This window comes from Phycicoccus endophyticus (assembly GCF_011326735.1).
In the GTDB taxonomy this organism is placed as follows: Bacteria; Actinomycetota; Actinomycetes; order Actinomycetales; family Dermatophilaceae; genus Phycicoccus; species Phycicoccus endophyticus.
Genome location: NZ_JAANCN010000010.1, coordinates 56,679 through 112,523 on the forward strand (window position 1 = coordinate 56,679; position 55,845 = coordinate 112,523).

Annotated in this window: 47 protein-coding genes (1 of these 47 cut by a window edge); 26 read left to right on the forward strand and 21 right to left on the reverse strand. The window is 74.9% G+C overall.

Annotation, left to right across the window (positions count from 1 at the left end; all coding sequences use genetic code 11):
- Positions 1 to 33: the end of an LLM class F420-dependent oxidoreductase gene (locus G8D98_RS11705; RefSeq protein WP_166103363.1), read on the forward strand. The gene continues 1,029 nt to the left of window position 1, outside the view; the window shows 33 of its 1,062 coding nt (coding positions 1,030–1,062); its start codon lies beyond the left edge, outside the window; its stop codon occupies positions 31 to 33.
- Between the two features lie 46 nt (positions 34 to 79).
- Complete coding sequence (locus tag G8D98_RS11710; protein WP_166103366.1) at positions 80 to 1,246, forward strand: acyl-CoA dehydrogenase family protein; 1,167 nt, start codon at positions 80 to 82, stop codon at positions 1,244 to 1,246.
- A 24-nt stretch (positions 1,247 to 1,270) separates the two neighbouring features.
- On the opposite strand, the gene G8D98_RS11715 is transcribed toward G8D98_RS11710, so the two are convergent.
- Together G8D98_RS11715 and G8D98_RS11720 are read right to left on the reverse strand one after the other, a co-directional pair.
- On the reverse strand, positions 1,271 to 2,791 hold the full coding sequence (locus G8D98_RS11715; RefSeq protein WP_229661762.1) for an LCP family protein: 1,521 nt from the start codon (positions 2,789 to 2,791) through the stop codon (positions 1,271 to 1,273).
- Between the two features lie 106 nt (positions 2,792 to 2,897).
- Positions 2,898 to 4,148 (reverse strand): LCP family protein, encoded by a 1,251-nt coding sequence (locus G8D98_RS11720; protein WP_166103368.1) that lies wholly within the window; start codon positions 4,146 to 4,148, stop codon positions 2,898 to 2,900.
- Between the two features lie 164 nt (positions 4,149 to 4,312).
- Here G8D98_RS11720 and G8D98_RS11725 point away from each other — a divergent pair, with 164 nt between their 5' ends.
- Positions 4,313 to 5,872 (forward strand): LCP family protein, encoded by a 1,560-nt coding sequence (locus G8D98_RS11725; protein WP_166103371.1) that lies wholly within the window; start codon positions 4,313 to 4,315, stop codon positions 5,870 to 5,872.
- Between the two features lie 37 nt (positions 5,873 to 5,909).
- Here the strand turns inward: G8D98_RS11725 and G8D98_RS11730 are convergent, their stop codons facing one another.
- The 4 genes from G8D98_RS11730 to glf are packed head-to-tail and all read right to left on the reverse strand — an operon-like array spanning position 5,910 to position 10,665.
- The gene (locus tag G8D98_RS11730; protein WP_166103374.1) at positions 5,910 to 6,638 is read right to left on the reverse strand and encodes an ABC transporter ATP-binding protein; all 729 of its coding nucleotides are present in this window, start codon (positions 6,636 to 6,638) and stop codon (positions 5,910 to 5,912) included.
- Position 6,639: 1 nt separating this feature from the next.
- A complete protein-coding gene (locus tag G8D98_RS11735) occupies positions 6,640 to 7,518 on the reverse strand; it encodes an ABC transporter permease (RefSeq protein ID WP_187566755.1) in 879 nt (292 codons plus the stop codon).
- Positions 7,511 to 9,457 carry a glycosyltransferase gene (locus G8D98_RS11740; protein ID WP_166103376.1) on the reverse strand — a complete coding sequence of 649 codons (1,947 nt, stop codon included), beginning with the start codon at positions 9,455 to 9,457 and terminating at the stop codon, positions 7,511 to 7,513. The genes G8D98_RS11735 and G8D98_RS11740 overlap by 8 nt, the downstream gene beginning before the upstream one ends.
- Before the next feature lie 38 nt (positions 9,458 to 9,495).
- On the reverse strand, positions 9,496 to 10,665 hold the full coding sequence (gene glf, locus G8D98_RS11745) for a UDP-galactopyranose mutase (RefSeq protein WP_166103378.1): 1,170 nt from the start codon (positions 10,663 to 10,665) through the stop codon (positions 9,496 to 9,498).
- Positions 10,666 to 10,830: 165 nt separating this feature from the next.
- On the opposite strand from glf, the gene G8D98_RS11750 reads away from it, so the two are divergent.
- From G8D98_RS11750 to G8D98_RS11765, 4 genes are all read left to right on the forward strand, one after another.
- Positions 10,831 to 12,663 (forward strand): hypothetical protein, encoded by a 1,833-nt coding sequence (locus tag G8D98_RS11750; RefSeq protein WP_166103381.1) that lies wholly within the window; start codon positions 10,831 to 10,833, stop codon positions 12,661 to 12,663.
- A 72-nt stretch (positions 12,664 to 12,735) separates the two neighbouring features.
- Complete coding sequence (locus G8D98_RS11755) at positions 12,736 to 13,701, forward strand: glycosyltransferase family 2 protein (RefSeq protein ID WP_166103383.1); 966 nt, start codon at positions 12,736 to 12,738, stop codon at positions 13,699 to 13,701.
- Complete coding sequence (locus G8D98_RS11760) at positions 13,698 to 14,870, forward strand: glycosyltransferase (protein ID WP_166103386.1); 1,173 nt, start codon at positions 13,698 to 13,700, stop codon at positions 14,868 to 14,870. The genes G8D98_RS11755 and G8D98_RS11760 overlap by 4 nt, the downstream gene beginning before the upstream one ends.
- Positions 14,867 to 15,841 (forward strand): lysylphosphatidylglycerol synthase domain-containing protein, encoded by a 975-nt coding sequence (locus G8D98_RS11765; protein WP_166103389.1) that lies wholly within the window; start codon positions 14,867 to 14,869, stop codon positions 15,839 to 15,841. The genes G8D98_RS11760 and G8D98_RS11765 overlap by 4 nt, the downstream gene beginning before the upstream one ends.
- 3 nt (positions 15,842 to 15,844) lie before the next feature.
- On the opposite strand, the gene G8D98_RS11770 is transcribed toward G8D98_RS11765, so the two are convergent.
- Entirely contained in the window at positions 15,845 to 16,786 is a 942-nt protein-coding gene (locus G8D98_RS11770; RefSeq protein WP_166103391.1) for a sulfotransferase domain-containing protein, read from the reverse strand.
- Positions 16,779 to 17,765: a sulfotransferase family protein gene (locus G8D98_RS11775; RefSeq protein WP_166103394.1), complete on the reverse strand. Its 987-nt coding sequence runs from the start codon at positions 17,763 to 17,765 to the stop codon at positions 16,779 to 16,781. Before G8D98_RS11775 ends, G8D98_RS11770 begins: the two co-directional genes overlap by 8 nt.
- A gap of 163 nt (positions 17,766 to 17,928) precedes the next feature.
- Here G8D98_RS11775 and G8D98_RS11780 point away from each other — a divergent pair, with 163 nt between their 5' ends.
- Positions 17,929 to 18,483, forward strand: coding sequence for a hypothetical protein (locus G8D98_RS11780; RefSeq protein ID WP_166103396.1), 555 nt, complete (start codon positions 17,929 to 17,931; stop codon positions 18,481 to 18,483).
- Complete coding sequence (locus G8D98_RS15365) at positions 18,480 to 21,224, forward strand: LGFP repeat-containing protein (protein WP_187566756.1); 2,745 nt, start codon at positions 18,480 to 18,482, stop codon at positions 21,222 to 21,224. Before G8D98_RS11780 ends, G8D98_RS15365 begins: the two co-directional genes overlap by 4 nt.
- 16 nt (positions 21,225 to 21,240) lie before the next feature.
- Here the strand turns inward: G8D98_RS15365 and G8D98_RS11790 are convergent, their stop codons facing one another.
- Genes G8D98_RS11790 through G8D98_RS11800 form a run of 3 tightly spaced genes read right to left on the reverse strand, consistent with a single transcriptional unit; the run spans position 21,241 to position 23,708 of the window.
- Complete coding sequence (locus tag G8D98_RS11790; RefSeq protein ID WP_166103398.1) at positions 21,241 to 22,221, reverse strand: glycosyltransferase; 981 nt, start codon at positions 22,219 to 22,221, stop codon at positions 21,241 to 21,243.
- A gap of 47 nt (positions 22,222 to 22,268) precedes the next feature.
- Positions 22,269 to 22,925 carry a 3-oxoacid CoA-transferase subunit B gene (locus G8D98_RS11795; protein ID WP_166103401.1) on the reverse strand — a complete coding sequence of 219 codons (657 nt, stop codon included), beginning with the start codon at positions 22,923 to 22,925 and terminating at the stop codon, positions 22,269 to 22,271.
- A gap of 3 nt (positions 22,926 to 22,928) precedes the next feature.
- A complete protein-coding gene (locus G8D98_RS11800) occupies positions 22,929 to 23,708 on the reverse strand; it encodes a CoA transferase subunit A (RefSeq protein WP_166103403.1) in 780 nt (259 codons plus the stop codon).
- Between the two features lie 231 nt (positions 23,709 to 23,939).
- On the opposite strand from G8D98_RS11800, the gene G8D98_RS11805 reads away from it, so the two are divergent.
- Positions 23,940 to 25,757 (forward strand): peptidoglycan-binding domain-containing protein, encoded by a 1,818-nt coding sequence (locus G8D98_RS11805; protein WP_166103406.1) that lies wholly within the window; start codon positions 23,940 to 23,942, stop codon positions 25,755 to 25,757.
- Positions 25,758 to 25,777: 20 nt separating this feature from the next.
- Here the strand turns inward: G8D98_RS11805 and G8D98_RS11810 are convergent, their stop codons facing one another.
- Positions 25,778 to 26,497 carry a TIGR03089 family protein gene (locus G8D98_RS11810; RefSeq protein WP_166103409.1) on the reverse strand — a complete coding sequence of 240 codons (720 nt, stop codon included), beginning with the start codon at positions 26,495 to 26,497 and terminating at the stop codon, positions 25,778 to 25,780.
- A 44-nt stretch (positions 26,498 to 26,541) separates the two neighbouring features.
- Between G8D98_RS11810 and G8D98_RS11815 the strand changes: the two genes are divergently transcribed.
- Positions 26,542 to 28,581, forward strand: coding sequence for a hypothetical protein (locus G8D98_RS11815; protein WP_166103413.1), 2,040 nt, complete (start codon positions 26,542 to 26,544; stop codon positions 28,579 to 28,581).
- A 1-nt stretch (position 28,582) separates the two neighbouring features.
- Here G8D98_RS11815 and G8D98_RS11820 read toward each other — a convergent pair whose 3' ends face one another.
- Positions 28,583 to 29,380 carry an inositol monophosphatase family protein gene (locus G8D98_RS11820; protein WP_166103416.1) on the reverse strand — a complete coding sequence of 266 codons (798 nt, stop codon included), beginning with the start codon at positions 29,378 to 29,380 and terminating at the stop codon, positions 28,583 to 28,585.
- Positions 29,381 to 29,503: 123 nt separating this feature from the next.
- On the opposite strand from G8D98_RS11820, the gene G8D98_RS11825 reads away from it, so the two are divergent.
- Genes G8D98_RS11825 through G8D98_RS11840 form a run of 4 tightly spaced genes read left to right on the forward strand, consistent with a single transcriptional unit; the run spans position 29,504 to position 34,332 of the window.
- Positions 29,504 to 30,508 (forward strand): DNA topoisomerase IB, encoded by a 1,005-nt coding sequence (locus G8D98_RS11825; protein ID WP_166103419.1) that lies wholly within the window; start codon positions 29,504 to 29,506, stop codon positions 30,506 to 30,508.
- Positions 30,509 to 30,533: 25 nt separating this feature from the next.
- Complete coding sequence (locus G8D98_RS11830; protein WP_166103422.1) at positions 30,534 to 32,432, forward strand: glycosyltransferase family 4 protein; 1,899 nt, start codon at positions 30,534 to 30,536, stop codon at positions 32,430 to 32,432.
- A complete protein-coding gene (locus G8D98_RS11835; protein WP_166103425.1) occupies positions 32,429 to 33,379 on the forward strand; it encodes a lysylphosphatidylglycerol synthase domain-containing protein in 951 nt (316 codons plus the stop codon). Before G8D98_RS11830 ends, G8D98_RS11835 begins: the two co-directional genes overlap by 4 nt.
- Positions 33,376 to 34,332 carry a DNA-3-methyladenine glycosylase family protein gene (locus G8D98_RS11840; RefSeq protein WP_166103428.1) on the forward strand — a complete coding sequence of 319 codons (957 nt, stop codon included), beginning with the start codon at positions 33,376 to 33,378 and terminating at the stop codon, positions 34,330 to 34,332. Before G8D98_RS11835 ends, G8D98_RS11840 begins: the two co-directional genes overlap by 4 nt.
- Here G8D98_RS11840 and G8D98_RS11845 read toward each other — a convergent pair.
- Together G8D98_RS11845 and cofD are read right to left on the reverse strand one after the other, a co-directional pair.
- Entirely contained in the window at positions 34,329 to 35,381 is a 1,053-nt protein-coding gene (locus G8D98_RS11845; RefSeq protein WP_166103431.1) for a coenzyme F420-0:L-glutamate ligase, read from the reverse strand. The two genes, G8D98_RS11840 and G8D98_RS11845, sit on opposite strands and share 4 nt — an antisense overlap.
- A 5-nt stretch (positions 35,382 to 35,386) precedes the next feature.
- Complete coding sequence (cofD, locus tag G8D98_RS11850; RefSeq protein ID WP_166103434.1) at positions 35,387 to 36,352, reverse strand: 2-phospho-L-lactate transferase; 966 nt, start codon at positions 36,350 to 36,352, stop codon at positions 35,387 to 35,389.
- 232 nt (positions 36,353 to 36,584) lie between these two features.
- On the opposite strand from cofD, the gene G8D98_RS11855 reads away from it, so the two are divergent.
- From G8D98_RS11855 to G8D98_RS11865, 3 genes are read left to right on the forward strand one after another with little or no spacing between them, the layout of a single operon-like run.
- On the forward strand, positions 36,585 to 36,833 hold the full coding sequence (locus G8D98_RS11855; protein ID WP_187566810.1) for a WhiB family transcriptional regulator: 249 nt from the start codon (positions 36,585 to 36,587) through the stop codon (positions 36,831 to 36,833).
- Between the two features lie 31 nt (positions 36,834 to 36,864).
- The gene (locus G8D98_RS11860) at positions 36,865 to 39,984 is read left to right on the forward strand and encodes a glycosyltransferase (RefSeq protein ID WP_166103459.1); all 3,120 of its coding nucleotides are present in this window, start codon (positions 36,865 to 36,867) and stop codon (positions 39,982 to 39,984) included.
- Positions 39,981 to 41,471 carry a DUF5719 family protein gene (locus G8D98_RS11865; RefSeq protein ID WP_166103462.1) on the forward strand — a complete coding sequence of 497 codons (1,491 nt, stop codon included), beginning with the start codon at positions 39,981 to 39,983 and terminating at the stop codon, positions 41,469 to 41,471. Before G8D98_RS11860 ends, G8D98_RS11865 begins: the two co-directional genes overlap by 4 nt.
- Positions 41,472 to 41,476: 5 nt before the next feature.
- On the opposite strand, the gene G8D98_RS11870 is transcribed toward G8D98_RS11865, so the two are convergent.
- Positions 41,477 to 41,893 (reverse strand): metallopeptidase family protein, encoded by a 417-nt coding sequence (locus G8D98_RS11870; RefSeq protein ID WP_229661761.1) that lies wholly within the window; start codon positions 41,891 to 41,893, stop codon positions 41,477 to 41,479.
- A gap of 60 nt (positions 41,894 to 41,953) precedes the next feature.
- Here G8D98_RS11870 and G8D98_RS11875 point away from each other — a divergent pair, with 60 nt between their 5' ends.
- The 3 genes from G8D98_RS11875 (at position 41,954) to G8D98_RS11885 (ending at position 44,547) form a co-directional block, all read left to right on the forward strand.
- Positions 41,954 to 42,325: a DUF3499 domain-containing protein gene (locus G8D98_RS11875; protein WP_166103464.1), complete on the forward strand. Its 372-nt coding sequence runs from the start codon at positions 41,954 to 41,956 to the stop codon at positions 42,323 to 42,325.
- A gap of 36 nt (positions 42,326 to 42,361) precedes the next feature.
- Positions 42,362 to 43,792 (forward strand): phosphomannomutase/phosphoglucomutase, encoded by a 1,431-nt coding sequence (locus G8D98_RS11880; protein ID WP_166103466.1) that lies wholly within the window; start codon positions 42,362 to 42,364, stop codon positions 43,790 to 43,792.
- An 89-nt stretch (positions 43,793 to 43,881) separates the two neighbouring features.
- On the forward strand, positions 43,882 to 44,547 hold the full coding sequence (locus G8D98_RS11885) for a CHAP domain-containing protein (RefSeq protein WP_166103469.1): 666 nt from the start codon (positions 43,882 to 43,884) through the stop codon (positions 44,545 to 44,547).
- 12 nt (positions 44,548 to 44,559) lie between these two features.
- On the opposite strand, the gene G8D98_RS11890 is transcribed toward G8D98_RS11885, so the two are convergent.
- On the reverse strand, positions 44,560 to 47,616 hold the full coding sequence (locus G8D98_RS11890) for an AfsR/SARP family transcriptional regulator (RefSeq protein ID WP_166103471.1): 3,057 nt from the start codon (positions 47,614 to 47,616) through the stop codon (positions 44,560 to 44,562).
- A gap of 135 nt (positions 47,617 to 47,751) precedes the next feature.
- On the opposite strand from G8D98_RS11890, the gene G8D98_RS11895 reads away from it, so the two are divergent.
- Together G8D98_RS11895 and G8D98_RS11900 are read left to right on the forward strand one after the other, a co-directional pair.
- The gene (locus G8D98_RS11895; RefSeq protein ID WP_166103473.1) at positions 47,752 to 47,958 is read left to right on the forward strand and encodes a Trm112 family protein; all 207 of its coding nucleotides are present in this window, start codon (positions 47,752 to 47,754) and stop codon (positions 47,956 to 47,958) included.
- Positions 47,959 to 47,969: 11 nt separating this feature from the next.
- Positions 47,970 to 49,121 (forward strand): SIS domain-containing protein, encoded by a 1,152-nt coding sequence (locus G8D98_RS11900; protein WP_166103476.1) that lies wholly within the window; start codon positions 47,970 to 47,972, stop codon positions 49,119 to 49,121.
- A gap of 26 nt (positions 49,122 to 49,147) precedes the next feature.
- Here the strand turns inward: G8D98_RS11900 and G8D98_RS11905 are convergent, their stop codons facing one another.
- Together G8D98_RS11905 and G8D98_RS11910 are read right to left on the reverse strand one after the other, a co-directional pair.
- Positions 49,148 to 49,429 (reverse strand): hypothetical protein, encoded by a 282-nt coding sequence (locus G8D98_RS11905; protein ID WP_166103478.1) that lies wholly within the window; start codon positions 49,427 to 49,429, stop codon positions 49,148 to 49,150.
- A 56-nt stretch (positions 49,430 to 49,485) separates the two neighbouring features.
- Positions 49,486 to 50,025, reverse strand: a complete 540-nt coding sequence (locus tag G8D98_RS11910; protein WP_166103481.1) for a YbaK/EbsC family protein — start codon at positions 50,023 to 50,025, stop codon at positions 49,486 to 49,488.
- 41 nt (positions 50,026 to 50,066) lie between these two features.
- Here G8D98_RS11910 and G8D98_RS11915 point away from each other — a divergent pair, with 41 nt between their 5' ends.
- On the forward strand, positions 50,067 to 51,083 hold the full coding sequence (locus G8D98_RS11915; protein ID WP_166103484.1) for a cation diffusion facilitator family transporter: 1,017 nt from the start codon (positions 50,067 to 50,069) through the stop codon (positions 51,081 to 51,083).
- 143 nt (positions 51,084 to 51,226) lie between these two features.
- On the forward strand, positions 51,227 to 52,678 hold the full coding sequence (gene ahcY, locus G8D98_RS11920; RefSeq protein WP_166103487.1) for an adenosylhomocysteinase: 1,452 nt from the start codon (positions 51,227 to 51,229) through the stop codon (positions 52,676 to 52,678).
- A gap of 18 nt (positions 52,679 to 52,696) precedes the next feature.
- Here ahcY and G8D98_RS11925 read toward each other — a convergent pair whose 3' ends face one another.
- Both G8D98_RS11925 and G8D98_RS11930 read right to left on the reverse strand, forming a co-directional pair.
- Positions 52,697 to 53,350 (reverse strand): response regulator transcription factor, encoded by a 654-nt coding sequence (locus tag G8D98_RS11925; RefSeq protein ID WP_205859772.1) that lies wholly within the window; start codon positions 53,348 to 53,350, stop codon positions 52,697 to 52,699.
- A 19-nt stretch (positions 53,351 to 53,369) separates the two neighbouring features.
- Positions 53,370 to 54,959 (reverse strand): sensor histidine kinase, encoded by a 1,590-nt coding sequence (locus tag G8D98_RS11930; RefSeq protein ID WP_166103489.1) that lies wholly within the window; start codon positions 54,957 to 54,959, stop codon positions 53,370 to 53,372.
- Between the two features lie 111 nt (positions 54,960 to 55,070).
- On the opposite strand from G8D98_RS11930, the gene mtrA reads away from it, so the two are divergent.
- A complete protein-coding gene (gene mtrA, locus G8D98_RS11935; protein WP_166103491.1) occupies positions 55,071 to 55,748 on the forward strand; it encodes an MtrAB system response regulator MtrA in 678 nt (225 codons plus the stop codon).
- Positions 55,749 to 55,845 lie beyond the last annotated feature (97 nt).

A 55,845-nucleotide genomic window follows, 5' to 3' on the forward strand; every position in this document is an offset into this window, starting at 1 on the left:
GGTCACCTGTGGCACCTGCTGCGGGGCGAGTGACGGCTCGGCGTGCCGGCGGTCGGTACCGGCCAGTAACATGGAGGGCATGAGCGGCGCCGCGGACTTCGACACCTACCGGCTCTCCGAGGACCACGAGGCCGTCCGCGAGGCGGTCCGGGCGCTCGCGGAGGACAAGATCAAGCCCTTCGCGGCCCAGGTCGACGAGGAGTCCCGCTACCCCCAGGAGGCGCACGACGCCCTCGTCGCGGCCGACTTCTTCGCGCCCCACGTGCCCGAGCAGTACGGCGGGGTCGGGGCCGACGCCCTCGCGACGTGCATCGTCATCGAGGAGGTCGCCCGGGTCTGTGCGTCCTCGAGCCTGATCCCCGCCGTCAACAAGCTCGGGTCGATGCCGCTGCTGCTCGCCGGCAGCGAGGAGCTCAAGGGGCGCTACCTGCCGCCGCTCGCCCGGGGGGAGTCGACCTTCTCCTACGGCCTCTCCGAGCGCGAGGCGGGCTCGGACACCGCCGCGATGCGCACCCGCGCCGTGCGCGAGGGCGAGGACTGGGTCCTCTCCGGGCAGAAGTCGTGGATCACCAACGCCGGGGTCTCGCAGTACTACACGGTCCTCGCGGTCACCGACCCCGAGGGGCGGCGGGGCAACAACGTCACGGCCTTCGTCGTCGAGCAGTCCGACGAGGGCTTCTCGGTCGGGGAGAAGGAGCGCAAGCTCGGCATCAAGGGCTCGCCGACGCGCGAGCTGCACTTCGACTCCTGCCGCATCCCCGGTGACCGCGTCGTCGGCGAGGTCGGGGCCGGGCTCAAGCTGGCGCTGGCGACCCTGGACCACACCCGGGTGACCATCGGCGCCCAGGCGGTCGGTATCGCCCAGGGCGCCCTCGACGAGGCGCTCGCCTACGTCAAGGAGCGCCGGCAGTTCGGCCGTGCGGTCGCCGAGTTCCAGGGCGTGCAGTTCATGCTCGCCGACATGGCGATGCAGCTCGAGGCGGCCCGGCAGCTCGTCTACGTCGCGGCGGCCAAGTCCGAGCGCGGCGAGCCCGACCTGCCGTTCTTCGGTGCGGCCGCCAAGGCGTTCGCGAGCGATGTCGCCATGCGGGTCACCACCGACGCCGTCCAGCTGCTCGGCGGTGCGGGCTACACCCGGGACTTCCCCCTGGAGCGGATGATGCGCGACGCGAAGATCACCCAGATCTACGAGGGCACCAACCAGGTGCAGCGCATCGTCATGGCCCGCCAGCTCCTCGGGGGCTGAGTCCGCCTCTCGAGGCCGCGCCGGTCAGGAGGTCGAGCAGATGCTCTCGTTGGCCGGCCGGGTCGAGATGGTCGGCTGCGGGGACGGCTCGGTCGCGGTGACCGGCTGGTCGGGCAGCGGCTCGCTCCCGAGCCGGTTGGGGACCTCGACGACCGCGGGCGAGCCCGGTCCGAGCGTCACCCGGACGGTCTCGCCGAGGCCCTCGGCCTTGCGCACCGTCGCGCCCGGGAAGGCGGCCGCCACCGTGCGGGCCGCCTGCGCCTGGCCGGCCGAGTACTCGACGAGCACCCCGTCCTCCACCTCGCCGGAGGCATCCCCGACCTGCACCGAGGCGAAGCCCTGCACGGTCAGGGCCGCGGCGCTCTGCCCGGCGAGCCCGCTGGTGCCCGAGGCGTTGAGCACGAGGACGTCGATGTCGTCGGGCGAGACGCTCAGCGCGCTGGCGCTCGGCGAGGGGGAGGGGGATCGCGTGGCCGCGGGCTCGTTGACCCGGTGGTCCTCGCGCAGCGACTCCCAGATAACCTCGGCGGAGTCCTGCCACTGCACCCGGTTGGGGTCTGCGGGGTAGGTCTCGTTGGGCACGGTGACGAACTCGATGTTCTCGAGGCCGATCTCCCGCACACTCTCGGCGAGGTCGCGCATCGTGCCCAGCCCGAAGTCCGGGTCGGTCGTCAGCGAGCGGGTGGCCGCGTCGAGGAAGCCGTAGAGGGCCGTGGGCCGGAAGAGCAGCCGGCTCGAGGTGGCCTCCTGGGCGACCGAGGACAGGAAGGCCTGCTGGCGCTTGATCCGGCCGAGGTCGGAGCCGTCGCCGACCGACTTGCGCACGCGCACGTAGGCCAGGGCCTGCTCGCCCTGGAGGGTGTGCGTGCCGGCGCTGAGCTGCAGCCCCGAGTCCTCGTCGTCGATCGCCTCCTCGGTGCACACCTCCACCCCCCCGAGCGCGTCGACCATGTCCTGGAAGCCGCGGAAGTCCACGACCGCGTAGTGGTCGACGTAGACCCCGGTGTTGCCCTCGAGGGTGCGGATGAGGCAGCCGATCCCGCCGATCTGGTAGTTGTGGTTCCACTGCCGGGTGACCCACTGGGTCTTCGGGGCGTCCGAGGAGCACTCCGGCGGCGCCGGTGTCATCGAGTCGCGGGGGATGGAGACCACGCTCGCCCACGTCCGGTCCTCGGAGAGGTGGACGAGCAGGTTGGTGTCGGAGTGGTCGCCGGGGTCGTCGGGTGACATGCCGATCTCGTTGTTGCCTTTGCCCTTACGGGTGTCGGAGCCGACGAGCAGGATGTTGACGGCGTCTGGGGCGGCCTGGGTCGGGCGGTCGGTGCCGATGGCGTCCGAGACGTCGACCTTGGTGATGTTCGCGTTGAGCCGCCACGCCGCGAGCAGCCCGGCGCCGCCACCGACGGCGAGCACCGCGACGACGGCCACGGCCACCCGGCGGCGCCACGGGTGGGCCCGTCGCGGGTGGTGGATGTCGCGCCGGCGCGGGTAGGCCTGCTGGAGGTCCGGCGTCGGGTCACCCTCGTGCGGCGTGGCGCCGTCCACCGACCCCTCCCTCCGTGTGCGTCAGGCCCCGCGGGCGCGGGACCGGGCGAGTGTAACGACCGGGGCTGGGGGCCGGCTGAGAGCCCGGCGGTGCCCCGGGGCGGGGTCAGCCGCCACTCGGGACGCCGTCGGTGCCCGCCGGTGCCTTCTCCAGCGGCGTCCCCTCGCGCAGCATGGTGAACAGGTTCGCGGCGCGCTCGTCGTCCCAGAGGACGGAGGACCCGGCCGAGGTCGTGGCGTTGACGTCCGAGACGGGCACCACGAGGCTCAGGGTGTCGCCCGAGGAGACGCTGCGCATCGTCGAGAGGATCCGGTAGGCGTCGAGCAGGCTGGTGTCCTCGCCGACGACGACGCTCGAGGCGGCCGAGTGGGTGAAGCCCCACCAGCGCCAGGGGACGAGCACGGTCGAGGGGGTGGCCGCCTTGGACATCACGGCGCCGAGGAACTGTCGCTGGCGCTCGGCGCGCCCGAGGTCGCCCTTGGGGTCGGAGTAGCGCGCCCGGACGTAGCCGAGGGCGGTCGGGCCGTCGAGGGTCTGGCAGCCCTTCTTGACGTTGAGGTGGGCCAGCTTGTCCTTGATGTTGCGCGGGATGCACAGGTCGACGCCGCCGAGGCTGTCGACGACGTTGGCGAAGCCCCCGAAGCCGATCTCGACGTAGCCGTCGAGGCGCAGGCCGGTGGCCTGCTCGAGGGTCTGCACGAGCAGCTTCGGGCCGCCGAAGGCGAAGGAGGCGTTGACCTTGTTGCTGCCGTACCCGGGGATCGGCAGGTAGCTGTCGCGGGGGATGGAGATCAGCGCGGCCTTGCCCGATCCCGAGGGGACGTGGACGAGGATGATCGAGTCCGTGCGGCGCCCGGCGGCGCTGCCGGTGCCGAGCCGCTTCTTCTGCTGGGCGGTCAGGCCCTGGCGGCTGTCGGAGCCGACGAGCAGGTAGGTGTGGCCGTCGCCCGCGGCGGGCCGGTCGCCGCTCGGGGTCGTGTCCTCCCGGCTCACGGTGGACCAGGCGTGCCAGGGCGCGACGGCGGTGAAGGCCAGCCAGCCGACGAGCACGACGACGAGCACCACCCACGCGCGCGGCCGCCGGCGCCGGCGCCCGGTCGGGCGGGGCGTGCGGGCCGCGGCCGGGGGGACCGGGCGGCCGTACTCGTCGTACGCGGTCTCGCCCGCGGCCGCCGGTGTGGCCGTTGCCGCCCGGGGGCCCGCGGAGCGCGCGCCCGAGCCGCTCGGGGAGGTGGCTGCCCCCGGGCGACGGGTACCGGCGGCGCGGCGGCGCCTGGTGTCGACGACGTAGACGTCGTCGCTCGAGTCCGACCGGCCCCGCTGGGGGATGGGTCGGGGCTGCTCGTCCTCGCTCATGGCTCGCTCTCGGGTCGGGGGCCGACGACCCACCAGTGTGGCACCGGCAGGTGGGCCGGCCCTCGACGGACACCGCGACGCGCCGTCACGCGCGCCCCACGCGCCTCGTCAGCCCCGGCGCGCCTCTGCGCCCGGGCCACCCCGGTGGGTGATACTCGGCGCCCATGGGACCACAGCGGGGCGCGCTCCTCGAGCGCGGCCAGGCGCAGGGGCCGATCCGCATCGACACCCGGGACGCCGGCGTCCGGCGGCGGGGCCGCCGCCGCGCCGTCACCCTCCTGCTGCTCACCGCCGTCCTGCCCGGCGCGGGTCATCTCGCGGCCGGGAGCCGGCGGGTCGGCCGGGTCGCCCTGCGGGTCTGGGCCGGGGTGGTCGCCGGGGCCCTGCTGCTCGGGATGCTCGCCCTCGCCGACCGGCACGCCGCCCTCAGCCTGCTCTCCCACACGTGGGCGCTGGCACTCCTGCAGCTGCTCCTGCTGGCCTTGGCGGCCCTGTGGGCGGGGCTGCTCGTCGACGCGTGGCGGCTCGGTCGGCCGCACACCCTGCCGCTGCGCGACCGGCGCGGTCTCGTCGGGCTGCTCGTCGGGCTGCTCCTGGTCCCCGCGCTCGTGGCCTGGCTCGGGATGGCGGCGGGAACCGCTCGGGCGGCCCTCGGCACGATCTTCACCGAGGGTGCCCCCGCCGGCACCGTCGACGGCCGCTACAACATCCTCCTGCTCGGCGGTGACAGCGGCGCCGGCCGCGAGGGGCTGCGCCCGGACAGCATCCAGCTGGCGAGCATCGACGCCACGACCGGGCGGGCGGTGCTCTTCGGCTTCGCCCGCGAGACCGAGAACATCCACTTCGAGCCCGGCTCGGTCATGGCCCGGCTCATGCCGGAGGGTTGGGCCTGCGGCGACGAGTGCCTGCTCAACGCGCTCTACACCTGGGGGCGTGACCACGCCTCGCAGTTCCCGCGGGGCACCCGCAACCCGGGTCTCGTCGCGACCACCGAGGCGGTCGAGGCGCTCTCCGGGCTCGACGTGCAGTACTACGTGCTCGCCGACCTCCAGGGCTTCTCCAGCCTCGTCGACGCCGTGGGCGGGCTCGACATCACCGTGCAGCGCCGCACGCCGATCGGCGGGGGCTCCACCCCGGTCATCGGCTACGTCGAGCCCGGGGCCCGCCATCTCGACGGCTACCGGGCCCTCTGGTACGCCCGCAGCCGGGAGGGCTCGACCAACTACGAGCGGATGGCCCGGCAGCGGTGCGTCGTCACCGCGCTCGTGCGCCAGCTGGACCCCTCGACGGTGCTCACGAACTTCGGCGACATCGTCGCCGCCACCCGGGGTGTCGTGCGCACCGACATCCCCACGTCGGCCCTGTCCGACCTGGCCGAGGTGGCCCTGAAGACCAAGCAGGAGAAGATCACCTCGGTCAACTTCGTCCCCCCGCTCATCAAGCCGTGGGACTACGACCCCCGGCTCGTGCGCCGGACCGTCGCCGAGGCGATCGAGGCCAGCCGGGGCGCCCCGGCCGCCAGCGAGCCCGACCAGACCGCGGCCGAGAAGACCACCGAGAAGGCCACGGCCACGGCGGGCACGCGGAAGGCCACGGCGGGCACGGCCGGCACGCGGAAGGCCACGGCGAGCCCGGCACCGAGCACGCCGGCGGTCATGGAGCGCCCCGGGTCGGACCCGGACGCCAACACCACCGACCTGGCGAGCGTCTGCGCGGCCGGCTGAGCCGACCGCGCCGGGCCCTCGGCGTCGCCCGGGCGCGCTACTCCTCGCCGCGCATCCGCCGGACGACGGCGTGCGGCTCGTCGTCCATGACGACCCGCCCGTGCTCGAGCAGGATGCCCCGGGTGCACAGGTCGGCGACCATGTTCAGGTCGTGGCTGACGATGACCAGGGTCTTGTGCTCGTCGCGCAGCTCCTTGATCCGGTCGATGCACTTGCGCTGGAAGGGCTCGTCGCCGACGGCGAGGATCTCGTCGACGAGGAAGATGTCGGGGTCGGTGTGCACCGCGACGGCGAAGGCCAGGCGCAGGAACATGCCCGAGGAGTAGAACTTGACCTCGGTGTCGATGAAGTCGGGGATCTCGGAGAAGTCGACGATGGAGTCGAAGGCCGCGTCGATCGCCGCCTCGCTCATCCCGAGGATCGCCCCGTTGAGGTAGACGTTCTCCCGGCCGGTCAGGTCGGGGTGGAAGCCGGCGCCCACCTCGATCAGCCCGGCCACCGACCCCCGCAGCCCGATCCGGCCCTCGTCGGGCGTCAGCACCCCGGAGATGCACTTGAGCAGGGTCGACTTGCCCGAGCCGTTGAACCCGAGGAGGGCGACCGTCTCGCCCTCCTCGATGCTCAAGGTGACGTCGTCGAGGGCGGTGAAGGCGTTGGGCCGCTCGCTCGCCCCGCGGACGGCCCGGGCGGCGATCTCCTTGAGGGAGCGCACGTGCTTGATCCGGAAGGTCTTCACGAGGTCCTCGACGACGATGCTCGCGCTCACCTCACAGCTCCTGGGCGAAGGTGCGCGAGAGCCGGCGGAAGACCCGGTCGCCGACGACGAGCGCGAGCGCGGAGAGGGCCAGGGCGAGGCCCGCGTGCGCCCACAGGTGGTCGACGACGCCGCTCACGCGGTCGGTCTCGGTGGCCGCCCCCCACCAGAAGGCCCGGTGGAAGAGCTCCACGGCGGCGGTCAGCGGGTTGGCGAGGTAGAGCTGGACGAGCCACGGGTGGTGGACCAGGGCGTCGCGGACGAAGGTCCAGGCGTAGAGGACGGGGGAGAACCACACGGCCACCATGAGCACGAGGTCGACGACGTTCTCGATGTCCCGGTAGGCGACGTTGACGGCCGCGAAGAGCAGGCCGAGCCCGAGGGAGAGCGCGAGGACGATGACGACGCCGACGACGAAGGCCGCGAGCCCGACCAGGTCCGGGAGCCAGCCGGAGGCGAGCGCCCCGAGGACGAGGATGACGACCTGTGGTGCGAAGTGCACGAGGGCCACGAACACCGACGAGACCGGGAAGAGCTGGCGCGGCAGGAAGATCTTGTTGACGAGGGGGGCGTTGTAGACGATCGAGCGGGTGGCGTTGCCGAGGATCTCGGTCGCGAGGTTGATCGCGATCATCCCGGAGAACAGGTAGACGGCGAACGGGGAGATGGCCCGTGAGAGCCCGAGGAAGGAGCCCATGACGAAGTAGAAGACGAGGAACTGCACCCCGGGCTTGACGTAGCTCCAGGCCAGGCCCAGGACCGAGGCCTGGTAGCGGACCCGCAGCTCCTTGCGCACGAGCAGGGCGAGCAGGTACCGGTGCGCGCCGATGGCGAGCAGGCCACGTGCCTGCCCCGGCGTCCACATGCCCGCCGGTGCGGCGGACTCAGCCATCCTGGGCCGGGTTCGCGGCGAACGTGGCCTCCCACGCCTCGAGGGAGGTGAACCGTCCGGCCGCCGCGCGGTACTCGCGCCGCAGGGAGGACCACCGGGCGAGCATCGTGCGGTGCAGGAGGATGCTGCGGGTGAGGTAGGCGCGGAAGGTCTCCGGCTCGCGCACGTACATCGAGACCCCGGAGCCGTCCGCGGAGGTGACGAGGGCGGAGTCGACGTGCGAGAGCCGCCACCACTTCGCCGCGGCCGCCGCGACCCGCTCCTCGGGCACCCGCTGGGCCGTGGCGTGCACCGGGCGCAGCTGGCGGGCGCCGCCACCGAGGGCGGAGAGGGCCAGGCGCAGCCCGCTGCGAGGGCGGCTGGGCTCCTTGCCCTTCGGCGGCGGCCGGCGCCGGCTCGGGCGGGGGAAGTCCGCGGGGTCCTTGCTCACGGCGGCGTCGGGGTGGTTCGCCCGCAGCGCCCGGACCTCGGCAAGGGAGGACCCGAGGCTCTCGTGGAGGTGGTCGGGACCGGAGAGCACGTCCTCGAGCCCCTTCAGGCGCAGCTCGACGGCGGAGTACTGCAGCGTCAGCAGGTGCTTGACGTCGGCGGCGAAGCTCTCCCGCGGCAGCGACCCGGGCCGTCGGTACGGGGTGTGCATCAACGCGACGAGCCACCGGTTGCGCTGGTGGTAGTAGGCCTGCCAGTCGATCGAGTCGTCCTTGTCGGTCCACGGCACGTGCCAGACCGCGGCACCCGGCAGCGACACCGTCGGGTAGCCCGCCTCGCGGGCGCGCAGGCTGTACTCGGAGTCGTCCCACTTGATGAACACCGGCAGGGCGAGCCCGATCTCCCGGATGACCTCCACGGGGATCAGGCTCATCCACCAGCCGTTGTAGTCGACGTCGATCCGCTTGTGCATCCAGCGGGTCGCACGCAGCGGCGAGGCGACGAGGTCGTGGGCCGGCTCGGTGTCCGGGTGCGGGCCCCACCACGTCCGGTAGAGGTTGACCTTCTCCCCGAAGGCATGCAGCTGGGACTTGGCGTACATCGAGAACATGTGGCCGCCGACGATCGTCGGGACCCGGCAGAAGTCGGCGAAGGTCACCGCCCGGCGGATGCCCTCCGGCTCGGTGACGACGTCGTCGTCGAGCAGCAGCACGTAGTCGGAGGCGCCGGCCCGGACGGTCTCGGCCATCGCCCGCGAGAAGCCCCCGGAGCCGCCGAGGTTGCCCTGGCGCAGCAGGCGCAGCCGGTCGCCGAGCGCGGCAGCGGCCTCGTCGTAGCCCTCCTCGTCGCTGACCAGCCGGTTCCCCTGGTCGACGACGTACACGGTGTCGACGTAGTCGGCCAGGCCGTCGTCGGCGGCGAACCCCTGCAGCTGGGCCAGGCAGTAGTCGGGGCGGTTGAAGGTCGTGATGCCGACCGAGGCCGTGCCCCGGCGGCGGGCCCTGGCCTCGTCGACGAACCAGGAGGCGCCCTCGAGGACGGCGTCCTCCTCCTTGGCGTGCACGTCGAACCAGTACCAGCCGCCGTCGCCGAAGGAGGTCAGCGGCAGCACCCGCGAGACGGTCCCGGCCTCGGCGTCGAGGTACTCCACGCGCTGGGTGTCGCCGCGGGGGTTGGACTTGTAGATGCCGACCTGCGCGCGTGAGCCGAGGGTGATCCGCAGCTCGACCTCGGTGACGTCGGTCCACGCCCGCCAGTACGAGGCGGGGAAGGCGTTGAAGTACGTGGCGAGCGAGGCCTTGGAGCCGTGGGCGACGGTCAGGGTGTGCCGCCCGGAGAACTCCAGACCGTCGTCGGTGCCGGCGGTCACGACCGGCCGCTCGTCCGTCTGGCGGGGCAGGCCGTTGACGTCGAGCCGGATCGGCTGGATCGTCGTGGAGAGGTCCACGTAGAGCGCGAGGGTGTCCGGGTCCCCGTTCTCCGGGAAGACCACCCGGTGCACCTCGCGCATGGTGGTGGCCGTCGCCGGCCGTTTCGTCGTCGTCGCGGTCACTGCTCGCTCCCCACGCCGGCGCCGAACAGCGGCGCCAGCTTGTTGTCGACCATCGACAGGGCCGAGCCGATGGCCATGTGCATGTCGAGGTACTGGTAGGTGCCCAGCCGCCCCCCGAAGAAGACCTGCGGCTCCTCGGCGGTGCGGGCGCGGTAGGCCTCCAGCCGCTCGCGGTCGGTGGCCGTGTTGATCGGGTAGTAGGGCTCGTCGCCGCGCTCGGCGAAGCGCGAGAACTCGCGCATGATGACCGTTGAGTCCTGCGGGTAGTCGCGCTCGGGGTGGAAGTGCCGGAACTCGTGGATGCGGGTGTACGGCACGTCCGCGTCGGCATAGTTCATCACCGAGGTGCCCTGGAAGTCGCCGGTCGGGAGCACCTCCTGCTCGAAGTCGAGGGTGCGCCACGACAGCTCGCCCTGGGCGAAGTCGAAGTAGCGGTCGACCGGCCCGGTGTAGACGACGGGGACCCGCCCGACGGTGGCGGACTTGTTGACCGGCTGGGACTCGTCGAAGAAGTCGGTGTCCAGCGTGACCGTGATGCGCGGGTGGTCGGCCATCCGCTCCAGCCAGGCGGTGTAGCCGTCGACCGGGAGGCCCTCGTGGGTGTCGTTGAAGTACCGGTTGTCGTAGGTGTAGCGCACCGGGAGCCGCTTGATGATCGAGGCGGGCAGCTCGGTGGGGTCGGTCTGCCACTGCTTGGCGGTGTAGTCGCGGATGAACGCCTCGTACAGCGGCCGGCCGATGAGGCTGACCCCCTGCTCGTCGAGGTTGCTCGGCGTCCGGTCACCGAGCTCGGCGGCCTGCTCGCGGATCAGGGCGCGGGCGGCGTCCGGCCCGTGCGCGCTGCGGAAGAACTGGTTGACCGTGCCGAGGTTGATCGGCATCGGGTAGACCTCGCCGTGGTGGGTCGTGTACACGCGGTGGACGTAGTCGGTGAACCGGGTGAAGCGGTTGACGTACTCCCACACCCGCTCGTTGGAGGTGTGGAAGAGGTGGGCGCCGTAGCGGTGCACCTCGATGCCGGTGGTGGGCTCGGCCTCGGAGTAGGCGTTCCCGCCGATGTGGGGTCGCCGGTCGACGACGGCGACGTCCACCCCGAACTGCTCCGCGAGCCGCTCGGCCACCGTCAGGCCGAAGAAGCCCGAACCCACAACAACGACGTCGCTCACTGCTCACAACCTTCGGACGGGACACTCGATCGGCGATGCGCGGCCCAGCGTAACGGCTCGCGCGCCGCGCGCCGTCGTGACGTGGCCCGGATACACTCGTGCTGCCTTGCGCCGGCGCGCTTTCGGTGCACGCCCGCTCGCCCACGATCCCGAGGAGCCCCCCAGGTGTCCGGTTCTGCCCCGACGAGCACCCCCTCGCCGACCGACGAGACCGGTGCCCGAGGCCGCGACCCCGGTAGTCGCCTGTGGTGGGCTGCGGCGGTCCTCACCGTCGTCGCGACGGCCGCCATCTACTACCTCGTCTCGCTCAGCGCCATCGCCCCGCGCACGCCGTGGGACGAGAACGGGGTGCTCGAGCTCGGTCGCGCGCTCTCCGGCGACGACAACGTCACCCCGATGTGGACGAGCGGGTACTACCCGGGGTGGCCGGTGCTCATCGCGCCGATCTGGTGGTTCACCAGCAGCGCCGCGACCGTCTACCTCGCGGCGAACACGCTGAGCAACGTCATCGGGCTGGCGACGATCGTGCCGCTCGCGCTCATCGGGCGCCGCATCGGCCTGACCACACCCCAGGCGGTCACGGCGGGCGCCCTGACGATGATGCTCCCCTCGAACGCGGGCCTGGCCGACTACGTCCTCTCCGAGCAGCTGCTCGGCTTCCTCATCGTGTGGGCCGCCTACTTCGTCTTCCGGCTCGACTCACGGCCCTCGCTCGGCAACGCGCTCGGCCTGCTCGCCTTCACCCTGGGCGCCGTGTTCACCCACCCCCGGGCCCTCGTCGTCGCCCCCGTCGTGCTCATCTGGCTCGTCGGCCGCGCCGTCCTGCAGCGGCGCAGCCGGCGCACCCTGCTCCTCGTCGTCCTCGTCGTCCTCGTCACGGTGCCGTTGGTCAAGCTCGGGGCCGACGGGCTGGCCTCGCTCAACACCCGGGGCGGGTTCAGCCAGGGCGAGGGCCTGATGCGCACGCTGCGCAACTTCGAGCCCTTCACCTTCGTCAAGGTCCTCTTCACCGAGACCTGGGCCCAGCTCGTGGCCACCCTGGGCCTCATCGCGCTCGGCGCCGTCGCGGTGACGGCCCGCGCCTACGTCGAGGTCGTGCGGCTGCGCACCTTCGGGCCGATGGTGTTCGTCTTCGGCCTCTCCCTGGCCGGCGCCCTGCTGGCGTTCTTCGCCGGGTCGCGCGAGGGTGCGAAGTACTACGGCTCCGAGCCCCGTCTGGACTCCTGGCTCTACACCCGCTACATCAACCCGTTCATCATCGTCGCCGTCCTCGTCGGCGTCGCCGTGCTCTTCAAGGTCGTCTCGGCGCGGCTGCTCGCCGTCTCGATCGCCCTGGCGGCGTTCGTCGCGGGCGTCGTCGTCCTCGTCTTCGCGGACTCGCTGCCCACGTGGGGGTCGACCTACGGGCCGGGGAACGTCGCGGGCCTGCGGGCCTGGGAGGGGATGTGGCCCACCGGCCAGCCCTACGACATCCCCCTGCGGCCGACCCTGGAGAACGGCAGCCGGTTCTGGCTGGTCGCCTCGCTCTTCCTCGGGGTGGTCATGCTCGCCTACGCGGGCTTCACCCGCTCCTCGCGCGTCATGGTGCCGTTCCTCGTCGCACTGACCGCGGTCTACGCGGCGATGTCCAACCCGAGCCTCGCGCGCGAGTACCCCGCGCACATCGAGGCCGCGGTCAAGAGCGCGGAGTCGGTGGCCGGGGACGGGTACCTCTCGCTCGACATCGACATCAAGTGCCGGACGGGCCGCAACTCCCGGCCCACGACGGTCAACTGGCTCGGGTACTGGATGTCGCCGCGCGACGTCGACCTCGTCGACCCCACCAAGGAGGACTTCGACGCCGACCTCATCGTCGCGTGCGTCGACTGGGACCGGGCGCAGTCCCTCGGTGCCCAGCCGCTCGCGGACTCCGAGAACTACGGGTTCCAGGTGTGGGTCCCGGCGGGCAGCCTCCAGGACGAGCTCGAGCAGGCGGGCGAGCTGGCGAGCGCCGGGTAGCTCCGGCGGCCGGCGCCGCGGCCGGCCGCGCCGTGGCCGGGGCATGCCCGCGCCTGGGCTACCCTTGGCGCCGTGAAACTGGTCGTGCAGATCCCCTGCCTGAACGAAGAGCAGACGTTGCCGGCGGTCCTTGCGGGGATCCCCACGTCGATCGAGGGGATCGACGAGGTGGAGATCCTCGTCATCGACGACGGGTCGAGCGACCGCACCGCCGAGATCGCCCGGGACCACGGCGCGACGGTGCTGCACCACGCCGGTCGGATGGGTCTGGCCCAGTCCTTCCGGGACGGGGTGGACTACGCCCTCTCGCACGGGGCCGACATCGTCGTCAACACCGACGGCGACAACCAGTACCCCCAGGACCGGATCGGTGACCTCGTCGCCCCGATCGTGGCGGGCGAGGCCGACATCACCATCGGCGACCGCCAGACCCACAAGATCGAGCACTTCTCCGGCTTCAAGAAGTTCATGCAGCGCTTCGGCTCGTGGGTCGTCAACCAGGCGGCCGGGACCGACCTGCCCGACGCCGCCTCCGGGTTCCGGGCCTACTCGCGGCTCTCGCTCTACCGGCTCAACGTCGTGACCCAGTTCAGCTACACGATGGAGACCATCATCCAGGCGGGGAACAAGCGGCTCTCGATCGCCTCGGTGCCGATCGACACCAACCCCAAGACCCGCGAGTCGCGCCTGTTCTCCAACATGTTCGAGCACATGGCCAAGTCCGGTGGGGCCATCCTGCGCTCGTACTTCATGTTCAAGCCCTGGGGCCTGTTCGGCCTGCTCGGCACGATCTTCGCCATCGGCGGGGCGATCCCGTTCCTGCGCTACTTCGTCCTGTGGGTCAACGGCACCCCCGGTGACCACTTCCAGTCGCTGATCCTCGGGGTGCTGCTGCTCGTCGGTGCTCTGCTCTCGGTCGCCCTCGGGGTGATCTCCGACCTGCTCAAGACCAACCGGGTCCTGCACGAGCACGGGCTGGAGCGGATGAAGACCGAGCAGTACGGCCCGATCTGGGGTGCGGCATCGACGCGCCGATGAGGCTCGGGGTCAGCGCCTCCACCTTCCCCCGGTGGGCCGGTGACGCCGTCCCGGCCTTCGTGCTCGAGCACGTCCGCGCCCTCGCCCCGCGGGTCGCCTCGGTCGAGGTCGTCGCGCCGCACTACCCGGGCGCGGCCACCCGTGAGTCCCTGGGGGAGGTCGCCGTGCGCCGCTTCCGGTACTGGTGGCCGGCCTCCGGGGAGACCGTCGCGTACGGGCAGTACGGCGGCGGCGCGCTCGCGGCGGCCAAGGGTGTCGCGCTCACCCTCGCGCAGGTCGCGGCCATGACCCGGATGATGGGCCGCGTCGACGTCGTCAACGCCCACTGGCTCGTCCCGCAGGGGTTCGCGGCGGTGCTCGCCGGCCGGCTGCGGCGGCGGCCGGTCGTCGTCTCGGTCCACGGCGGCGACGTGTTCACCCTCACCGGCGGGCTCTCGCGCAAGGTCAAGCAGTGGACGCTGCGGCGGGCCGACGCCGTCGTGGCGAACTCGTCCGCCACGCTCGAGGTGTGCCGCTCCCTGCAGGAGCGCGACTACGAGGTCATCCCGATGGGGGTCGAGGACCGCTACGCGCAGCCCGGTGCCGCCCCCGCGACCGGTGGCTTCCGGCTGCTCTTCGTCGGGCGGCTCGCGGACGGCAAGGGCGTGGACGACGCGATCCGCGCCGTCGGCCGGGCCCGGCGCGCCGGCGTGGACGTCGAGCTCGTCGTCGCCGGCGACGGCCCGCTGCGGTCCGACCTCGAGGAGCTGGCGCGGGCCGAGGAGGTCGCCCCGAGTGTCACCTTCCTCGGCTGGGTCGACGCCGAGGACCTGCCCGGCCACCTCGCCGCGGCACACGCCTTCATCGGGCCCTCCCACACGACCGAGCGAGGGTGGCGCGAGGCCTACGGCCTGGTCTTCGTCGAGGCGGCCCTCGCGGCGCGCCCGGCGATCGGCACCCGCAACGGAGGCATCACCGACATCGTCGTCGACGGCGAGACCGGCCTGCTCGTCCCCGAGCGGGACGTCGAGGCGCTGGCGGGCGCCATCGCCACCCTGGCCGCCGACCGGGCCACCGCGCAGGAGATGGGCCGCTGCGCGCGCCGGCGTGCGCTGGCGACGATGACCTGGCCGGCGGTCGCCGAGCGGTACGCGCGCGTGCTCGACCGGGTCCTCGAGGAGGCCTCGTGAGCGCGCCCGAGGTGCGCCCGGCGCGTCGCTGGCTGACCGGCCGGGCGGTGCGCATCGCCTTCTACGTCGCGACCGCGGCGGCCCTGGTCTGGGTCGTCCTGAGCATCGACTGGTCCGAGCTCGGGACGGTGCGCCTCTCGCTGCCGTGGGCGGCCGGGGCCATCGCCACCGGCATGCTCTTCCGCTACCTCGGCGCTCTCGTGTGGCGCTCGGTGCTCAAGGGGCTCGGCGCCGACCACATGCCGCCGGTGCGCGTGCTCGCCGAGATCTACGCGAAGACCTGGCTGGCCCGCTACATCCCCGGCACGGCGCCGTGGATCGCCGGCAAGGTGCTGCTCGCCGCCGAGCAGGGCATCTCCCGCTCGCGGCTCGCGGTCTCCTCCGTGGTCGAGGCGGCGGCGAAGATCGTCGCCTCCGGTGTGGTCTCGCTCGTCCTGCTCGCGCTCGACCCGCGGATCGGGGAGATCTCGACGGCGCTGCGGTGGCTCGTCGTCCTCGGTGCGCTCGTCCTCCTGCTCGTCATGACGCCGCCGGTGTTCAACCGGCTGCTCGCCGTGATGTTCCGGCTGCTGAAACGGGGGAGCCTCGTCGAGGTCGGGTGGCCGGTCATCGGCACCACGCTGACGATGTACGGCGCGGTGCAGCTGGTCTCGGGGCTGGCCAACGCCCTCCTCGTCTGTGCGATCCTGCCCGGCACGGAGGCCTCCGACATGCTCTTCCTCATGGGCGCCTTCGGGTTCTCGGCGGTCATCGGCATGCTCACCCCGCTCGTCCCGAGCGGCCTCGGCACGCGGGACGCGTCGCTGGCCGTGCTGCTCCTGCTCGTGATGTCGCCGCCGGAGGCGGCGCTCGTCGTGCTCGTCAGCCGGGTGTGGAACCTCGCGCTGGACGTCGTGTTCTGGGTGGTCACGCTGCTCGCCAAGAGGACGGTCCACGCCCCGGCCGACTCCGTCGGGGCCGGCGCGCCTTGAGCCTCAGGCGCTGTCGGCGCCGAGCCCCCACAGCCGCACGAGGTCGACCCCGACCAGCTCGCTCGTGGCGGCCACGTCCTCGGCGAACATCGCGTCCAGGCGGGCCCGCGTCCCCGGGTCGAGCGCCTCGCGCTGCTCGGGCCGCAGCGTCACGGCGTGCGCCGTCCGCGACAGCCGCACGTAGAGGCTGCCGGGCAGGAGGCGGTGCGCCGTGTTGCGGACGGCGGGGGCGTTGAGCAGCCGGTTGAGCCTCGCCGACCGGGGCGCCTTGCTGCCGTGCACCTCCCCGACGGTCGGGACGAAGCCGTCGTCGACGCCGAGGAAGCGGTAGACCCGCTGGATGACCCCGATGTTGTCGCCGCGGAACTCGTCGTTGGTGAGGAAGAGCAGCTGGTCGGCGGGGAAGGCGTCGACGAAGCGGGCGAGCTGGTCGTGGTAGCGCCCCAGGTCGCTGTAGAACAGGGCCGAGGGGTAGCGGACCCCCGGCGGCAGCTGCCGGCCCTCGCGGCGGGCGGGCTCGAGGTCGAGCGCCTCCTCGAAGTCCGTGACGTCCTCGACGGCGGAGTTGACGTACTGCATGTGCATCGAGTGCACGAAGTCGGCCGGGTTGCGCAGGATGAGGATGACCTTCGCCGCCGGGTTGTGGGCGGCGATGTTGCCGGCGGCCTCCCGCGAGCGCCCGTAGATGGCGGTCGCCTCACCGCGCAGCTGGCCGGGCTCGCCGTGGGCGAAGCACCGGGCGTACTGCTGCGGGGTGCGGATCTTCAGGTAGCGCGGCGAGCCGTAGTACGCGTCGGACTCGCGCATCAGGTCCGTGGCGAAGAACTCCGGCTCCTTGGGCCGGGAGATGCACACCTGCGGGTGCTGGGCGAGGAAGTCGGCCAGCGCGGTCGTCCCCGACTTGGGCTGGCCGGCCACGACGAAGTCCACGAGCGGCTCAGGCATCGGTGCTCCTCGACTCGCCGCGGTCGGCGTCGGGCTCGTCGGCGAAGCCCCAGACCGCGGCCATGTCGCGGCCGAGGAGGCCCGAGAGCCGCTCGACCTCGGGGCGCAGCTTGCGCTCGAGCGACCGGCGCAGGGCCGGGTCGAGCTGCTCGCGCGGTGCCTCCTTCATGACCGCCCGCGCCACGGTGGAGCGCACCCGGGTGTAGGCGCGCCCGCCGAGGAGGCTGTAGAGGGTCTTCTTCGCACGGGGGCTGTTGAGGACGGCGTTGAGCCGCTTGAAGCGCGGTGCCTTGCTCCCGTGCACCTCGGCGAAGTCCACGGAGACCGAGGTGTCTGCGCCGATGAAGCGCAGGACGCGCTCGTAGCCGCCGGCGTTGTCCCGGCGGAAGTCCTCGTTGACCAGGACGAGCACCTGCTCGGGGCCGAAGACCCGGTGGAACTTCTCGATGTGGTCGGCGAAGCGGACGCGCTCGCGGTAGAAGAGGTAGGAGGGCACGCGGACCCGGGCCGGCAGGCGCCGGCCGGCCTTGCGGTCCTCCTCGGCGGCCAGGGCCTCGGCGAAGTCCTCGATGTCCTCGACGGTCTCGTTGACGTACTGCATGTGCAGGGCGTGCAGCATCGTCACCGGGTTGCGCACCATGAGGATGACCCGCAGGTCGGGGTTGTGGTCGTGCAGGTTGTCCGCGGCCTCGGCGGAGTACGCGTACGACGTCGAGGCGTCGCCGAGCAGCTGGCCCTCCTCGGCGTGGGCGTACGTCGCGGCGAACTGCTCGCTCGTGCGGTAGCTGAAGTAGACCGGGCGGCCGTGGTAGGCGTCGCTCTCGCGGCGGAAGTCGGTGGAGAAGTACGAGGACTCCTTGGGGACCGACAGCGCCACCCCCGGGTGCTCGGCGAGGAACTGGGCCAGGGCGGTCGTCCCGGACTTGGGCTCGCCGACGATCGCGAAGTCGACCAGGGGGCTGCCGTTCCGGTACGTCACAAGTCGGCGATGCTACCAGCGGCGGGTGGGGGCTCTGAGCCGGCGACCCCGCCCGGCCGGGGGCGGACGGGGTCGCCGACACGCGGTCGCACGTGCGGCGGTCGGCCTGCTGCTTTGGTACAAATGACCAGGTCCGTGCCCAGTTCGCCAGAGAGGTCCGCGAATGTCCCGGGGCATCGCCCTCTGCCTGTCCTCCTCCCTCCTCGTCCTGGCGCTGGCCGCGTGCAGCACGACGGAGGACCTCCCGGACCCCACGCGCACCGCCGACTCCGGCTCGGCGACGGCCTCCGCCACGCCGACCGAGCAGTCCCCGACCCCCTCGGAGAGCTCGCCGTCGCCGAGCCCGAGCGAGTCGGCCACCGAGAGCGAGGAGCCGGTCGCCACCGACGAGCCGACCCGGCCGGGGGGCACCGGCGACGGGAGCTCCGAGGTCACCGTCGTGCTCACCCGCCACGGCGTCCGCGACGGCGAGTTCGTCGTCGGCGGCTACGCGGACGGTGTCACCACCGGCGGCGGGACGTGCACCGCGACGCTCACCTCGGGCCAGCGCACCCTCACCGCCTCGGGGCCGGCCGCGACCTCGGCCTCGACGACCAGCTGTGGCGAGGGGCTCGCCTTCGACCTCGAGCAGGCCACCGGGACGTGGCAGCTCGTCCTGTCGTTCACGTCGGCGACCGCCAGCGGCCGCTCGAGCGCGACGACCGTGGAGGTCCCGTGAGGCTGCGCGCGCCCCTCCTCGGCGCGCTCGCCGTCCTGGCGGGCGCGCTCGCGCTGGGCCTGTCGGGCACCGCGCCGGCGGGCGCGGCCTCGGGCAGCGGCTTCAGGGCCGGGCTGATCATCAGCGACGGGCTGTTCTACAACTCGACCGCGATGACCGCCGCGCAGGTGCAGAAGTTCCTCAACGGCAAGGTCCCGCAGTGCCACGAGGAGCGCAGCAAGGGAGCGGACGACCCGATCGTCTGCCTGAAGAACTTCAGCCAGAAGACGACGAAGAAGCCGGCGGACTCCTACTGCTCGGGCTACTCGGCGGTCAAGCAGACCGCCGCGCAGATCATCAACGGGGTCGCGCGCTCGTGCGGGGTGAGCCAGAAGGCGCTGCTCGTGCTCGTCCAGAAGGAGTCCCAGCTCGTCACGCACACCTACCCCAGCCGGTGGCGCTACCAGAGCGCGATGGGCTACGGCTGCCCGGACACCGCCGCCTGCGACAGCCAGTACAAGGGCTTCTTCAACCAGGTGTACAACGCGGCCCGGCAGTTCAGGGTCTACCGGGCCAACCCGGACCGCTACGGCTACGTGGCGGGGATGAAGAACTACATCCAGTACAACCCGGACGCCTCGTGCGGCGGGCGCACGGTCTACATCGAGAACCAGGCCACCGCGGGGCTGTACAACTACACCCCCTACGTGCCGAACACGGCCGCCCTCAACGCCGGCTACGGGACCGGCAACGCGTGCTCGGCCTACGGCAACCGCAACTTCTACCTCTTCTACACCGACTGGTTCGGCTCGACGACCGGGGCGCGCGTCCTCGAGCCCATCCGGACCGCGTGGCAGCGGCTCGGCGGCGCGAACGGGCCGGGGTCACCGCTGGCCGACGCCATCGAGCTCGACGGCGGTGTCTACCAGCGCTTCACCAACGGCTACGTCGTCGTCACCGACAACGGCAAGGCCACCTACCTGCCGGCGGGCGGGGCCATCACCAAGGCGTACTTCGCCAAGGGCGGGCCGCGGGGCACGTGGGGCTGGCCGAAGGGCTCGGCGGTCGAGCGCGAGGGCATCTGGCGGCTGCACTTCACCGGGCTCACCGCCTACAACCGCGACGGTGCGGTCCGCACCTCCGCCATCGCCCTCCAGGGCCGGCTGGTCAAGGTCTGGTACGCCCACACCCTCGCCGAGGTGGGCCGGGCCACCAGCGCACCGTCCGCCGAGTCGGGGAGCGTCTGGCAGGAGCTGGACAACGGCTACCTCTACCGCACCGAGGCGGGCGCGGGCGCCTACCTCGCCTCCGGCTGGCGGATCACCAAGCAGTACCTCGACACCGGAGGACCGGAGGGGGCCTGGGGCTGGCCGACCGGCAACCGCCGCTCCCTCGAGCACGCGAACGTCGTGAAGTTCGACCAGGTCAGCGCCTACGGCTTCGACGGCACCGTGCTCGTCCCGCCGTACCGCTTCGGCGCGGGCGTGTTCGACGAGTGGTACGAGCGCGGTGGCGAGGGCGAGCTCGGCCTGCCGCGGGAGGACGCTGTCGGGCTCGGCTCGGGCTCCTACCAGCGCCTCGCCCGTGGGTACCTCTTCGTGCCCTCCCGGGGGAGCGCCACCTACCTCGCGGCCAGCTCGCCGATCACCGACGCCTACCTCGCCGACGGCGGGCCCGACGGGAGCTGGGGCTGGCCGACGACCCCGCAGTACAGCAGCGGGTCGGTGCGCGTGCTCGAGCTCACCGACGCGACCGCCTTCCTCGAGGACGGGACGGTGAGCGTCTCGACGGTGCCCTTCGGCACCGGCGTCCTCGAGGCCTGGCTCGCGCGCGGCGGGCCGGACGGCCTCGGGCTGCCGAGCGCCGAGGCCGTGGAGGTCGGCGGCGGCGCCTACCAGCTCTTCGGTGACACCTACCTCTTCGTCCCCGGGGACGGCCCGGCGGTCACGCTCGGGGCCGGCTGGCGGATCACCGGGCGCTACCTCGACAGCGGCGGCCCCACCGGGTCGTGGGGCTGGCCCACGGCCGACCCGGTCACCCGCGAGGGCGCCAACGTCGTCACGTTCGCGAAGGTCACCGCGTACGGGTACGACGGGCGGGTCCTGGTCACCGACGACCCGTTCGGCGAGGGCATGTTCACCCTGTGGCGCGAGCGCGGTGGCCAAGGCGCCCTCGGGCTGCCCGACGGGCCGGCACGCACCGCCAGCGGTGGGCGCTACCAGCACTTCACGACCACCGACCTGTTCCTCGCCACCGACGGGTCCGACGTGGCTCTCGGCCGGGGCTGGCGGATCACGCAGCGCTACTGGGACGAGGGCGGCCCGAGCGGCGCGTGGGGCTGGCCGCGAGGTGGACGCAGCTCGAGCGGCGAGACGGCCGTGGTCGAGTTCGAGGGCGCAGTCGCCTTCGGCGCCGACCACCGGGTCCTCGCGGTCGAGGACTCCACCGGCCTGCTCGACCCGTGGAGGGCCCGGGGAGGGGTCAGCGGGCTCGGCGTCGCCGTGGCCCCGTCGGCGGTGCGCAGCGGTGGCACCTTCCAGCGGTTCACGAAGGGGTGGCTGCTCGCCGCCCGCGGGGGGAGCGCGGTGGAGCTGCGCACGTCCTGGTACGTCACCGACCGGTTCTGGGCCGCCGGCGGGCCCCCGGGCAGCTGGGGCTGGCCGGTCGCCGACCGTCACCGCTCCGGCGACGCGATGGTCTACGAGTTCCAGCACGTCACCGTCTACGGGTACGGCAGCCGCCTCGAGGTGGTCAAGAAGTAGGCGGCCCGCCCCGGGCTCACGCCGGCTCGGCGTCGGCGGCCCCGGCCGTCAGGGGCGGCATGGGTCGCCAGCTCTCGTCGTGCCAGATCGCCCGCCCGTCACGCCAGCCCCTCCACAGGGCCCCCGAGCCGCGCAGCGTGTGCTCGACCGCCACGAGGCGCACGACCTCCTTGGCGTAGGTGAGCGCCGTGCCGACCGCGAAGAACGGGCGGTGCAGGGCCGCGTGCGCGGCGAAGTAGCGGCCGACGTAGGCCCGGTTGCGCATCACGTGGTAGCGGGTGAGGTCCGAGGCGTCGTTGAGGTGGCGCAGACCGAGGTCGATCTTGCGCTGGGTGCGCTTGCGGCGCAGGACGAAGGCGTTGACGTAGAGGACGTCGGTGACGTGCGAGGCGAGCCATGCGTACACGGCGTCGTCCCAGGAGATGAAGAAGCGCGGGTCGGGCAGCCCGATCTGCCGGACGACGTCGGCGGAGACGAGCATGCCCTCGAAGGTGCCCGAGTTGGTCACCGCGTGGTCGGCGTCCTTGAAGTCCCCGACGGAGTAGGGCAGCGGCACGCCGAGGTAGTTGTTGAACCGGGCCTGCCAGTAGAAGGGGGTGCCGTCGACGTCGTAGCGCCGGCCGTGGATGCACCCGGAGCGGGAGGTCCACGGTGCGAGCGCCTCGAGCGCGCCGGGGAGGACCTCGACGTCGTCGTCCATGAGCCACATCCACCGGGCGCCCGCCTCGAGCGCGACCCGGACACCCTCGGAGAACCCGCCGGCGCCGCCGGTGTTCTCGGCCAGGACGTGGTAGACGAGCTGGTCGGGAGCGAAGCGTGCGCGGGCCGCCTCGACCACCTCGGGGGTCTCGTCGCCGGAGGCGTTGTCGACGACGACGACCCGCCAGGCGTCGGCGGCGTTCTCGGCCACCGACGCGAGCAGCTCGCCGAGCAGCCGGGGGCGCCGGAAGGTCACGATGACCAGGGCCAGGCGCTCGCTGAGGTCGGTCGTCGGCACCGGATCACTGTAGCCGGGAGGGCGTGCCCTCCCGCGCGGCGGACGGGTCAGCGGGCGGTGCCGGGGGCCTGCAGCTCGACGGTGAGCGGGGCGCCGGTGGCGTCGCGGACCTGCTCCTCGGTGACCCCCTCGGCGAGCTCGCGCAGGACGAGCCCGTCCGGGGTGACGTCGATGACGGCCAGGTCGGTGATGACACGCTGGACGACGCCCTTGCCGGTGAGCGGCAGGCTGCACTCGGCGACGATCTTGTGCGAGCCGTCCTTGGCAACGTGCTCCATGAGGACGACGACCTTCTTCGCACCGTGGACCAGGTCCATCGCGCCGCCCATCCCCTTGACCATCTTGCCGGGGATCATCCAGTTGGCGATGTCGCCGGTGGCGGAGACCTGCATCGCCCCGAGGATGGCGGCGTCGACCTTGCCGCCGCGGATCATCCCGAAGGAGAGGGCGGAGTCGAAGTAGGACGCGCCGCGGCGGACCGTGACGGTCTCCTTGCCGGCGTTGATCAGGTCGGGGTCGACGGCCTCCGGCGCCGGGTAGGCGCCGACGCCGAGGATGCCGTTCTCGGACTGCAGGACGATCTCGACGTCCTCGGGCACGTAGTTCGGCACGAGGGTCGGCAGGCCGATGCCGAGGTTGACGTAGGCGCCGTCCTCGAGCTCGGCGGCGGCGCGGGCGGCCATCTGCTGGCGGGTCAGGGGCATCGCTCAGGCCTCCTCGGTGGCGCGGACGGTCCGCTTCTCGATGCGCTTGTCGGCCGCCTGCTCGGGCGTGAGCGGGAGGACGCGCTGGACGTAGATGCCCGGCAGGTGCACCTCGTCGGGGTCGAGCTCCCCGGGCTCGAGGAGCTCCTCGACCTCGGCCACGGTGACCCGCCCGGACATCGCGCACAGCGGGTTGAAGTTGCGGGCGGACTTGTCGAACACGAGGTTGCCGTGCCGGTCGCCCCGGCGGGCCCGCACGAGGCCGAAGTCGGCGACGATGGCCTGCTCGAGGACGAACTCGCGCTCCTCGCCGCCGGTCCCGAAGACGCGGACCTCCTTGGCGGGGGAGGCGACCGCCACGCCGCCGGACCCGTCGTAGCGCCACGGGAGACCCCCGTCGGCGACCTGGGAGCCGACCCCGGTCGGGGTGTAGAACGCCGGGATGCCGGCGCCGCCGGAGCGCAACCGCTCGGCGAGGGTGCCCTGCGGGGTCAGCTCGACCTCGAGCTCGCCCTCGAGGTACTGCCGGGCGAACTCCTTGTTCTCCCCGACGTACGACGCGACCATCCGCCGGATCTGCCGGCTCTGCAGGAGGATCCCGAGCCCCCAGTCGTCGACCCCGCAGTTGTTCGAGACCACCTCGAGCTCGTCCACGCCCGCCCGGTGGAGCTCGGCGATGAGGACCGAGGGGATGCCGCACAGCCCGAAGCCTCCGACGGCGAGGGTCGCCCCGCGGGTGACTCCGGCCAGGGCCTCGGCAGGGGTGTCGACGACTTTGTCCATGGCGCGACCCTAGCGTCCCCGGCAGGTCCGCATCCGGGTCGCCCAGGATCGGGGCAGGGACAAGTACACCGGTGTAATTCACCGGAACTCCTTGCGCGAGGCCCCTGAGCAGTGGGACAACTTGTGTGCCCGGTGATTCGGCGGTGACGGATGTGACATCTGTGACGACCACCACCGGGTGGCGCCCGGTCCCCTGCCCCGGGCGCCCTGCCGTGTGGATGGAGCCCTTGCGTGACCCTGCCCAGCACCGACCCGACGCCGGTCCGGAGGCTGCCCCTGCGCGCCCTCGGCGCGGTGTCGGCGTCCGTCATCGCCCTCCCGCTCGCCGCGGGCGCCGCGCACGCCTCGAGCATCCCGCTGCCCCAGCCCTCGCGGAAGCTGCCGCGGGCCCTCGACGTCGCGCCCTCCTACCAGCCGGGCACGATGTGCCTGACGCAGAACCAGCCCGGGCCGGTGGCCTTCGCCCAGCTGCTCAACGCGACGTACGGCACCCACGCCTACGGCATCCTGCGCAGCTGCGACCAGGAGCACGGTGAGGGCCGCGCCCTGGACTGGATGCTCGACGCGACCAAGCGCGACCAGCTCGCCCTCGGCAACGCCATCACCCGCTGGCTCTCCGCCCCGGACGCCCAGGGGCGGGCGGGCGCGATGGCCCGGCGGATCGGCATCAACTACATCATCTGGAACCGGCACATCTGGCGCGCCTACGCCCCCGAGCGCGGGTGGGCGGCCTACACCGGGGCCTCACCGCACACCGACCACATCCACCTGTCCTTCACGTGGGACGGGGCGCGCAAGCGCACCTCGTGGTGGACGGGCACGGCGGTGACCACGCCCGCCACCGGCCCTGCGGGGTCGGCGCACGCCCCCTCGACCGACCCCGCGGACTACGTCAACGTCACCCTGCGGCGCGGGTCCAGCGGCACGGCGGTCAAGGTCCTCCAGCGGGTCATCGGCGGCCTGACCCTCGACGGGGAGTACGGCCCGGCCACCGAGAAGCGGGTGCGGGCCTACCAGAAGAGCGCCGGCCTGACCGTCAACGGGGTCGTCGACTCCCGGGTGTGGAAGGCCCTGGTCAACGGCGGGGCGGTGCCCTCCGGCTCGGGCTCCTCGACCTCCACGAGCACCTCCCTGGCCAAGTACGCCGGAACGGTGCTGCGTCGTGGCTCCAGCGGCGCGGCGGTCACGGCGATGCAGCGCGCGATCGGGCGGGTCGCCGTGGACGGTGCCTTCGGCCCGGCGACCGAGAAGCGGGTGCGCGCCTACCAGAAGGCCCAGGGCCTGCCGCAGAACGGCGTCGTCGACAGCCGGGTGTGGAAGGCGCTCATGGGCCAGTCCACGGCCTCGCTGAGCAAGTACTCCGGCGTCACCCTGCGGCTGTGGTCGCGGGGCGAGGCGGTCAAGGCGCTCCAGCGGGCGCTCGGCGGGCTCGTCGTCGACGGTTCCTTCGGGCCGCAGACCCTCGCCCGGCTCAAGGCCTGGCAGAAGTCGGCCGGCCTCGCGGTCGACGGCGTGGTCAACGCCAAGGACTGGAAGGCGCTCGCCGGCTCGTCCTCGACCTCCTCCGCGACCTCGTCCTCCTCCTCGAGCTCCTCGTCCTCCTCGAGCTCTTCCGGCGGGACCTCGCTCAGCGCCTACCTGGGGACCACGCTGCGGCGCGGCTCCTCGGGCGCGGCCGTCAAGGCGCTCCAGCGCGCCCTCGGCGGTCTGGGCGTCGACGGGCACTTCGGCCCGGCCACCCAGGCCCGGGTCGTGTCCTTCCAGCGCTCGGCGGGGATCTCGGCGACCGGCGTGGTCACGCGCAGCACGTGGACCGCGCTCGAGCGCCGCGCGCACCCGCTGAAGGCCTACTGGGGCAAGGTGCTGCGCCGTGGCTCCCACGGCAGTGCGGTGACCGCGCTCCAGCGAGCCCTGCGGATCACCGCCGACGGCTCCTTCGGGCCCAAGACCGAGGCAGCGGTCAAGGCGGCCCAGCGCTCGGCCCACCTCGCGCAGACCGGCGTCGTCGCGACCCTCACGTGGAAGGCCGTCGAGGCGCAGATGCGCTGAGCGCCCCCGGTCGGCCGCCCTCAGGCCGAGCCGGTGACCCCCTCGCTCGCCAGTCGGGAGGCGAGGACGTCCGCACCGGGGGTGCCCCGGCTCAGCACGAGCGAGCCGTCGCCGGCCCAGGTCGCGAGCGCGAGCCGCAGCAGGTGCTCGGTGTCGTCCGTGGCGGTGTGGACGCGCCCGGCCGCCGATGGCGCCGGCACGAGGGCCGCCAGGGAGGTCGTGCCGGCAGCCGTGCGCAGCCCGGGTGCGGTGGGGTCGGGCTCCTCCATGGGGACGAAGACGTCGCCGTGCCTCGCGAGCTCGCGGGCCTCGTCCACGGAGCCCACCGGCACCGGGCTCGCGGCCTGGCGCGCCAGGGCGGCCAGGGTCACCACGACGAGCCGGTCGCTCCCGTCGGCGCCGGTGGGCTCGTCCGTGACGAGGACCTCGGCGGCCTGCGCGGGCGGGCCGCCCAGCTCGACGCAGGCGCCGACCGACCACGCGGCCCACGCCCAGTACAGCGTGCGCCAGTGCGGCGGCAGCGAGAGCCGCACCGTGCTGCCCGGGCCGGCGTCGAGCTCGTCCTGGAGGAGGTTGGCCGCCTTGGCGACCCAGTTGGCGAGCACCCGCGCCGAGAGCTCCACGCGCTCCCCGCGCGTCGGCCCGTCGGTGTCGTCGTAGACGGTGACCCGGGGCCGCGCCGGGTCGGAGGCGAGCAGCCGGGCGAGGACGTCGGCGGGGGTGGGGTCGGTGGTGGCCATCGCGGGCACGGTAGCAACCCCCCGGACGGCTACCCTCCTCGTCCATGAGCGACCACCCGCCGGGCCCGGGCCGCGTCCTGACCCGGGCGGGGACGGCGGCCGGGCTGTGGGTGGCGGGGACGACGCTGCTCGGGGGGCTGTTCGCCGCCGTCGGCTGGTGGACCCCGTGGGTGGGCTGGCCGGTGGCGGCCGTCGTCGCGGCCGGTGCCTTCGCCCTCGTGCGTCCCCTGCCGGGCGTGTCGATGGGGGCCCGGCCCGCGACGGCGCTCGCCGTGGTCGTCCTCGCGTTCGCCGGGTACGCGGGCGCCACCCACTCCGAGCACGTCCTGCCGCGCCGGGACGCCGCGAGCAACCTCCAGGCCGCGGTCAGCCTGGCGGGGACCCACGAGCGGGTCGTGTCGGTCGACGTGTCCGCCTTCGCAGGGGCCGGCCCCCTGGAGCGGGGGGAGGTGACCCTCGCGAGTGCCGCCTTCTACCAGGTGGGGCCGGCGCAGGCGCCCGCGGTGCAGCCGCAGTTCCTCCTGGCGCCGGCGGTCGTCTACGGCTACGGGGTCTGGGCCGGGGGAGCGCGGGTGGCCCAGCTGCTGCCCGCGCTCGCCATGGGTCTGGTCCTGCTCGTGCTAGGCCTGCTCACCGCGCTCGTCGTCGGCCCCTGGTGGGGGGTCGCGGCGGCCGGGCTGACGGGCACCCTCCTGCCCGTGCTCACCGTGGCCCGGGGTACCTACTCGGAGCAGCTCGCGCTGCTCCCGCTCGGGGCGGGCCTGCTCGCGCTCACCCTCGCGCTGACCCGCGAGGGCGGGAGCGGCCGCCGGCTCGCGCTCCTCGGGGGGCTGCTCGTCGGCGGCGCCGGGCTCGCCAGGGTCGACGCGCTGCGGGAGGTCCTGCTCCTCCTGCCGCTGCTCGCGCTCGGTGCCGGCCTGCGCCGCCCCTGGGTGCGCCCGGCAGCGGTCGGGCTCGGCGTCTCGAGCGTGCTCGCCTACGCCCTCGCGGGGGCTCTGTCCTACCGCTACCTCGCCGACATCGCCGCCAGCCTCGTGCCGCTGGCCGGGCTCGCCGCTGCCGTGCTGGTGGCCTCCGTCGCCGGAGCATGGCTGTGGCGACGGGGCCACCGCCTCCCCGCCGGCGTGGCGCGCCGCCTACCGGCCGTGCTGGCCGCCGGCGCGGTGGTCGTCGGCCTCGCCCTGTGGAGCCGGCCGTGGTGGCTGACCGTGCGGGCGGACCCGACCCGGCCGAGCGGCCGCTACCTCGCCGGGATGCAGCAGCGCCAGGGGCTGCCCGTCGACGGGGGACGGACCTACGCCGAGCACTCCCTCGACTGGCTCTCCTGGTACCTCGGGTGGGTCGCCCTCGCCGTGGCGCTCCTCGCCCTCGCGTGGCTGCTGCAGCGGGCCGGTCGGCGCCTCACGGGTGGACGGCTGGCGCCGTGGGTTCCGGTGCTCGTCGTCGGCGCCGGCTCGACGCTGCTCACCCTGGTGCGTCCGGGCATCACCCCGGACCACCCGTGGGCGGACCGGCGCCTGCTCATCGCCCTCGCGCTCGTCGTCGTCCTCACCGTCTCAGCCGCGGCCTGGGCCACCCGCAGGTTGGCCGAGAACCGCTGGGGGCCACCGGTGGTCGTGGTCCTGACGCTGCTCGCCGTGGCCGTGCCGGCGGTGCAGGCCACGTGGCCCTTCCGCGGCGCCGGCGTCGAGCGCGGTTCCCTCGACGCGGTCGCGACGGTGTGCGCGGCCCTCGAGCCGCGGGACGTCGTGCTCATGGTGGACGGCCGCTCGGCCTCGGAGTGGCCGCAGACCGTGCGCGGCATGTGCGAGCGGCCGGCCGTCTCCGCGACGAGCGCGGTGCGGGCCGCGCCGACGCGGCTCGCCGAGGTCGTCGACGAGCTGGCCCGCGGGGCGGCCGCCGAGGGGCACCGGCTCGTCGTCCTCGCCGCCGACGGGCCGGAGGCGATCGAGGGCCTCGGGCTGACCCCGCGCCGGGTGCTCGACGTCCGCTTCGCCGAGGAGGAGCACGCCCTCGACCGGCCGCCGCGCCGAACCGACGTCGGGTCCGCCCGGGTGTGGCTCGCGGCCGTGGGCGGGAGCTGAGTCAGCCGCGGACGAAGGCCTGGGCCGCCCGCCGCTGGACCCCGCCGCAGGTGGCGGCGTCGACCGCGACGACGAGCCCCGGGCGGGTCGAGCGCGGCGTGTACGGCGTGCCGTCGGGGTGGAGGACCGCACCCCCCGCCTCGGTGACGAGCAGGGTGCCCGGTGCGTGGTCCCACGGGTTGGAGCGCGAGTAGACGATGTAGTCGGTCTCGCCCTCGATGAGCTTGGGGTAGTCGACGCCGCAGCACACCCACGACAGCCGCATCGGGGCGAGGCCCTCGAGGGAGTGGCCGCGCAGCGACCACATCGAGGTGACCCCCTCGGGGGCCCGCCCCTCCGGCACCGGCGGGCAGGTCATCCGCTCGCCGTCGCGGTAGGTGCCGGCGCCGGCCTCGGCCACCCAGGTGTGCCCGTGCTCGGGCTGGTGCACCCAGGCCCGTACCGTGGCGCCGTCGACGACCTCGGCCACCATGACGGCGTGGTCGGGGGAGCCGTGGACGAAGTTCTTCGTGCCGTCCACGGGGTCGACGGTGAAGGCGTGCCCGGCCGCGAGGTAGCGCTCCATGAGGCCGTGGTCGGCGGCGAAGGCCTCCTCGCCGAGCACGACCGCGTCGGGGTAGGCCGCGAGCAGCCGCCGGGTGATGACCACCTCGGCCTCGTGGTCGGCGACGGTGACGAGGTCACCGGGGTTCTTCTCCATCACCTCGCCCTCGGAGAGCGAGCGGAAGCGCGGGGTGATGACCTCGGCGGCGACCTCGCGCAGGAGGTCGGTGACGGCGTCGGTCGACAGGGCGGGCATGGACCCAACGCTTCCACACCGGGGCCAGCGCTCCCAAACGATCCCCCGCGACGTGGCGGGAGAGGCGGGGGCCGAGGTGCGTCCTCGCAGGTCAGGAGGGCCACGACGGGCTAGGGTCGGCCCATGGCGAGGCTGCGGCGGGTGTCACCCCGGTCGGTGGGCTGGACCCGGCGGCGCAGTGGGCGGGGGTTCGCCTACCGCGACGCCACCGGCGCGCCGCTGGCCCCCGAGCAGGTCGCCCGGGTGCGCTCGCTCGCCATCCCGCCGGCGTGGCGGGACGTGTGGATCTGCCCGTACCCCAACGGCCACATCCAGGCCGTCGGCACCGACGCCGCCGGCCGGCGCCAGTACCTCTACCACCCGGCCTGGCGGGTCGCCCGCGACGAGCTGAAGTTCGACCGGGTCGCCGCCGCCGGCCGGCGCCTCGCCAAGGCCCGCGAGCGGATCGTCGAGGACCTCTCCGGCGAGGGGATGCCGCTCGCCCGGGCCGCCGCCACCGCGACCCGGCTGCTCGACCTGGGCTACTTCCGGATCGGGTCGGACGCCTACGCCGACGCCAACGGCTCCTTCGGGCTGACCACCCTCGAGCGCCGCCACGTGCGCCGGCGCGGGTCGGACCTGGTCTTCCGCTTCGTCGGCAAGTCCGGGGTCGAGCACGCGGTCACGATCAGCGACCCCCAGGTCATCGAGGCCCTGGAGCACATGCGCCGGCGCCGTGGCGGCTCGGCCCGGCTGCTCGCCTACCGGGAGAGCTCGCGCTGGGCGGACCTGCAGGCCGCGGCGGTCAACGAGTACATCTCCCAGATGGTCGCCGAGGACCTGACCGCCAAGGACTTCCGCACCTGGCACGCGACCGTGCTCGCCGCGGTGGCGCTCGCGCAGTCGCCGGAGCCGGGCGAGACGCTCGCCTCCCGCCGGCGCGCGGTCCGGGCCGCCGTGGAGGAGGTCGCCGCCTACCTCGGCAACACCCCGACCGTCGCCCGGGGCTCCTACATCGACCCGCGCGTCCTCGACCAGTACGAGGACGGCGTGACCATCGCGGCGACCCTGGCGCGTCGCTACCCCGACCCGGCCCGCCGGCAGGCGGCGGTGGAGAAGGCGGTCGCGCGGCTCGTCCGCGGTGCCTGAGCGGGCGCGTATAGGCTCGCGGGCGATGACCGAGCATCCGGTGGCGCAGGAGGGCTCCGAGGCGTCCCTGCGGATCGCGCTCGTCGGCCCCACCCACCCCTTCCCGGGTGGCGTCGCGGCGCACACGACGGTGCTCGCCCACGAGCTGGCGGCCGCCGGGCACGACGTCACCCTCGTCGCCTGGAGCCACCTGTCCCCGACGATGCTCTACCCCGGCGAGCAGGGCCTGCCGAGCGGAGCCCCCGAGGTCGACCCCTTCCCGCGCACCCTGCGTGTCCTCTCCTGGGCCCGCCCGGACACCTGGCTGCGGGCCGGGCGCCGGCTACGCGACGTCGACGTCGTCGTCCTCGTGCACGTCGTCCCCGTCCTCGTCCCCGCCCACCTCGCCCTGCTGCGGGCGGCCGGCGCCGCGCGCGAGGGCAGAGCGCCGCGCGTCGTCGTCATCGCGCACAACGTCCTGCCGCACGAGCCCCACCCGGGCGACCGCCGGCTCGTCTCCTCCCTGCTGCGCCGGGCCGACGCGGTCCTCGTGCACACCGACGAGCAGGCCCGGCTCGCGACCGACGTCGGCGCCTCCCGGGTGCGCGAGGTCGACCTGCCCCCGCACCTGCCGGGAGGGCCGCCGGAGCGACGCCCGCCGCACGACGGGCCGGTCCGGCTGCTCTCGTTCGGCATCGTGCGCGGCTACAAGGGGCTCGCTGCGCTGCTCGAGGCGCTGCGCGAGGTCGAGGGGCTGACGCTGACCGTCGCCGGTGAGCTGTGGGGCGAGGCGGGACGCCGGGTGCGCGAGCTCGCCGCCGACCCGCGCCTGCGCGGCCGGGTCGAGGTGCACGGCGGCTACGTGCCCGCCGACCGGGTGGCCGGGCTCATGGCCCGGCACGACGTCGTCGTCCTCACCTACCGGTCGGGGACCGCCTCGCAGAACGTCGTCCTGGCCCACCGGCACGGCCGGCCGGTGCTCGCGAGCACCGTCGGGAGCTTCCCGGCCCAGGTGCGTGACGGCGTCGACGGGCTGCTCGTCCCGCCCGGGGACCACGACGCGCTCGTCGCGGCCCTGCGCCGGCTCGCCGACCCCGACACCGTCCGGGCGCTCGCCGACGGGGTGCGTCCCCCGGACCTGTCCGGGCCGTGGGCCAACTACGTCGGGGCGCTCGAGGCGCTCTCGGCCGACCCGGTCATGGTCGAGCCGGTGGCCCCCGTCACGGCCGTGCCCCTCGGGGCGCTCGCCCGGGCCCGGACCGCCGTCGCGGGGCTGCGGGCCCGACGGGGCCCGGTCCTGGACCTCGGGCCGCAGGACCTGCCCGAGGAGGTGCGGGCGACCGACCTGCTGAGCGTCGACGCCGAGGCGCTCGCGGCGGCCGAGACCGCGCGCTCCCTCGGCCTGCCGCGGGCGAAGGACCCCGTGGCCGCGTGGGCGGCGCTCGGTGCGGTCGCCGCGCTCGTGCGGGTCCTCGACGACCGCTCCCGCTCGGCGGTGCTCGTCGACGAGTCGGGTGGGGGCAGCCCGTTCTCGCGCTGGGTGCGGGCCCTGGGCTTCGCGCCCGTCGAGCTCGAGCTGACCGGCCGCCGGGCGGCCATCGAGGTCCTCGACGTCGACACCGCGAGCCTCGACGTCGTCGCGCGGCTGCATCCGGGAGGCTGCACCGCGAGCGACGTCGACCACGTCGTCGGGCAGGCGTCGTGGGCCCTGCGCTCGGGCGGCCTGCTCGTCCTCACCGTCCCCATCGGCGACGACGACCCGGACTTCGCCGTGCGACCGGCCGACGTGCGCGGCATCCTCGCCCGCGCCGACGACCTCGGGCTCACCCTCGTCGGTGACGTCGACGGCGACGTGCTCTCCCGGATGCGCGAGGCGCGCAGCTCCTTCGGGGGCGGCGACAGCCCGGCGTACGCCGTCCTGCGGCTCACCTTCCGGTGCCGGTGAGCGGGTCGGCGACCCCGAGGACCCGGCTGCTGACGGCCGCCCGCTACGGCCTGCTCGCGCTCGTCCTCGTCGCGGTCCTGGCCGCCCTGGCGCGCAACTGGGACCAGGTCTCCGCCGAGCTCGCCCGCCTGGGCTGGCCCGTGCTCGGGCTCTCGCTGCTCCTGGCCACCCTGGCCCCGGTGCTCACCCTCCTCGGCTGGCGCCGCATCCTCGCCGAGCTCGGGAGCGACCTGCACCGGGCACCGGCGGCGAGCGTCTTCTTCGTCGGCCAGCTCGGCAAGTACGTGCCCGGCTCGGTGTGGAGCGTGCTCGCCCAGGCGGAGATGGGGGTGCGCCTCGGGGTCCCGCGGCGGCGGATGGCGGTGACCAGCCTGGTGTCGATCGTCCTCGCCGCCCTGTGCGGCGGCCTCGTCGGCGTCGTGGCCCTACCGCGACTGCTCTCCCGGGGGCACACCGGCGCCACCGGGTGGGTCCTCGCCGGAGCGCTCGCGCTCGGTGCGGTCCTGCTGTGGCCACCGCTGCTCAACGGGCTCGTCGAGCGCGGGCTCCGGCTCCTGCGCCGGCCACCCCTGGAGCACGGCCTCGGCGCCGGGGCGGTGCTGGAGACGGTCGGCTGGTTCACCGCGGCATGGCTGTGCGCGGGGGTGGGGGTCGCCGTGCTCGTGCACGAGCTGGCGCCGGCGGCGTCCCTGCTCGACCTCGTCGTCGTCGGCGTGTGCGGGTTCGCGCTCGCCTCCGCCGTCGGACAGGTCTCGGTCGTGCTGCCGGCGGGGCTCGGGGTGCGTGACGGCGTCCTCGCCCTGCTCCTCGTGACCGTCATGCCCGCCTCCGCCGCGGCCGCGGTGGTCGTCGTCGCCCGGTTCCTCACCGTCGTGGCCGACCTCGTCGTCGCCGGCGGCGGATGGGCCTGGGGGCGTCGGCACCACCTCCTAGGCTCGGGGAGATGAGCGGGCGAGGAGCACAGGTGCCGGCAGGTGGTGAGGCCCGCGTCGTGCGGGCCCGCCGGCCGGTGCCCCTCGGCGCCGTCGTCGGGGTCTTCCGTCGTGGTGGGGGCGACCCGACGAGCCGGCGGGAGGCCGGAGGCTGGTGGTTCGCGTGGCGCACCCCGCAGGGCCCGGTCACCCTGTGCCTGCGCCAGCAGGTGACGGCGGCGCAGGAGGTGACCGCGCGCGCCTGGGGCGAGGGCGCGGGGTGGATGCTCGCGCAGGTGCCCGCGCTGCTCGGCGAGGACGACGACTGCTCCGGGTTCGAGCCCGCCGGCCACCGGGTGCTCGCCGAGGAGTGGCGCCGGCACGCGGGCTGGCGGGTGCCCCGCTCCGGGCTCGTCGTCCAGAACCTCGTCGCGTCGGTCATCGAGCAGCGGGTCACCGGCGCGGAGGCCTTCGCCGGGTACCGGCGGCTCGTCCGCCGCTTCGGCGAGCCGGCGCCCGGGCCGGGGGAGGGGCTCGGGCTCACGGTGCCCCCGGCCCCGTCGGCCTGGGCGGCCATCCCGTCCTGGGAGTGGCTCGCCGCCGGTGTCGATCCCGGCCGGGCCCGCACCGTCGCGACCCTCGCCCGGTACGCCGGGCGGCTCGAGGAGTGCACCCGGCTGCCCGCCGACCTCGCCCGCTCCCGCGTCACGGCCCTGCCCGGGGTGGGGCACTGGACCTGGGCCGAGGTCGCGCAGCGGGCGCTCGGGCTCCCGGACGAGGTGAGCTTCGGGGACTACCACGTCGCCAAGGACATCGGCTGGGCGCTCACCGGCAGGCCGGTCGACGACGACGGGCTCGCCGTGCTCCTCGAGCCGTGGGCCGGCCACCGCTACCGGGTGCAGCGGCTCCTCGAGCTCGGCGGGCACCACCGACCGCGGCGCGGCCCGCGGATGCCGGTCCCGGCGCACCTGCCGGTCCGGGCACGCTAGGCGAGGCGCAGGCCCACCGACCCGCCCCGGCGCTCGAGCCCGGAGGCCGTCAGCTCCTCGGCGTGGGCGGCCACCTCGACCCGGGCGACGAGCCGCCCGAGCTCGTAGGGGTCGGCCGCGGCCACGACGAGCTCGGCATGGGTCGCCGTGAGCGCCACGTCGACCGAACCGTCGGGCACCGCGTGCAGGGCGAGCGCGACCACCCGGCCCACCCGGGCGGCGAGCGGCTCGGGCCCGACCGAGGCGACGCCGACCTCCTCCGACGCCGGCGACCCCGGCAGCACCCCGAGCGCGGCGCGCACCGCCTCGAGGTGCCCGCGGGCGAACCAGTCGCCGGCCCCGGTGCGCACGAGCCGGGCGGCGCCCTCGGCGTCCGGGTCGAACCAGCCCCCGGGCAGGCCGCGCACGAGCGCCGCGGGGACGCCGTCGGCCTTGCCCTTGGCCAGGTCGGCGCTCGCCGCGATCTCGTCGGCGAGCGCCCGTGCGGTGACGGCGAGCGGTCGACCGTCGTGGTCCACGCCGCCGCGCAGGTCGTCGAGCACGCGCACGCCGGCCGCGCCGAGGGCGAAGTCGGTCTGCCCCGCGCGCCAGGGGCGCCCGGCGGTGTCGGTGAGGACCACCGCGACGGGCGCGTCCGCACGCAGGCCGCTCGCGGCGAGCAGCGCCCGGCGCAGGCGCGCGGCCTCGGCGTCCGGGTCGCGCGGCAGAAGGAGGACGGACCCGGTGGGTCCGGTGTTCGAGGCGTCCACGCCCGCGGCCGCCATGACCGGCCCGGCGGCGGCCTCGACGACCCGGGTCACGCCCGAGGCGCTCGCCCGCTCCGCGACCACCCGGCGCGTGTGTACGGCCACGGCCGCGGCCCGCTCGCCCGACCAGGTGAGCCCGAGGGCCTTGGAGACCACCTTGCTCGAGACGGCGAGACAGTCACCGGGGTGCAGCCCCGGGCCGCGCACCAGCGCCTCGGCGAGCAGGCCGGCGAGGTCGGCGCCGGGGTGCACCTCGGGCACGCCGGTGAGCCCGTGGACCTCGAGACGGGGCGCCGGTCCCACCGCGCTCACCCCTCGGCGAGGCGGAGGGCGTGCGCGGCGATCCGGCCCGCCGCGGCCACGTCGGACATCAGGAGCGGCTCGTCGTGGACCGCGACGCGGGCGCGAGGCAGGGTCGTGTCGGCGTCGGCGGCGTCGACGAGCCAGGCGTCGAGGAGGTCCTCGTAGAGCCCGGCGACGCCGGCGGCGCTCTCCGGGACGCCGATGGCGCGCAGGCAGGCGTCCGCGTGCCCGCGCACGGGCCGTCCGGAGATCAGGGGGGAGACCCCGACCACGGGAGCCGCCGTCTCGCGCAGGGCCTCGCGCACGCCGGGGACACCGAGGACGATGCCCACCGAGACGACCGGGTTGCTCGGCGGCAGGAGGACCACGTCGGCGTCCCGGACGGCCTCGAGGACCCCCGGGGCGGGCGCGGCCCGGTCGAGCCCGGCGACGACGAAGCGGTGGGCGGGGAGGCTGGCCCCGTGCCGGACCCACCACTCCTGGAAGTGGATGGCCGCTTCCCTCTCGCCGTCGGCGACGACGACGTGGGTCTCGACGGGGTCGTCGGTCATCGGCAGCAGGGTGATCCGCCGCTCCGGCAGCCCCCACCGGCCCGCGAGCCGCGCCGTGACCTGCGAGGGCGTGAGCCCCTGGCCGAGCCACTGCGAGCGGATGATGTGGGTCCCGAGGTCGCGGTCGCCGAGGGTGAACCACTGCGGCAGGGCCCCGTAGGCGGCCAGCTCGGCCTGGACGCGGTGGGTCTCCTCGGCGCGCCCCCATCCCTGCTGCTCCTCGACGCCGCCGCCGAGGGTGTACAGGAGGGTGTCGACGTCGGGGGAGACCCGCAGCCCGAAGAGGGTGATGTCGTCGCCGGTGTTCGCGACGACCGTGACCTCGGCCTCGCCGAGCCCGGGCGTCGCGTCGAGGTGGTGTCGCAGGCCCCGGACGAACCGGGCGCCACCGACACCGCCGGCGAGGGCGGTGATGCGCATGCGGTCCATCCTTGCAGTCGCGCGCCCGGCCTCGGCGCCCCGTCCCACCGGGCCGCGACACGCCGGGGACCGGGGGCGACGCGCCGCGAAATCGGGCCGATAACACCGAACGGCTTGACGTGCGCGGCATGACACGCGTGTAATTCCATGCATGTACTCCGGAGGGACCGCCCGGGGTGCACGGGTCGAGGTCGAGGAGGAAGCGATGCACGAGCTCTTTCTGGTCGAGGGAATGCTGGGCAGTGCCGAGCCCGAGGAGGGGGCGCTCGCCTGGCAGGAGCGCTCGCTGTGCGCGCAGACCGACCCCGAGGCGTTCTTCCCCGAGAAGGGCGGCTCGACCCGGGAGGCGAAGAAGGTGTGCGTCTCCTGCGAGGTGCGCTCGGAGTGCCTCGAGTACGCCCTGGCCAACGACGAGCGCTTCGGCATCTGGGGCGGGCTGTCCGAGCGCGAGCGTCGCAAGCTGAAGAAGCGCGCCGTCTGAGGGGGGCACCCCTCGTGCCTGGCACCCCCGGATGACGCTCGCCCCGCCGCGCCCCGCCGACGCCGCACCGGTTCCCGCCGGCGGCGTCGCTGCCCCCACCGTCACGGCCTTCGTCGTGACCCACCGCGACCCGAGCGGCCTGGCCGCCCTCCTCGCAGCGGTCCGCGCCCAGACCCAGCGCCCCGATGCCGTGGTCGTCCTCGACCGCACCGGTGGCTCCGCGGTGCCCGCCGCGGACGGCGAGGACACCGTCACCGTGGCGGACGTCCTCGAGGACGTGCGGGCGCACGACCTGCCCGTGACGGCGCTGGCCGTCCCGCCCCGCGTGCCGGTCCGGCGGGCCCTGCACCGGGCGGTCGCCGAGCTCGAGCCCGTCGGGGGCGGGCCGGCGCTGGCCTGGTTCCTGCCCGTCGGCACCCAACCCGAGCCGGACGCGCTCGTGCGCCTCGTCGACGCGTGGCGGCGCTCACCCTCGACCGGCATCGTCGGGCCCAAGCACGTCGACCTCGACAACCCGACGCGGCTGCGCGCCCTCTCGATCCGGACCACGCGAGGCGGCCGGCTGCTCGCCCGGCCCGGTGCGGGAGAACCCGACCAGGGGCAGTACGACGCGGTGACCGACGTCCTCGCGGTCCCTCTCGCCGGCTCGCTTCTCGAGCGCGACCTCCTCCTGCGGCTGCGTGGCTGGGAGAGCTCCTTCGGCGACGTCGGCGCCGACCTCGACCTCGGCTGGCGGGCCCAGCTGAGCGGACGCCGGGTCGTCGTCGTGCCCCGCTCGCGGGTGCGCTCGGGCCCGGGGGCGGCCGTGACGTCGGCGACGACGTCGGCGCGGCGCCGGGCGGCCCGTCGGGTGGCCCTCGCCCGCGCCCCGTGGTGGTCGGGGCCCTTCCTCGCCCTGTGGATCGCCGTGACGTCGGTGGTCGCCGCCGTCGGCCTCCTCCTGCTCAAGCGGCCCCGCAGCGCGTGGGCCGAGCTGACGGCCCTCACCTCGCTCGACCCGGTGCGCGGCTGGCGTGCCCGGTGGCGCACGCGGCACCGGGCGGCGGTCCGCCGCCGCGACCTCGGGTCGGTCTTCGAGCCTCGGCGCGCCGTCCTCACCTCGTGGGGAGACGCCGTCCACCACGCCCTCGTCCCGCCGCAGGCCCCGATCGGCGACGCCACGGCCGACCTCAACCCGCGCTCGTGGGTCGTCAAGGTGGTCCGGCACCCCGGCGTCCTCGCGGTGGTCTCCGCCCTCGGCGTCGCCGCCGTGGCCGGCCGCGACCTCGGCCTGGGCGTCCTCACCGGTCTCGGGTCGGGGCTGACCGGGGGCGAGCTGGTCGGCGCGCGCACCGACGCGGCAGGGCTCTGGCACGGCTGGCGCGACGGCTGGACCGGCCCGGGCCTCGGCGGCCCCGAGCAGAGCGGCCCCTGGAGCGCCCTGCTCGCGGCTCCCACCTGGGTGCTCGAGCACCTCCCGCTCGTGCCGTCGGCCGGTTCGCCCGCCGGTCTCGTCGTCGGCCTCCTCGTCGTCCTCGCCATGCCCCTCGGGGCGCTCAGCGCCTACCTCGCCCTGCGGGTCGTCAGCCGGCGCCGGTGGCTGCGGGCCCTCGCGGCGTTCGGGTGGGCGGTCAGCGGCCCCGCCGCGGCCGCCGTCGCCCAGGGTCGCCTCGGTGCCGTCCTCGCCCTCGTCCTGCTGCCCGCGGTCGCTGCCGGCCTGTGGCTCCTGGCCACCGGGCGCTCGACGGCGACGAGCGTGTTCGCCTCGGCGCTGGCGCTCGTCGTCCTCGGGGCGTTCGCCCCGGTGCTCGGCGCCCTCGGCGTGGTGCTCGCCCTCGGCCTCGCGCTCGTGCGGCGCGGTGGGCGCGTGCACGCCCTCCTGCTCGCCGGCGTCCCCGTGGCGGTCCTGCTGCCCTGGGTGCTGCGGGCGGGAGCCACCTCCTGGCCCTCGCTCGTCGCGGGGGTCGGCCTGGCCGACTGGGGCGGCAGCGCCCCGCAGCCCTGGCGGGTCGCCCTCCTGGACGCCGGCGGCGCCGGGACCCCGCTCGTGTGGACCACGGCACCGCTCGCGGCCGCGGGGGTCCTCGCGCTGGCCCGTGGCTGGTCCTGGCGCGGCGCCTCCGCCGCCCTCGGGGCCCTCGTCCCGCTCCTGCTGGCGCTCGCCCTGGCGGCGCCGCGGCTGCGGCTCGGCACGGTGCCGGCCGGCGTCGCGAACGCCGGCGAACCGGTCACCCCGTGGGTGGGCACGCTCCTGCTGCCGCTCGTCCTCGTCCTCGTCCTCGCCCTCGTCCACGGGCTCGACGCCGTGCGTCCCGGCTCGCTCACCGGGCGGGCCCGGCTCGGCGCCCGGGGCCTCCTGGTCACCGGGGTCGCCGCCGTGCTCGCGGGCGCCGCCGGGGTGGCGGCCCAGGGCATCGGCGGCCTGCTCGAGCCCTGGCACGACCCGCGCCCCGCGGTGGCCGTGGACCAGGCCGAGGGAGCCTTCGCCACCCGCAGCCTGTTCGTCGTCCCCGGCGAGCGCGGTGCCGGGTACCGGTTCGTCGGGCGCGAGGACTCCGTGCTCGTGCGCTCCCTGCCCGAGACGCGCGAGGCCGACGCCGCGGTGGCCTCGGACGTCACCGGCCTGCTCGCGGCGGTGCCGGGCAGCGAGGACCTCGTGGCGGCGACGGCCGCCGACCTGCTCGCCATCCGCGGCGAGCAGGTACCCGAGGTCGTCCGCCGGCTCGACGCCACGGACGGGCTGCAGCGGATCAGCCCGCGGGGCGGCTGGCAGACCTGGCGGCTGAGCCCCACCGACTCCGACTCCGAGGCGCTCGTCGCCTCCCCCCGGCTGCGGCTGGTCACCGCCGACGAGACCAGCCTCGTCGTGGCGACGGGCGCGCACGGTGCCACCGACACCCGGGTCGACGCACCCCGGGGTGCCCGGCTCGTCGTGGCCGAGCCCCGGGCGTGGGCCGAGCACGCCGTCGTCACGGCCGACGGCCGCGCACTGCGCCCGGTGGCCGACGCGCAGTCGCCGACGTACGACCTGCCGACCGGCTCGGTCCACCTCACGGTCGAGCTGCCCGACCCGGACCTGTGGTGGCACCGCTGGCAGCTGTTCGCCGTGGCCGTGCTCGCCTTCCTCGCCGTGCCCTTCGGCCGGCGCGAGACCCGGGTGGTGGGCCGATGAGCCGCCTGCCGCGTCTGGCCGCGCTGGGCCGGGTCCGCCCCGCGCTGCCCGGTGCGACCCGTGTCCTCGCCGTCGCCGGGGTGTCCGCCGCCCTCGTCTGGGGGGCGGGCAGCGCCGCGGGCAGCCTCGACCTCGCCGCGGTCAGCGGCGTCACCGAGGCCCCGGTGGCTCCGGAGAGCCTCGCGACGAGCATCGACGCGATGTGCCCCGGGGACGAGCTGAGCGGCATCGACGGTGTCGAGGACACCGCGGTCACCGGGAGGGTCGCCGCGGCCACCGGTCCGCAGGACCTCCTGCCGGTGCCCGCCTCCGGCTCGGGCAGCGCGGCCGTCCAGGACGGCTCGACCACCCTGGCCCAGCTCGCCGGGCGCCCGGACGCCGCCGGGGCCGACCTGCCCGGTAGCGGGCCGGTCGCGCTGCGGGCGGTGGGCACGCTCGCTCCGGCGGTGGTCGCCGCGCAGGAGTGGCTGAGCACGAGCGCCGACCTGCGTGGGCTCGTGACGACACCGTGCCGCACCGCGGGCTCGGACCTGTGGCTGCTCGGGGGCGGCTCCGGGGCCGGGCGCCAGGAGCGGCTCGTCCTGCTCAACCCGGGCGGGAACCCGGTGACCGCGGACATCACGGTCCACGGGGCGCAGGGACAGGTCGGCACCCCGCGGACCGAGACCGTCCCGCCGGGCGGGCGGGTCGCGGTCCTCCTCGACGCGATGGCGCCGGACGAGGCCGCGCCCGCGGTCCACGTCGTCGCCGACGGGGGAGGCCTGCACGCCACCCTCACCGACACCTGGCTCGACGGCAGCACCGCGCGCGGCGCCGAGACCGTCGTCCCGGCGGCCGACCCGGGGACCGTCCAGGTCGTCCCCGCGGCCGTCCTGGGCGGGGGAGCCACGCTGCGCGTGGCCGCGCCGGGGGCGGACGAGGCGGTCACCAGCGTGACCCTGCTCGGGCGCACCGGGGAGGTCACGACGAGCGCCGACACCGTCCTCACCGTTCCCGCCGACGGGGTCGGCGAGCTGACCCTGCCGTCGGTGCCGGCCGGCACCTACACCGTCCTCGTGCGCTCCGACGTCCCCGTCGTCGCCGGGGTCGTCACCCGGGTCGGGGCCGACTCCGGGCCGGGCGACCTCGGCTGGGCGGTCTCCGCGGCGGCGGTCGAGGAGGTCGCCGGCACGGCGCTCCCGGGCACGCCGGGGGTCACCCGCACCCTGCACCTCGTGAGCACCGGTGGGGCGGTGACCGCCGAGGTCACCGTCGTCGTCGACGGTGAGCCCCGGACCCGCACGGTGAGCCTGCTCGCCGGCCGGCCGGCCGACGTCGACCTCGCCGGGGCCGGTGCCGTCTGGGTCGAGCGGGGCAGCGGCTCCGGTGACCTGCGCGGCGGTGTCGTCTCCACCGTGGGCGAGGGCGCGCAGGCCCTGCTGTCCGAGGTCCCGCTCGACCCGGTCGAGGTCAGCTCACCGGTGAGTCGGGCCTTCCCGCTGCCCTAACCGGCTCAGCCGTCGGGGTCGGCGTCCGGGTCGAGCTCGTGGGCGGGCACGCCGAGGAGCGCCGCCACCTGCTCGGTGACGACCTCCTGGACGATCTGCGCGAGGTCCTGCTCGTCGTGCGCCCGCGCCTCGACGGGCCGGCGGTAGACGACGACCCGGTCGGGGTGGGCGGCGTCGGCCCGCAGCAGCCGCCCGAGCGGGGCGACCTGCTCCTCCCACGGCGCGGGGTCGGTCGGAGGGACCTCCTGGACCGCGAACTGCGTCGCGCCGTAGCGGACCCCGAGGTGCTCGCGCAGCCGGTCGGCGGCGTCGAGGACGAGGTCGTCGAACCGCTCGCGCCGGCTGCTCATCACCGGCAGCGGGGGCCAGGCGAGGGGTCCTCGGCGGCCCCGGTCGCGACGGTCACGGTGGGGGACGGGCACGGCGTCGATGCTACGGCGTGCCTGCGCCCGGGTGTCGCCGCCGGCCCCTAGAGTCACGGTGTGAACCTGGCGCGCAAGTGTACGAAGACCGGCTGCCGGCAGCCTGCCGTCGCGACGCTCACGTACGCCTACTCGGACCGGGCGGCCGTCCTCGGCCCCCTGGCCACCTACGCGGAGCCGCACACCTACGACCTGTGCGCCGAGCACGCGACCCGGCTGACCGCCCCGCGCGGGTGGGAGGTGGTCCGCCTCGCGGTCGACTACCCCGAGCCGCAGCCGAGCTCCGATGACCTGCTCGCCCTCGCCGACGCGGTCCGTGAGGCCGGCCGGCCCCGCCCGGCGGCCCCCGGGCCCACGCCGGGGGAGCCCCTGGCCGGTGAGGTCGCCCGCCGGGGCCACCTGCGCGTCCTGCGCGGCAGCGCGGAGGCCTGACCCGGCCCGGGTGACGCTCGCGTACGCTCGGGGGTCGTGACCCACCGCTCCCTCGCCGACGTCGTCAAGGCCTACGACGTGCGCGGCATCGTCCCCGACCAGCTCGACGAGGAGGTCGCCCGCGCGCTCGGGGCGGCCTTCGCCGAGGTGGTCCTGCTGCCCGAGGGTGCCGACGGGGCGCTCGTCGGGCACGACATGCGCGAGAGTGGCCCGGCCCTGGTCGAGGCGTTCGGCCACGGGGTGCGCAGCCGCGGGCTCGAGGTCACCGTCATCGGACTGTGCAGCACCGACGGCCTGTACTACGCCAGCGGCGACCTGGGCCTGCCCGGGGCGATGTTCACGGCGAGCCACAACCCGGCCCGGTACAACGGCGTCAAGCTGTGCCGCGGCGGGGCGGCTCCGGTGGGCCGCGACAGCGGGCTCACGGCGATCCGTGAGCTCGCCGAGCGGATGCTCGCAGGCGAGGTGTCCGACCCCGACGTGCGCACCGGTGCCCGCGGGGAGCGTGACCTCCTGCCGGACTACGCCGCCTTCCTGCGTGGCCTCGTCGACCTCTCCGGCATCCGTCCCCTGCGGGTCGTCGTCGACGCCGGCAACGGGATGGCCGGGCTGACCGTGCCGGCCGTGCTCGAGGACGCCGCGGGCCTGGCGCCGCTGCCGCTGAGCGTCGAGCGGCTCTACTTCGAGCTCGACGGCACCTTCCCGCACCACGAGGCCAACCCCCTGGAGCCGGAGAACCTGCGCGACCTGCAGGCCGCGGTCCGGGCCCACGGGGCCGACCTCGGCCTGGCCTTCGACGGCGACGCCGACCGCTGCTTCGTCGTCGACGAGCGGGGGGAGCCGGTCTCCCCGAGCGCGATCACCGCCCTCATCGCACGGCGCGAGGTGGCCCGGGCGGTCGCCGAGGGGGCGACACCCGGCGACATCGCCGTCGTGCACAACCTCATCTGCTCGGCCCAGGTGCCGCAGGTCGTCACGGCCGCGGGGGCGCGCCCGGTCCGCACGCGCGTCGGCCACTCCTTCGTCAAGGCGGAGATGGCGCGCAACGCGGCGGTGTTCGGTGGCGAGCACAGTGCCCACTACTACTTCCGCGACTTCTGGTACGCCGACACCGGCATGCTCGCCGCCATGCACGTCCTCGCCGCCCTCGGGGAGCAGGACGGGCCGCTCAGCGCACTCATGGCCGACCTCTCGCGCTACCACGCCTCCGGCGAGGTCAACTCGACCGTGGCCGACGTCGAGGGGGCCACCGAGGCGGTCCTGGCCTGGGGACGGGAGCAGGGGGCCGACGTGGACCGGCTCGACGGGCTGACGCTGCGCCGTGCCGGTGCCGGCGAGGAGGCGATGTGGTGGCTCAACGTGCGTCCCTCGAACACCGAGCCGGTGCTGCGCCTCAACGTCGAGTCCGACGACGCGGGCACCATGGCCCGGGTCCGCGACACCGTCCTGGACATCATCCGGCGCTGAGCGCGCAGCGAGGTCGCAGCGGCGGCGCAGCGCCCGCCGGCAGGCTCGGGCGGGCCAGGTACCACCTCGAGGCCCACCGGGAGGCCGCCGTGACCCACCGCCCCGCCATCGTCCTCGGCAGCGCCGTGCTGCTGGCCGGCCTGTCCGCGCTCCCCGCGGCCGCCGACCCGCTGCCCAGCACCGACGGGCTGAGCGCCCTACGCCAGGACACCGTGACCCGCGCCGACGCGGCGCTGAACAACCCCCGCAAGTTCAAGCTCGCCGGCTCCGAGACGGTCTACCTGAGCACGGTCAAGGCGGCCCAGAACCGCAACGTCCTCGAGCGCAACGGCAGCAACGCCAACCGGAACGTCTACAACCACTACAACGGCAACTCGTGGTGCGGCTCGTTCGTCGCCGCGATGTGGACCGGTCACACGATGCCGAACGCCGCGAGCTACCCGAGGATCCCGAGCAGCTACGAGAGCTCGCAGGCGTGGGCGACCGACCCCAAGGTCGCCGACCTGTTCCACCCGTTCACCGGCGCCGACCAGAAGCTCCCGGCGCCGGGCGACGTGCTCGTGTGGAAGGACGACGACTCCTCGTGGACCGGCCACGTCGGGCTCGTGGTCAAGGTCCGGGCGAGCACGCGCCGGGTGGTCACCGTCGAGGGCAACGTCGACGGCGACGAGATCGCCAAGAAGGTGTACACGTGGGGAGCCAAGGGCCCGCAGCGGGCGGGCAAGACCTTCCGGGGCTACACCTCGCGGCAGTGACCCCGTCGGCGCTCACGCCGGGCCCGGGCTGCGCCGGCGGGCGCCCTGGAGCTGCCCGGCCGAGGCACGCCGCAGTGCCGCCTGCTCCAGGCGCAGCGCCTCGCTCGCGCCGACCGGGTCGCCCCGCGCGTCGAGGACCGCGGCGAGCACCTGGTAGCTGAAGGCGACGCTCAGCGGCCGGTCGAGGGCCGTGAACTCCTCGACCGCTCCCCGCAGGTCCTCCTCGGCCCCCGGCAGGTCGCCGAGGAGGAAGCGGGCGTGCCCGCAGGTGCGCCGGGCGCGCGCGGTGAGGAAGGCGTCCCGGGAGGCGCTCGCGCGCTCCAGGGCCGTCCCGGCCTGCTCGAGGGCGTCCCCGAAGCGGCCGGCGGCCAGGCTGACCTCGGCCTGGGCGTCCAGGGCGTAGGAGTACATGTGGACCGCGCCCACCGAGGAGAGGATCTCCAGGGACTCGTCGACGAGCAGGGTCGCGGCACCGAGCTCACCGGTGCGCCGCCGGGCCCGGGACAGCTCGAGGGTGGCGAGGGCGTAGGCGACCGTGCGGGGGGTCTCGGCGAGGATCTCGCGGGCGCGGGTGAACTCGCGCGCGGACTCGGGCAGCTCGTCGTAGTCGTTGTGGACCGTGCCCCGGGCGATGGCCGCCCACGCGGCGAGCGTCGGGTCGCCGCTGCGGGCGATCTGGGTCTCGGCGGCGGCGATGGCGGCCGTCGCCTCCTCCCGGCGTCCGAGGGAGGTCGCGGCCTGGGCGCTGACGAGCGAGGCGGCCGCCGCGGCCGCGTGCTCACCGAGGAGGGTCAGGCGGGGCCGGGCGGCCTCCGCGAGCTCGCGGGCCTCCCGCGAGGCCGACCGCCGGTCCTGGAGGAGCCAGGCACGGCAGAGCAGGAGGACGGCGGCGCCCAGCCGGCTGTCGTCGTCCGCCCCGCGCAGAGCGCCGGTGACCTCGCGCTCGGCCTCGAACCAGGCATACAGGTCGGTCGAGGCGTCGGTTCCGAGCGCGGTGTCGGCGAGCAGCCGCCACGCCAGGTCGGGGCGGTCCCTCGCCACCGCGCGCGCCAGCGAGACGAACAGCGGTGTCTCGGTGCGGAAGAAGCGCCTCGACCGTCGCCTGACGCGCGGTGGTGGAAGGACCCGCCGTAACCCCTGGGGCCGGGCGGGGACCGGGAGGAAGCGGTAGGGCCGGTCCTCGAGGAAGGCTGCGGAACGGTCGACGGCGGCCTCGGCGACGGCGAGCGTCGCGCTGCGGGTGTCGGGGTGCCCGGGCTGTCCCTGCGGGCCCGCGGCGGCCCGCACGTGGGAGCGGACGAGGTCGTGCAGGCGGTACTGGGTGTCGTGGTCCTCGCGCACCACGGGCTCGAGCAGGCCGGCCTCGACCATGGCGTCGAGCGCCGCCTCTCCCGCGGCGGCGTCCTGCACGGTGGCCGTGACGACCCAGCCGCTCACCGTGTCGGCGGGCAGCTGTGCCACGGCGCCGAGCGCGTGGCGGGTGACCGTGTCGAGGTCCTCCAGCAGCCGACCGAGGCTGTCGCGCAGGAGGGTTCCCTCGGGGGCGCGGCCACCGGTCCCGGGCTGGTCGAGGCGCCCGGCGAGGTCGTCCAGGCCGAGGTCGGGACGCTGCGCAAGCCGACCGGCGGCGAGCCGCAGCCCGAGCGGCAGGCCGCCGGTCAGCCGGACGACCTCCGCGGCGGCCTCCGGCTCCTCGGCCACCCGCTCGGCCCCGACGAGGCCCGCGAGGAGGGCGAGCGCGGGCTCGGTGGTGAGGCTGCGCAGGCGCAGGTGCAGGTCCGTGGCCAGGCCCTCGATCGCCCGGCGTGAGGTGAGGACCGCCATCGACCCTGCGCTCGCGGGCAGCAGGTCGGCCAGGTCGCAGCCCGCGCCCGGCACGCAGGCGACGTTGTCGAGGACGACGAGGACCCGGCGCCCGTCGAGGAGGGAGCGCAAGAGCCCGGCCCGCGCCGGGGGCGAGGAGGGCACGGCCTCGGGGTGGACCCCGAGCAGGGGGAGGAAGGAGGTGAGGACCGCCTCGGTGTCGATGCCGCCCGGCTCGTTCGCCGCGTCGTGGTAGAGGGTGCCGTCGGGGAAGAGGTCGCGCAGGGCGTGTCCCGCCTCCAGGGCCAGCGCCGAGGTCCCGACCCCCGGCAGACCGGTGACGGCGACGACGACGGCGCCCTGGTCGAGCGCCCGCGCCGCGTCCCGCAGAGCGGCGAGCTCCCGGCCCCGGCCGAGCAGGGTGTCCGGGCGCCGGGGAAGCATCCGGGGCACCGGCAGCGCCCTCGGCGCCTCCTCGACCGAGGCCCTCGAGGGGTGCGGCCCGGCCCGGAGGTGCTGGCCGGCCTCCCCGGCGAGGACGACCCGCTGGGCCTCGACGAGGCGCTCGGAGGGTCGGACCCCGAGCTCGTCGTCCAGCCGGGCCCGGGCCTCCTGGAAGACCTCGAGGGCCCGTCCCTGCCGGCCGGTGGCGGCGAGGGCGAGCATCGACAGCGCGACGAAGCCCTCGTGCAGCGGGTGGCGGGCGGTCAGGGCGGCCAGCTCGGCGACGAGACCGTCGAGCGCGCCGGCGCGCAGGGCGCTCTCGTGGCGCTCCTCGAGCACCGAGAGCCGCTCCTGGCCGAGCCGCTCGCGCTCGAGCTCGACCGCGGAGGTCGCCGGCGCCCCCTGGAGCGGGTCGTGGCCGAAGGCCGCCAGCGCGGCGTCGTAGTGGGCGAGGGCTCGGCCGGGGTCCTCGGTGCGGGCGGCTCTCCCTGCGGCCACCGCGGCCTGCCATGCGGCGAGGTCGAGGGCGACCTCGCCGCCGAGCCGGTAGCCCCGCCCCTCGGTGACGACGACGTCCTCGCGGCCCGCCTTGCGCCGGACACCCGAGACGAGGGACTGCACGCGGTTGCGGGCCGAGGCCGGCGGCTCGCCGTCCCAGAGCCAGTCGGCGAGGGAGTCCAGGTCCACCTGGCCCCGCAGCCCGGCGAGGGCGAGCAGCCCGTGCTCGAGCTCGCTCAGCCGCACCCGCTCGCCCCCGACGCTCAGCCGGATGCTCCCGAGGACCTCGAGCTCCAGGAGGGGTCTTCCCGGGGTCAGGGGCACGATGGTGACCCTAGGCACGCCGGGCGGGGCACCACAACCGCAACGGGCAGGACCGCGCCGGTCGGGCCGTGCGGCCGGCGGCCGGCGGGTGTGCGAGGATCGGGCCGTCGGCGACCCCGTTGCGAGAGGACCCCAGTGAGCGAGCCGGTCGCGCCCAGCGCACACCTCGAGCCGTGGCTGCGGGAGATCCTGCGCTGTCCGGCCTGCCGCAGCGAGCTGCGCGACGACGACGGGCCCGGGGGGCCCGAGCTGGTGTGCACGGACGCGGACTGTGGGCTGGCCTACCGGGTCGACGACGGCGTGCCCGTCCTGCTCGTCGACGAGGCCCGCCGCCCGGGCTGACCGGAGCCGCGATGACCTGGCTGGACGAGCAGCGCCTCGAGGACCCGCAGTCCCTCGCGGCGCTCGACAGCCGCGCGACCCTGCGCTCGCTGGCGTCCGCGGGCGCCCAGGTGCGCCGTGGCGTCGTCGCCGCCGACGAGAGCGGGGTCGAGCGGGTCGCGGGCGGTGAGCGCCCGCGCGCGGTCCTCGTCGCGGCCCTGGGTGGCTCCGCCGTGGTCGGCGACGTCCTCGACCTGCTCGCCGAGCCGGGGTCGCCGGTGCCGGTGCTCGTCCGCGGTGCCGGGCCGCTGCCCGGGTGGGTCGGTCCGCTCGACCTCGTCGTCGCCGTGTCGCAGTCGGGGTCGGCCCCGGGCCCGCTCGGGCTCGCGGCGGAGGCCGCCCGCCGGGGTGCCTCGCTGCTCACCGTCGGTGCCGCCGGGTCCCCGCTCGCCGAGGTGGCGGCGCGGGCGCGCGGCGTCCACGTGGAGACCGCCCTGCCGGCGCCGACGTCCCGGACGGCGCTCTGGGGGCTGCTGACGCCCGTGCTCGTCGCAGCCGACCGGCTGGGCCTGCTCGACTGCCCCGGCCCGGTGCTCGAGCGGGTGGCCGACGTCCTCGACGAGGTGGCCGAGGAGTGCCGCCCCGGGTCGGAGGCGTTCGTCAACCCGGCCAAGGTCCTCGCGGTCGGGCTCGACTCCACCGTCCCCGTCGTGCTCGGCGACGGCGCGCTCGCCGGGGTCGCCGCGTGCCGGGCGGCCCAGATGCTCGCGCGCACCGCCCGGGTGCCGGCGACCCACGGTGCGCTCCCCGATGCCGCGGCCTCGGTCGTGGCGACCTTCGACGGCCCCTTCGGCAGCGGGCTCGGGCTCGGCGACGGCGGTGGCCACGACATCTTCGCCGACCCCTACCTCGACGGGCCCGCGCTGCCGAGGCTCGGCCTGCTCGCCCTGCGCGACCCGGCCTCCGACGACGCGGCCCGCGCGCTGGCCGACGCGGTCGTGGCCTCGGCCCGGGACGCCGGGGCGGTCGTCCTCGAGCCGGAGGGACGCCCGGGACATCCCGTGGAGCGCCTCGCGGCGCTCGTCGGGGTCACCGACTTCGCGGCCACCTACCTCGCGCTGGGGCTCGGGCTGGACCCAGCCCTCTCCGAGCACGTCTCGGACCTGCGCGAGCGCACCTCCTGAGCGAGCGGCGCCCCGGGCCGACGGCCCTAGCCGTGTTCGGCGTCGCGCTTGCCCGCCGCCGCCCGACGGGCCTGGTCGAGGGTGCGCTGCTCGACGGCGCCCGGGTCGCCCTCGGGGTCGGGGACGGGAATCGGCTCGACGGGCTCGCCCATGGCCTCCGCCCGGGCGAGCGCCCCGCGCTGGGTCTGGGCGATGTCCTCGGCCTCGGCACGCCACTGCTCGGCAGGCCGGCGCGCCTCGTGCTCGTCCGCGGCCCGCTGGGCCTGGTCGGCTCGGGCTTGGTCCTGGTTGCTCGGCTCCGGCGTCATACTCCCGTCGCTACCCGGTGGCCCGGGCCCGCAACCCCCGACGGGACCGGTCGCGCTCAGCCGACCGGCTGGGCCAGGGCGAGCCGCTCGGCACCGGGCAGCGCGAGCAGGTCGGCTCCGCGGCAGAGGACCTTGCTCCTGCGCAGCCCGCTGCCGACGACGACCTCCGCGGTGTCGGCGACCGCGTCGTCGACGAGCAGCGGCCAGCCGGCGGGGAGCCCGACCGGCGTGATCCCGCCGAACTCCATCCCCGTGCGGCCCACGGCGTCCCCGTGCGGGGCGAAGGAGATCTTGCGGGCGCCGAGGTGGCGGCGCACGACGCCGTTGACGTCGGCGCGGTGCGTCGCGAGCACCATGACGGCGGCGTACGTCTCGACGCCGGCGCGCTTGGCCCGCACGACGACGCAGTTGGCGCTCGCCCCGAGGTCCACGTCGTAGGCCTCGCACAAGGCGGCGGTGTCGGCGAGCCCGGGGTCGATCGCCGCGACCTCGGCGCCACCGACGAGGCCGGCCAGCCCCGCGGCGACGGGGGGCGCGAGCAGCTCGCCGTGCTCGCCCGCAGGCATCCAGTCCAGGGTTCCGCGAGTGGTCGGCATGAGCCCCACGGTAGGCGACCCGGGGTGGCTAGGGTCGGGCCATGGCGAGCGAGGGCGGCAAGGCGGCGATCATGGCGGCGTTCCTGGCCAACCTCGGGGTCGCCGTGACCAAGCTCGTCGCCTTCCTGCTCACGGGGTTCTCCTCGATGCTCGCCGAGTCGATCCACTCGGTCGCCGACACGGGCAACCAGCTGCTCCTCCTGCTCGGCAGCCGGCGGGCGAGCCGCGAGGCGAGCCTGGAGCACCCCTTCGGGTACGGCCAGCAGCGCTACGTCTACTCCTTCCTCGTCGCGATCATGCTCTTCGTCCTCGGGGGGTTGTTCGCGCTCTACGAGGCCTACGAGAAGGTGCGCGAGGCGCTCGGGGAGGAGGACTACGACCCGTTCGCCTCGAGGTGGTGGTGGGTGCCGCTCGCGGTCGTCCTCGTCGCGATGGTCCTCGAGGGCTCGAGCCTGCGCACCGCGGTGCGCGCGTCCAACCGGGTGCGGGGGCGGCGCTCGTGGCTGCGCTTCGTCCGCACGACGAAGTCCCCGGAGCTGCCCGTGGTCCTCCTCGAGGACTTCGGCGCCCTCATCGGCCTGACCGCCGCCTTCCTCGGCATCGGGCTGACCGTCGTGACCGCCGACCCGGTGTGGGACGGGATCGGCTCCGGGGTCATCGGGGTGCTGCTCGTCGTCCTCGCCGTGTTCCTCGCCGTCGAGATGGGCTCGCTGCTCGTCGGCGAGGCGGCCACCCCGGAGCTGCGCGGCGCGATCCTCGAGGCGCTCGCCTCGCCGGGCGCCGTGGACCGGGTCATCAACAGCCGCACGATGCACCTCGGCCCCGACGAGATCCTTGTCGCCGCCAAGCTCGCCGTCGGCGAGACCGACAGCGCGCTCGAGATCACGGCGGCGATCGACGAGGCCGAGCGCGCCGCGCGCGCGTGCGCGCCGGAGGTGGAGATGGTCATCTACCTCGAGCCCGACCTCGACCACGCCCCCGGCAGCCCCAACGTCGACGGGCCGGGGGTCGACCCCGACCCGCGTGAGTCGGCCGTCGAGGACGCCTCGCACGGCTGAGCCGACGCCCGGGCCCGCCCGCGCGGGTGACGCTGGGGTATCCTCGCGGACACTGCCGGCTTGGGTGATGACCCTCGCACTGCGCGGCCCAGATGGGCGACGCCGGTCAACTCGAACGCACGCTGCCCACCAGGAGCTTCCGCATGTCCGTTGACCACCAGGTACGCGACCTCGCCCTCGCCGAGTCCGGTCGCCACCAGATCCGCCTCGCCGAGCACGAGATGCCCGGCCTGATGTCCCTGCGCGCCGAGTACGGCGCCGCCCAGCCGCTCGCCGGTGCCCGCATCGCCGGCTCGCTGCACATGACCGTCCAGACGGCCGTCCTCATCGAGACCCTCGTCGCGCTCGGCGCGCAGGTCCGCTGGGCGTCCTGCAACATCTACTCGACGCAGGACGAGGCCGCGGCCGCGGTCGTCGTCGGCCCGGACGGCACCCCCGAGGACCCCCGCGGCGTGCCCGTCTTCGCGTGGAAGGGCGAGACCCTCCCGGAGTACTGGGACTGCACCGAGAAGATCCTCACCTGGCCGGGCGGCGAGCTCGCCAACATGATCCTCGACGACGGGGGCGACGCCACGATGCTCGTCCACAAGGGCACGCAGTGGGAGGCCGCCGGCCAGGTGCCCCCCACGACGGAGGAGGACTCCGAGGAGTTCGGCGTCTTCAAGGCGCTCGTGCGCCGCACGATGCAGGACGACCCGCAGAAGTGGACGACGGTGGCCGCCGAGATCAAGGGCGTCACCGAGGAGACCACGACGGGCGTCCACCGCCTCTACCAGCTGGCCGAGGCCGGCGAGCTGCTCTTCCCGGCGATCAACGTCAACGACTCGGTGACCAAGTCCAAGTTCGACAACAAGTACGGCTGCCGGCACTCGCTCATCGACGGCCTCAACCGCGCCACCGACGTCCTCATCGGCGGCAAGGTCGCCGTCGTCGCCGGCTACGGCGACGTCGGCAAGGGCTGCGCGGAGTCCCTGCGCGGCCAGGGCGCCCGGGTCATCGTCACCGAGATCGACCCGATCTGCGCGCTCCAGGCGGCGATGGACGGCTACCAGGTCGCGACGCTCGAGTCGGTGCTCGACCAGGCCGACATCGTCGTCACCTCGACCGGCTGCCTCCACGTCGTCACGGCCGAGCACATGCAGCAGATGAAGAACAAGGCGATCCTCGCCAACATCGGCCACTTCGACAACGAGCTCGACATGGCCGGCCTCGCGAAGGTCCCGGGCGTACGCAAGCAGGAGATCAAGCCGCAGGTCCACGAGTGGACGTTCGAGGACGGCGACTCGATCATCGTCCTGTCCGAGGGCCGCCTGATGAACCTCGGCAACGCGACGGGTCACCCGTCCTTCGTGATGTCCAACTCGTTCTCGAACCAGACCATCGCCCAGGTCGAGCTGTTCGGCAAGGACGCCGAGTACTACGACGAGGACGGCCGGCCGACGGTCACGACGCTGCCGAAGCACCTCGACGAGAAGGTCGCCGCGCTGCACCTCGAGGCGCTCGGGGCGCAGCTGACCGAGCTGTCCAAGGAGCAGGCCGACTACCTCGGGGTCGACGTGGCCGGGCCGTACAAGCCCGAGCACTACCGGTACTGAGGGCCGGCCTGCCGGCGCTCAGCGGTCGACGTCGGCGACGAGGCCGAGGCGCACCGCGGCGATGACGGCGCTGGCCCGGTTGTGGGCGCCGAGCTTCTCGTAGATGCGCCCGATGTGCGTCTTGACCGTCGACGGGCTCATGTAGAGCTGGCGGCCGACCTGCGCGACCGAGGCCCCCTCGACGAGGAGGGTGAGCACCTCGGACTCGCGGGCGGTCAGGCTCGCCTGCGGTGCCTCCTGCCGGCGGCGCATCGCCTCGGCGAGCCCGGTGGCGGAGAACTCCAGCGGGAAGTCCGCCGCCCGGCGGACCGCCGAGAGCACCTGGTCGGCCGGCGCGGACTTGCGCACGAGGGCCGAGGCCCCGGCGTCGAGGGCCTCCAGCAGGGTCGAGTCGTCGTTGAGCATCGTCAGGACGACGAGCCCGATCTCGGTGGAGCTCGCGCGCACCGAGCGCACGAGCGCCAGCCCGCTGCCGTCGGGCATCGTCACGTCGATGACGGCGACGACGCGACCCGGCGGCGGGGTGCGCAGCAGCCGCTCGAAGAGCGCGCGGCCCTCGGCGAGCGAGCCCGCCTGACCGACGACGCGGATGTCCTCCTCGCTTCCGAGCATGCCGGCGACGGCCTCACGCACCACGGCGTGGTCGTCCACGAGCACGACACTGATCGTCACGTCCCCTCCTCCTGTGGCCCTACGACGCCGAGTGGAGCGCGGTCGCGGACGCTTGGACGGACAGGTTAACCGTCGTGCGGCCGTTGGGCTCGTTGCGGACCACCAGCGTGCCCCCGAGCTCGTCGAGCGAGGTGTTGCGGTAGGAGCGCCGGGCCCGGCGCGGGTCGCCGTCGTGCGAGACCTCGACGACGGCGGGTTGGGCGGCGGCGGTCGTCAGGCTGACCGAGGCGTTGCGCGCCCCCGAGGCCTGGGCGTCGGCGAGCACGTCCATGACGAGCCGGTGGATGAACATCTCCACCCTCGGGTCGAGCCGGCCCCGGCCCTCGCTCACCGTGACCGTCGTGCGCACGCCGGTCATGCTGCCGAAGCTCTGGACCGCGCCGCCGAGGACGGCTCCGAGCCCGGTGTCGGGGCGTTCGGCGACCCGCAGGTCGGTGATGTGCGTGCGCAGGTCGGCCATGACCTCGCTCAGCTGGGCGCGCACGGCGTCCAGCTCGGTGCGGATGCCCTCGCCCGGCGGGCCGGCCCGCAGCCGCAGGGCGTCGAGGGCGTAGCCGAGGGCGGCGAGCTCCTGGGCGATGCCGTCGTGGATGTCCCGGGCGATCCGGTTGCGCTCCTCGAGGCTCGCCGAGTGGCGCAGCGTGCCGAACAGCAGCCCGGCCTGGACCGTCGGGGCCAGCCGACGGGTGACCTCGCTGACCTCGCGCCGCTCGGCCTCGGTGAACGGGTGGTCCACGCCGCGCTCGAGGACGACGACGGTGGTCGGCCCGGTGCCGTGGGCGACCGGGACGAGGAGGGCGGTCCCCTCCCCGGGGTCCTCGCCGACGGCAACCTCCGTCGGCCGCCAGCCCTGCGGCCCGCGCGCGAGCAGCTCGGCCACGGCGTCGGCGAGGTGCCACGGCGCGCGGGTCGAGCCGCGCAGCGCGACGGGGACGAGGTGCTGGCTGTCCGTCGCGACGAGGACGGCGCTGCGCGAGGAGGGCACCTCGGCCGAGAGCAGGTCGAGGGCGAGCGTGGCACCGGCCGGGGCGTCCAGGCCGGTCGCCATCTCCTCGGACAGGTCGTGCAGGCGCTGGATGAGCTGGATCGCCTCCCGGGCAGCCGGGTCGGCGCTCTCGGCCTCGCGCTCGGCGGTGAGCCGCTGGTTCCACGCACCGAGGGCGCCGAGGGCGACGGCCGCCCCGAGCCAGGCGAGCAGTCCCACCCGCACGCCGGCGTCGGACCCGGTGTCGTGCGCGGCGAGGTACACCCCACCACCGACGACGCAGGTCAGCAGGAAGCCGAGGGGGCCGAAGCGGCTGCCGGCGTGGTAGGCGGGGACGAGCAGGAGCAGCGCGCCCGCGAGCTCGGCCTCGGCGTAGCCCGCCCCCGCGGCCCCCGCGGCGAGGCACAGCAGGGTGAGGGTCACCGTGTCGAGCAGCCCCTGGCGGGAGATCGGCATCCGGTCCAGCGCCGTGACGACGAGGTCGAGGACCAGGACGAGCAGGAGCCAGGGCAGGGTGTCGAGGACGCGCTCGGTGACGACGGCGACGAAGACGCCGAGGACCGCGAACGCGAACCGGAGGGTGGCCGACGCGTCGACGCGCGCCAGGCCGACGATGCGCACCACGCCCCACAGGGTACGACCGTCGCGTTGCTCACCCCCGCCGTTCGTCGGTTCCCGCGGCCGGGTGTGGGATCATGGGCCCCGTCATCGCTCGGGGAAGGACGGGGACAACAGGTGAACGGTCGTGTGCTCGTCGTCGACGACGACCTGGCACTGGCCGAGATGCTCGGCATCGTGCTGCGCGGTGAGGGTCTCGAGGTCGAGCACGTCGCCGACGGCAGTGCGGCCCTGGACGCCTTCCGCCGTCACCGCCCCGACCTCGTGCTGCTCGACGTCATGCTCCCGGGGACCGACGGGCTGGAGGTGTGCCGCCGGATCCGGGCCGAGTCCGGCGTCCCGATCGTCATGCTCACCGCCCGCACCGACACCGTCGACGTCGTCGTCGGCCTCGAGTCCGGTGCCGACGACTACGTCGTCAAGCCCTTCAAGCCGCAGGAGCTCATCGCGCGCGTGCGGGCCCGGCTGCGTCGCGGCGACGAGCCGGCGCCCGAGCGGCTGACCATCGGCGACCTCGCCATCGACGTCGCGGGGCACACCGTCAGCCGGGGTGGCGCCCCGATCAGCCTGACCCCCCTGGAGTTCGACCTGCTCGTCGCCCTGGCGCGCAAGCCGTGGCAGGTCTTCACCCGGGAGGTCCTCCTCGAGCAGGTGTGGGGCTACCGGCACGCGGGGGACACCCGGCTGGTCAACGTCCACGTCCAGCGGCTGCGCAGCAAGATCGAGCACGACCCGGAGCACCCGGAGATCGTCGTCACGGTGCGCGGCGTCGGGTACAAGGCGGGCAAGGCCTGAGCGTGTCCGGGTCGGCCGGGCTCGGCGTGCGTCGGGACGCCGCCCGCGGGCGGGTCGAGGCCGCGCGCGCGGCGGCCCGCGCGCTGGCCCGCCGGGT

What these genes read in the sequence shown, in the direction of transcription:
- G8D98_RS11710 (WP_166103366.1), top strand. Translation starts at nt 80, where the DNA reads ATGAGCGGCGCCGCGGACTTCGACACCTACCGGCTCTCCGAGGACCAC.
- G8D98_RS11720 (WP_166103368.1), bottom strand. Translation starts at nt 4,148, where the DNA reads ATGAGCGAGGACGAGCAGCCCCGACCCATCCCCCAGCGGGGCCGGTCG.
- G8D98_RS11725 (WP_166103371.1), top strand. Translation starts at nt 4,313, where the DNA reads ATGGGACCACAGCGGGGCGCGCTCCTCGAGCGCGGCCAGGCGCAGGGG.
- G8D98_RS11735 (WP_187566755.1), bottom strand. Translation starts at nt 7,518, where the DNA reads ATGGCTGAGTCCGCCGCACCGGCGGGCATGTGGACGCCGGGGCAGGCA.
- G8D98_RS11740 (WP_166103376.1), bottom strand. Translation starts at nt 9,457, where the DNA reads ATGCGCGAGGTGCACCGGGTGGTCTTCCCGGAGAACGGGGACCCGGAC.
- G8D98_RS11760 (WP_166103386.1), top strand. Translation starts at nt 13,698, where the DNA reads ATGAGGCTCGGGGTCAGCGCCTCCACCTTCCCCCGGTGGGCCGGTGAC.
- G8D98_RS11770 (WP_166103391.1), bottom strand. Translation starts at nt 16,786, where the DNA reads ATGCCTGAGCCGCTCGTGGACTTCGTCGTGGCCGGCCAGCCCAAGTCG.
- G8D98_RS11780 (WP_166103396.1), top strand. Translation starts at nt 17,929, where the DNA reads ATGTCCCGGGGCATCGCCCTCTGCCTGTCCTCCTCCCTCCTCGTCCTG.
- G8D98_RS11795 (WP_166103401.1), bottom strand. Translation starts at nt 22,925, where the DNA reads ATGCCCCTGACCCGCCAGCAGATGGCCGCCCGCGCCGCCGCCGAGCTC.
- G8D98_RS11800 (WP_166103403.1), bottom strand. Translation starts at nt 23,708, where the DNA reads ATGGACAAAGTCGTCGACACCCCTGCCGAGGCCCTGGCCGGAGTCACC.
- G8D98_RS11810 (WP_166103409.1), bottom strand. Translation starts at nt 26,497, where the DNA reads ATGGCCACCACCGACCCCACCCCCGCCGACGTCCTCGCCCGGCTGCTC.
- G8D98_RS11815 (WP_166103413.1), top strand. Translation starts at nt 26,542, where the DNA reads ATGAGCGACCACCCGCCGGGCCCGGGCCGCGTCCTGACCCGGGCGGGG.
- G8D98_RS11820 (WP_166103416.1), bottom strand. Translation starts at nt 29,380, where the DNA reads ATGCCCGCCCTGTCGACCGACGCCGTCACCGACCTCCTGCGCGAGGTC.
- G8D98_RS11825 (WP_166103419.1), top strand. Translation starts at nt 29,504, where the DNA reads ATGGCGAGGCTGCGGCGGGTGTCACCCCGGTCGGTGGGCTGGACCCGG.
- G8D98_RS11830 (WP_166103422.1), top strand. Translation starts at nt 30,534, where the DNA reads ATGACCGAGCATCCGGTGGCGCAGGAGGGCTCCGAGGCGTCCCTGCGG.
- G8D98_RS11840 (WP_166103428.1), top strand. Translation starts at nt 33,376, where the DNA reads ATGAGCGGGCGAGGAGCACAGGTGCCGGCAGGTGGTGAGGCCCGCGTC.
- cofD (WP_166103434.1), bottom strand. Translation starts at nt 36,352, where the DNA reads ATGCGCATCACCGCCCTCGCCGGCGGTGTCGGTGGCGCCCGGTTCGTC.
- G8D98_RS11855 (WP_187566810.1), top strand. Translation starts at nt 36,585, where the DNA reads ATGCTGGGCAGTGCCGAGCCCGAGGAGGGGGCGCTCGCCTGGCAGGAG.
- G8D98_RS11860 (WP_166103459.1), top strand. Translation starts at nt 36,865, where the DNA reads ATGACGCTCGCCCCGCCGCGCCCCGCCGACGCCGCACCGGTTCCCGCC.
- G8D98_RS11865 (WP_166103462.1), top strand. Translation starts at nt 39,981, where the DNA reads ATGAGCCGCCTGCCGCGTCTGGCCGCGCTGGGCCGGGTCCGCCCCGCG.
- G8D98_RS11900 (WP_166103476.1), top strand. Translation starts at nt 47,970, where the DNA reads ATGACCTGGCTGGACGAGCAGCGCCTCGAGGACCCGCAGTCCCTCGCG.
- G8D98_RS11905 (WP_166103478.1), bottom strand. Translation starts at nt 49,429, where the DNA reads ATGACGCCGGAGCCGAGCAACCAGGACCAAGCCCGAGCCGACCAGGCC.
- G8D98_RS11910 (WP_166103481.1), bottom strand. Translation starts at nt 50,025, where the DNA reads ATGCCGACCACTCGCGGAACCCTGGACTGGATGCCTGCGGGCGAGCAC.
- G8D98_RS11915 (WP_166103484.1), top strand. Translation starts at nt 50,067, where the DNA reads ATGGCGAGCGAGGGCGGCAAGGCGGCGATCATGGCGGCGTTCCTGGCC.
- ahcY (WP_166103487.1), top strand. Translation starts at nt 51,227, where the DNA reads ATGTCCGTTGACCACCAGGTACGCGACCTCGCCCTCGCCGAGTCCGGT.